General features: G+C 69.0%; 25 protein-coding genes (1 of these 25 running past the window's edge). 9 read left to right on the forward strand and 16 right to left on the reverse strand.

Features of this window, described 5'->3' with window-relative positions; all coding sequences use genetic code 11:
• The 3 genes from J2W20_RS11750 to J2W20_RS11760 form a co-directional block, all read right to left on the reverse strand.
• A protein-coding gene (locus J2W20_RS11750) for a helicase-related protein (RefSeq protein ID WP_307006799.1) crosses the window boundary here: on the reverse strand, positions 1-1130 show its beginning. 1732 nt of this gene lie to the left of the window's left edge; only the first 1130 of its 2862 coding nucleotides appear in the window; its start codon is at positions 1128-1130; its stop codon lies off the left edge, out of view.
• Positions 1127-6340, reverse strand: coding sequence for a DEAD/DEAH box helicase (locus tag J2W20_RS11755; RefSeq protein WP_307006800.1), 5214 nt, complete (start codon positions 6338-6340; stop codon positions 1127-1129). The genes J2W20_RS11750 and J2W20_RS11755 overlap by 4 nt, the downstream gene beginning before the upstream one ends.
• 162 nt (positions 6341-6502) lie before the next feature.
• A complete protein-coding gene (locus J2W20_RS11760; RefSeq protein WP_307006802.1) occupies positions 6503-8191 on the reverse strand; it encodes a nuclease-related domain-containing DEAD/DEAH box helicase in 1689 nt (562 codons plus the stop codon).
• 203 nt (positions 8192-8394) lie between these two features.
• Here J2W20_RS11760 and J2W20_RS11765 point away from each other — a divergent pair, with 203 nt between their 5' ends.
• Entirely contained in the window at positions 8395-10764 is a 2370-nt protein-coding gene (locus tag J2W20_RS11765) for a HelD family protein (protein WP_307006803.1), read from the forward strand.
• Between the two features lie 488 nt (positions 10765-11252).
• Complete coding sequence (locus J2W20_RS11770) at positions 11253-13352, forward strand: DUF262 and DUF1524 domain-containing protein (RefSeq protein ID WP_307006804.1); 2100 nt, start codon at positions 11253-11255, stop codon at positions 13350-13352.
• A 238-nt stretch (positions 13353-13590) separates the two neighbouring features.
• Here J2W20_RS11770 and J2W20_RS11775 read toward each other — a convergent pair whose 3' ends face one another.
• The 10 genes from J2W20_RS11775 to J2W20_RS11820 all read right to left on the reverse strand — a co-directional run bounded on the left by J2W20_RS11775 (position 13591) and on the right by J2W20_RS11820 (position 27675).
• Positions 13591-14811 carry a DUF3322 domain-containing protein gene (locus tag J2W20_RS11775; protein ID WP_307006805.1) on the reverse strand — a complete coding sequence of 407 codons (1221 nt, stop codon included), beginning with the start codon at positions 14809-14811 and terminating at the stop codon, positions 13591-13593.
• Positions 14801-18223, reverse strand: a complete 3423-nt coding sequence (locus J2W20_RS11780; protein WP_307006806.1) for an ATP-binding protein — start codon at positions 18221-18223, stop codon at positions 14801-14803. Before J2W20_RS11780 ends, J2W20_RS11775 begins: the two co-directional genes overlap by 11 nt.
• A complete protein-coding gene (locus J2W20_RS11785) occupies positions 18220-18873 on the reverse strand; it encodes a DUF4194 domain-containing protein (RefSeq protein ID WP_307006807.1) in 654 nt (217 codons plus the stop codon). Before J2W20_RS11785 ends, J2W20_RS11780 begins: the two co-directional genes overlap by 4 nt.
• The gene (locus tag J2W20_RS11790; RefSeq protein WP_307006808.1) at positions 18870-20312 is read right to left on the reverse strand and encodes a DUF3375 domain-containing protein; all 1443 of its coding nucleotides are present in this window, start codon (positions 20310-20312) and stop codon (positions 18870-18872) included. The genes J2W20_RS11785 and J2W20_RS11790 overlap by 4 nt, the downstream gene beginning before the upstream one ends.
• Before the next feature lie 91 nt (positions 20313-20403).
• Positions 20404-21231 (reverse strand): alpha/beta fold hydrolase, encoded by an 828-nt coding sequence (locus J2W20_RS11795; RefSeq protein WP_307006809.1) that lies wholly within the window; start codon positions 21229-21231, stop codon positions 20404-20406.
• 75 nt (positions 21232-21306) lie between these two features.
• Positions 21307-22380, reverse strand: coding sequence for a DNA polymerase IV (locus tag J2W20_RS11800; RefSeq protein ID WP_307006810.1), 1074 nt, complete (start codon positions 22378-22380; stop codon positions 21307-21309).
• A gap of 448 nt (positions 22381-22828) precedes the next feature.
• Positions 22829-24517: a glycoside hydrolase family 13 protein gene (locus tag J2W20_RS11805; protein ID WP_307006811.1), complete on the reverse strand. Its 1689-nt coding sequence runs from the start codon at positions 24515-24517 to the stop codon at positions 22829-22831.
• 46 nt (positions 24518-24563) lie between these two features.
• Positions 24564-25388, reverse strand: coding sequence for a carbohydrate ABC transporter permease (locus J2W20_RS11810; RefSeq protein WP_307006812.1), 825 nt, complete (start codon positions 25386-25388; stop codon positions 24564-24566).
• A 2-nt stretch (positions 25389-25390) separates the two neighbouring features.
• Complete coding sequence (locus tag J2W20_RS11815; RefSeq protein WP_307006814.1) at positions 25391-26329, reverse strand: carbohydrate ABC transporter permease; 939 nt, start codon at positions 26327-26329, stop codon at positions 25391-25393.
• Positions 26326-27675 carry an ABC transporter substrate-binding protein gene (locus tag J2W20_RS11820; RefSeq protein ID WP_307006815.1) on the reverse strand — a complete coding sequence of 450 codons (1350 nt, stop codon included), beginning with the start codon at positions 27673-27675 and terminating at the stop codon, positions 26326-26328. The genes J2W20_RS11815 and J2W20_RS11820 overlap by 4 nt, the downstream gene beginning before the upstream one ends.
• Positions 27676-27785: 110 nt before the next feature.
• On the opposite strand from J2W20_RS11820, the gene J2W20_RS11825 reads away from it, so the two are divergent.
• The 5 genes from J2W20_RS11825 (at position 27786) to J2W20_RS11845 (ending at position 33808) form a co-directional block, all read left to right on the forward strand.
• Positions 27786-28817, forward strand: coding sequence for a LacI family DNA-binding transcriptional regulator (locus J2W20_RS11825; protein WP_307006818.1), 1032 nt, complete (start codon positions 27786-27788; stop codon positions 28815-28817).
• A 24-nt stretch (positions 28818-28841) separates the two neighbouring features.
• A complete protein-coding gene (locus J2W20_RS11830; RefSeq protein ID WP_307006819.1) occupies positions 28842-29399 on the forward strand; it encodes a dihydrofolate reductase family protein in 558 nt (185 codons plus the stop codon).
• A gap of 9 nt (positions 29400-29408) precedes the next feature.
• A complete protein-coding gene (locus tag J2W20_RS11835; RefSeq protein ID WP_307006820.1) occupies positions 29409-30806 on the forward strand; it encodes an FAD-binding oxidoreductase in 1398 nt (465 codons plus the stop codon).
• Positions 30807-30965: 159 nt separating this feature from the next.
• Positions 30966-32261, forward strand: coding sequence for a S53 family peptidase (locus J2W20_RS11840; protein WP_307006821.1), 1296 nt, complete (start codon positions 30966-30968; stop codon positions 32259-32261).
• Between the two features lie 257 nt (positions 32262-32518).
• Complete coding sequence (locus J2W20_RS11845; protein ID WP_307006823.1) at positions 32519-33808, forward strand: NAD-dependent epimerase/dehydratase family protein; 1290 nt, start codon at positions 32519-32521, stop codon at positions 33806-33808.
• Between the two features lie 46 nt (positions 33809-33854).
• Here J2W20_RS11845 and J2W20_RS11850 read toward each other — a convergent pair whose 3' ends face one another.
• Genes J2W20_RS11850 through J2W20_RS11860 form a run of 3 tightly spaced genes read right to left on the reverse strand, consistent with a single transcriptional unit; the run spans position 33855 to position 37220 of the window.
• Positions 33855-34955 carry an aminotransferase class V-fold PLP-dependent enzyme gene (locus J2W20_RS11850; protein ID WP_307006824.1) on the reverse strand — a complete coding sequence of 367 codons (1101 nt, stop codon included), beginning with the start codon at positions 34953-34955 and terminating at the stop codon, positions 33855-33857.
• A 13-nt stretch (positions 34956-34968) separates the two neighbouring features.
• A complete protein-coding gene (locus J2W20_RS11855; RefSeq protein WP_307006825.1) occupies positions 34969-35433 on the reverse strand; it encodes a MarR family winged helix-turn-helix transcriptional regulator in 465 nt (154 codons plus the stop codon).
• Positions 35430-37220, reverse strand: coding sequence for an MFS transporter (locus J2W20_RS11860; protein ID WP_307006826.1), 1791 nt, complete (start codon positions 37218-37220; stop codon positions 35430-35432). Before J2W20_RS11860 ends, J2W20_RS11855 begins: the two co-directional genes overlap by 4 nt.
• A 247-nt stretch (positions 37221-37467) precedes the next feature.
• On the opposite strand from J2W20_RS11860, the gene J2W20_RS11865 reads away from it, so the two are divergent.
• Together J2W20_RS11865 and J2W20_RS11870 are read left to right on the forward strand one after the other, a co-directional pair.
• Positions 37468-38712 (forward strand): S53 family peptidase, encoded by a 1245-nt coding sequence (locus J2W20_RS11865; RefSeq protein ID WP_307006827.1) that lies wholly within the window; start codon positions 37468-37470, stop codon positions 38710-38712.
• A 93-nt stretch (positions 38713-38805) separates the two neighbouring features.
• Positions 38806-40362: a polysaccharide deacetylase family protein gene (locus J2W20_RS11870; RefSeq protein ID WP_307006828.1), complete on the forward strand. Its 1557-nt coding sequence runs from the start codon at positions 38806-38808 to the stop codon at positions 40360-40362.
• The last annotated feature ends 96 nt before the right edge of the window (positions 40363-40458 follow it).

Consider the following 40458-nt stretch of genomic DNA (forward strand, 5'->3'; position numbering starts at 1 on the left):
ATGGAGAGCGCGGACCACCAGCGGATGCGCTGTTCCCTCTTGCCGCCCGTGCTGTCCTGGGCTTTGCCGCGGGCGAAGGTCACGACGTCGTCGAAGAGGTCTTTATGCTCTCCCGACAGGTGGTACGGAATCTCCTTCTTGACGCGGTCGCTCGGGAACTTCGTGTCTGCCCGCAGGAAGTGCCGTATGTCTGCTCGGCGGCGCTGGACCATGTGCTCGGCAAGGAGGGCGCTGCCTTCCCCGCGGGTCAGGTCGAGGGTCTTGAGGCGCTCGTCGAGGAGGCTCACGAGATTGCGGAAGGCGTTCTCATTGCCGCTGTGAGGTGTTGCGGTCACCAGCAGCAGGTGGCGGTCTTTGTCCTTTGCCAGTTCGCGGACGAGCTCGTAGCGCTGCGTGCGTCCTGAACTGCCTCGACCTGACTCATCTGCGGTCACGCCGTGGGCCTCGTCGACGATGATCAGGTCGGGCGCGGTGCGGATGAAGTCATGGCGCTTGGACTCGGACTTGATGAAGTCGGTGGACACGATGGTGAACGGGAAGTGCTCGAAGATCGACTTCCCGTATCCCGCTTCGTTGCTCAGCTTCTTTGCAGTTCCCGGGAGGACGAGAACAGCGTCGATGCTGAATTTTTGAAGCAGCTCCTGACGCCACTGCTCGGCGAGGCTCGGCGGGCAGAGCACGGTGAGGCGTTCGGCATCGCCCTGGGCGAGCAGCTCGGCCGCGATCAGCCCCGCTTCAACAGTCTTGCCGATGCCGACATCGTCAGCGACGAGGAGACGAACGGTGTCCTGGCGGAGTGCGAGTAGCAGCGGGACAAGCTGGTACGGCCGCGGCGAGACGCTGAGTCCGGCGAGGCTTCGGAATGGGCCGCCACTTGAGCGGAAGCCGATTCTCAGCGCGTCGCGCAGGAGCCGCGCGCTCCGGTAGTCGCCCAGGTCGTCGGCGGAAGGCAGCCCGAACGAGGCGCTCCGTACCTCTTCGACCGCTGGGATGACACCTGCGATATCGTCATCGGTGCCGCCGAGAGGGCGGAGGACTAGAAAGTCGTCAATGCTCTCGGGCAGGACTACCCACTCCCTGCCTCGGGCGGAGACCAAGGAACCCGGGGCGAAGCCGGTAGTGGTGGTCATTCTGCTTCTCCGAACACGTCTGCGTTTCTCCCTACTACCAATTCAAAATCTTCATCCCTACCGACGGTAACGACCTTGAAGCCCAACAGCTGAAGGGCGCTGTCATCAACCGGGTGCTTGCCGACTTCCTCGACGATCACAGCGCAAGGCTTCGACAATTCAGGTCCGTCGAAGACGAAATCGACAGCAACGCCTTCAATCGCCTCGGCTACCTTTGCAGGGTTCCGGTGACCACGTGTGGCGAGCCACTCCTGGAAGGCGGCAGCGCGTGGAGACTGAGTGCCCCGTGGAGGTTCGAAGTCCACCGAACCGACGGCAAGGTCCGAAGGCTCAGCAAACAGGGCGCTCTGGGCTTGATCGGTGGGCAGCGTGCTGGCTGACGCAAGATCCTTGAGGAAGTCGACGACAAGCCGCCGGTCGATCAGTTCGTGGTCCCGTTGGTTCCCGTAGGACAGCAGGCAGCGATAGCATCCGCGCGTGCATGCATCTGCCTCGTCCTCGCCGGACATTGCATTCACGTGCAGGATTTCCAATGCAGATTGCGCCACCCTCGACACGGCATCGGGTTCAGCCTGCAGGCGTCGCAGGACACCAGCGCCGCCTTCGGCTGCCTCGACAAGCAGCAGCCGCCCGCGGCCGTCGGGATCGCTCAGGCGCTCACTCGTCAGCTCGGAGTCTTCAAGCTGGAACGTTGCTTCGATTCCGCGTTCGATTGCGTATTGAAGCGTCGTAGCGGTCTCCTCTGAAACTGCCTCCGCCCAACGGAGCACCGCGATATTCCTACGGTCTTCTACGAATGGAACGACGCGAGCCCGCTTCTTGGCCTTCTCTACGGGCATGTCATCGGCATCGGAGTCCGGAGCATCGTACATGGCGTCGATGTCGCTGACCTTGGTCTCCGTGAGCCACTCACCCGTGATGAGGTCCAGCCAGAAGCCGAGCTCATCCTTCTTGGCCCGGTTCCGACGCCCCCGATTGACGACGCGGACGGTGGCTCCGTCCCCATAGGCAACTTCGGCGAGCAGGTGGCCGCCCTTCTGGACGACTGCACGGTGGTGGCCTGGCTTTGCGCCGCCATCAGCGAAACGATAGGTCGTGACGAGTTCGAAGCCCTGACGGTTGCGTTCTTCCTCGTCCGCGCTAATCCGCTCGCGACGTCGTGTGATGACCGACTGAAGCTGCATCAGTTCCCTTGTTGGTGCACCCAGCTCGGAACCGCAGTTCTCGCACACGCTGATGATGGCGCTGCGCTCATGCAGGTACCCGCACGCCTCGCAGATCTGTGCCTCCGTCCGGACGACATCGCCATCAGACGCGAGATCCGACTTGCGGGGAAGGGCAACTCGCTTGACCTGGTAGCGCGCCCCCTCGTGGTAGATCAGGGCGTCGGGACCGAACTCGCTGATGGCGAGGAAGCGCGAACGCTGGAGCCAGGTGGAGTTGTTGTCCTTCCCCTTGCGGATGCCCGGGATGAAGGCCGCAAGCGGAAGCCGAGGGAAGGAATAGCCGGGCAGGAAGCCCTCGGACGCGAGGTATCGCAGCGTATAGAAATCCGACTGGCCCTGGCTGTCGCCGTCATTGAGCAGGATTTCGATCCGCTGCTGTGCCTCGGCATATCGCCGCTGAGCCAGCTCCCTTGCCTTCTTCTGTGCGACGGGATTCTTGATCGTCTCGTGTGCACTGTCCCGTTCGGCAACAGCGTTCTTATAGAGCTCGCGCCAGCGATCGCAGGCTCGGTCGAACGACTCGAGCGCGTTGTCGATTACCGTGTCGGACCAAGCTCGGGACCACCACGGGGTCGCCGCGAGCTCATCTCCGATCGCGGCCACAAGCGACCTAGCCGAAGCCTTGGCTGCGTGAGCGGCCGCGGGGGAGCGGAGGACGTCTGCGATCTGCGGTGCGAGTGGGTATCCCGCGGCGTCCATGGCCAGAAGTCCACTCATTGACTTGCCGAGGCCGCCCGATGTTGCCGAGAGCGTCTCGGCGAGCCACACGGCATGGACGTGTGACCGCACGAGGTCTTCATTGGCGAAGTCCAGTCGCGGCGGTTGCACCTGGCCCGCGACCATAAGCTCGGATCGATCGAAGTAGTACGAGTCATGTGCGTTGCCCGTTGCGCAGTACGTGAGAACCAGTGCGGGCTGGCCCGACCGCCCCGCTCGTCCTGATCTCTGAGCGTAATTTGCTGGTGTGGGGGGAACGTTGCGCATCGCGACCGCATTGAGGTCTGCAATGTCCACTCCGAGCTCCATCGTCGGCGAACAGAAGAGCAATTTGAGCTCCGCATCGCGGAATAGCTTCTCCCGCTTCTCCCGATCATCAGCCCTGACCTGTGCCGTGTGCTCCATCGCGTGAAGCCCGGCCAGCTCACGGCCTGATTCGCGGTACAGGTCACGGAAGAAGGCGATAACGCGCGGCTTCTTTTCCGCCGAGTACCGCCGGCGGAGGGGATCCGCAGCGCCGAATTCCCCGGTGCCTGCACGCAGAGTCATCGTCGAGAGCTTCAGACGATGGCCCTTGATGTTCCCTTCTGCCGCTTCAGTGATGAGTCCGCCCTCTTGGAGGACTCGCAGGAGGGACTCGATGACGATGCCCGCTTCTGCGGTCGTGAGTTTCCGGCCAAATCGCTGGGGCCGGCGCAGCCAGCGCCCGAAAGCCCCGGCGCCGGTGATCGGCATGATATTTCGAGCGCGTGTGTTCCGTTTTGGCTCCGTCGTCACCAGGCCGACGACCGGATCGGGTTCTCGTTCCGGCATCGACCACACACCTTGCAGGAACTCGCGCGACCGACCGCGCAGTTTGTCGATCCAATCCGAGTCCAGCTCGCGGGCATCGATCGCTAGGCCACGGCGAAACTCGTCTAACAGGATCGTGATGATCTCTTCGCGCTGGTCTGCGTCGCTGTCCCGAAGGAGCGCGTCGGCATCCTTCCAACGTTCCTCATCCTCGGCCAGAAGCTGGGCCAGCGGGTACTCGACGAGAAGAAGACCCGTCTGTTCGAGGTTGGGCAGGGTAATACGCCATCCGCGTTGAAGGTCTCGGATGGCCCGGTATGTCACGACGTCATGAAGTGCCTTCTGGTAGCGCTTCTTGTCGAGTGGGTTGGCATCGACCGCAAAGTCTTTGAAGTCAAGGTTCAGTGATGCGACGATGGCGTCGCCGAGCTCGCTGGCCCCGACACCGTCGGGGGCAACCTTGGCGACCGCTGCGTGCAGTGCCGCACGGAGCTGGGCCACCTGCACGAAGTCGTTGACGTGGCCGGCCTGAAGAGCTGCGTCCTGACGGTTGTCAACAAACGTCAGGAGCTTGTGCGCTCGGGGGTCGAGATCCGCACCCGCGGGGGACTCGAGGAGATGAACCAATCGGGTCGCGATGACAGTCATGGCGCTGCTGCGGCCCTCGCGGTCGAGGGTCACGAGCTTGGACACCTCACCCAGCCGCGCCTGCTCGTAAGTCACCTCGCAGTTGAGGCAGAACCGGAAGGCGCCCGGGATCCAGGCTGCGAGTTGGCCCTCGCCACCGTCATCAAGTCGTGCTGACCCGTCGATGCCCAGCCTGTGCAGCACAGGTAGCGATTTCCGCCGGGCTGGAAGTACGCTCTTGGCGACCCCAGCACCATCCAGCCATGACTCGGGGAGCCGATCCTCGGCAATGGGGTCGGCTGGCCAAGGATTCTTGCTCGAGATGTAGAGGTAGCCGTCAATGCCATTATCGGGAGCGGAGTCGTCGCCGAGCCGCAGCGTCTGGCGGGCGAGGAATGTATCAGAGCCCGGCCTCATGACCTTCCTCGCCATGAGGTATTCCTGACCGCATTCCCTGCAGAAGGCGAGCGGGTACAGGCGACGTTCGTCGGGATCCACGGTCACTTGATAGTCGGTCTGGATGAGCCGAGTTCCTTCGTCCTCGGCGGACACGTAGACTGATCCACCCTTCGACAGGAACTGATGGAGCCGAAACGCGAATAGCGGTCGGCCTGCTTCATTCTTGGCCTTCGAGCCCGCGAGGAACGTGGCTCGGATGGCTGTGGCGCATGATTTCTCATCCGCCTCAGTAATGGAAGAGAGCTGCTTAGCCGCACGAGCCACAGTTGTCGGGCGTTTGCGTACGAGGACCCGAGAATTGTCTTCCTCGGTCAGCCCAAATTCACTCTCAATCCATGCTGCCAACGGATCAGCGGCCAGCGCGTCGTATCCGCCCGTGAGGGTTGCGCTCGTGTTGTCGGCATCGCCCCGCCTGCCAACAATACGTCGGAGATCGAGCGCGTTCGGCGGCGCACTTGTCGTCGCCCGGATCAGGGTTTCGGAGACCACTTGTTCAGGTGCGATAGGGACGCCGAATATCCTCGTAGCTACGGCCCCGACATCCGTCTTCTGATCGGCGGACGAACCGCCGTTGGACATAGTTGCCGACGTTCCGACGCACTGCAGCGTTTCCCGTGCCCCGCAGGCGTCCCGAACCCGCCGGACGAGCATCGCGACGTCGGCGCCCTGCCGGCCCCGGTACGTATGCAGTTCGTCCAGAACCAGGAAGCTCAGCCCATCAGCCGCCTTGATGAGCGAAGTACGCTCCTCCGGCCGAGTAAGGACGTACTCGAGCATCACATAGTTTGTCAGGAGGATGTCAGGTGGGTTTTTGAGGATGTCGGCGCGCTCCTCGGGACTCTCCTGTCCGGTGTAGCGCCGGTATGTCACCGGTGATTTGCCGTCAAAGCCAAAGTCAAGGAACTTGCGCAGTTCCTCCATCTGGCTGTTTGCCAGCGCGTTCATGGGGTAGACGATGATCGCCCGGATTCCTTTGCCAGACCCTTCGCGGAGGACGCGATCAACGATTGGGACGATATAGGCGAGCGATTTACCAGAGCCGGTTCCAGTCGTCAGAACATAGCTTTTGCCGCTAGCGGCAAGCTTGATGGCATCGGCCTGGTGTCGATGGAGGGTGATGGGCGCCGTGCCCGCATCATCGAGCGTCGCCTTACGCCGAAAGATCTTCGCCGCAGTCGGGTGAAGGAGACCCGCCGCGACTAGGTCGTCGATCCGGCCTCCGGAGGCAAATGATGGGTTGAGCGACAACCATGGATCGGGCCACTGGCGGCCCTGATCGCTGGCCGTTTGGACGGCCTTCTTTATCCTTTCGTCCTGGATCTCTACGAATCCTTCAGTGAAGGACTTGTAGCCCTCAATGAGACCCTCGCGGATCTTGAACGCGTCCATGCGCCCCCCTCTGTCTGTCCTTCACTACTTCTTAGCACCCACTACGCCGCTGCGCGGGCACCCGCGCAGCAGGTGCGGTTCGCATGGCGTCGGCTCCGAGTACAGCATCCCGGTACGGAGCCCGCCGGGCGTCGCCACGGCCCGGGATCGCCTATCGCCACGCTATGGCACCCAGCGCTCGGCCCGCCCCAATGCGGCCTCGAGTTCGCGACCGCCTCCGCGTCCTATGAGCTCCGGGTCGCCCACCACAACGAGCAGGCTCCTCGCACGAGACAGTCCCACATACAGCTGCTCGGCAGCGCGGTTCGTGTCTTTGAATCCGTTGACGCAGAGGACGACCACGGAGCGCTCCAGGCCCTTGAACCCCAAGACGTGCCCGTAGAACTCGGCAGAGTCTGAGTAGAACTCGCGCCAGTATTCAGATACGGCCTCCGGCCCGGCGTCGAAGGCCTCCTGATGGATGGGGTGCCGCGTCTTGGTGGTCAGGAGTGCGATCTGGTTGTTGGCCCAGCCCTCCTCGATGAGCCCGTCCACGCAGTCCGAGGCAACCTCGAGTGCATCCTCGGTCGAGCACTCCACGAAACGCACCGGCAGCCCGGTGCCTGTCTTCGGTGTGAAGTGGTCGCCCGCGAAGCACTTGAACGTCTGGGCGATGCGCCGGGAATTGCGCAGGTTGTCGTCCACATGGATCGGAACGAAGCTGATGTCCTTCCCTTCCTGCCCCACGGTCCCGCGTCCGTCCCAGCGCCGATAGACGTCCTGACGGGCGTCGAGGAAGGCATAGACACTTGCCTCTCGCGGGTCCTTCACGCAAGCGAGCAGCCCGTCCCACCATAGGGGCGCGAAGTCCTGCGCCTCGTCGACGACGATGGCGTCTAGCTTCTGAGACTCGGGCAGGGCGCCGCCCACCTCGACCAAGCGGCGCGGCATCTCCTCGTCGAAGTACGCCTGCCCTTGCCCCGGGGGAACGCCGAGGGAGAGGACATACTCATGGAACTCGCCGGCGAAGACGGGTCTGTTGTGCCTCCAGCCAGCGGTCCTCTGCCGCAGGTGCATGCCCAAGCCCTTGTTGTAGCAGAACAGGCCGACGCGTTTGCCCTCCTTGGCCAGCCGCTTGGCCTTCTCGACGGCGAGCCAGGTCTTCCCGCTACCGGCGCCGCCGATGAAGCGCGCATGCCGGATCGATCGGGTCGCATTGAGCAGCACCTGCTGCCGCTCGGTGAGCGAGTCCTGAAGGTCTTCGTCGGCAGCTGAAGCGAGCGGACCGGCGTCGTGCGTCACGAGCGTGCCGCCGGCGAACCGCTCGAGCCGAGCTGCGTACTCGGGCGTCAGCTGACTCACGCCACGCGCCTCGGCGAGGATGGTGCCGCGGAGCCGCTCCGCCAGAGTGAGGGGATTTGCGAGGTCGTCGGCGTCCAGGATGAGGGGTCGGGGCGTGCCGGCCATCTCCCAGGTGCTGGGCACGTGCGTGTAGGGGAGGGCCACGAGGTAGATGGTCCTGCTGGTCAGGGGAGTGCCGAGGTGGTCGCTGGCCATATCGATGAACGCGTGCATGGATGACTGGGACTGCGCGACCGGGCTCTTGATCCGGTGCTTGCCGTTGCGGTCCGACTGGTACCACTGCGCCTGGTCGATGCTGATCTGGCCGCCCTTGACCTCGACGCACGCAATCCCGATGCCGGGCCAGAGGACGAGGAGGTCGATCTCGTGCTCGGCGGTGCCGTGACGCACCTGGACCGAATGGCATACCACGGCGTCGTCCGGCAGCGCCTCGACGAGCAGTTTCAAGACGGCACGCTCGGCCTCGTGGCCCGGGCCGAAGTCCGGCTCTTCTGGGATCGAGCGTGCCACTAGTCCCCCGTATGTCTCCCCACGCTCCAAGAGCGCCCGCCGCCTCCATGCGACTCGATGATTGTATGGTCAAGCTTGCTGATTCATGCGACGGTCCTTGAGCGCGACTCCGGAGGGCAGCAAGGGGAGCATCTAGTCCAGAAGTGTCGGTGGACTCGCTTATGGTGTGGTGATAACAACATCACGTGCGCGGAGGGGGACCCGTGGCCGCAGAGCTGCAGGAAGTTGAGCCAGGATTCGAGGCTGAGAAGGCCCGCGAACAGGCCTACTTCGATGTCGCCAAAGCACAGTTGGACAGAGCCATCGCCTATCGCGACGGCCCATCTTCGGGCGGTACGGCCTTCGAGCGCAGGGCGCTCGCCGCAGCGGCCAATCGCCGTGAGCGACTCGGCGCCCATGAGCCGGTCGCTTTCGGCCGTATCGACACGGTCGACGGTGAGACCCGTTACATCGGCAAAGTGGCCGTGCGTGATGACTCGACCAGTGAGGTCCTTGTCTGGAACTGGCAGTCGCCCGCAGCGGACCCGTATCACGATGCCACGTTCGAAGATCAGGCCGGGGTTGCGCGACGTCGTGTGTTCGACGCTCCCGCCAACCGGATCAAGTCGTTCGAAGATGAGCTTTTCGAGCAGATCGCCGAGGAGCTGGGGAAGCTCAGCGAGTTCCGCAGCGTAGGCGACCCACTCCTCGAAGATCTCGGGCGCGCCCGTGGCCATTACATGCAGGACATGGTCCGCACCATCCAGGCCGAGCAGAACCGCCTGATTCGCAGCCCGAAGGATCAGCTCCTCGTCATTCAGGGTGGCCCAGGCTCGGGCAAGACTGCAATTGCTCTCCACCGCATTTCGTGGCTTCTCTACACGCACCACGAGACGCTCGCGCCGAGAGATGTGCTCTTCGTTGGCCCGAGCCAGACCTTCACTAAGTATGTACGACGGGTCCTGCCCGATCTGGGCGACGAAGACGTCGTACAGCTGCCCCTGCCCCAGCTGATGGCTGGGTCTGACTTCCATATCAATGGCCAGGATGAGCCGCGCGTGGCCCGACTTAAGGGCACCGCGACAATGGCCGAGCTGCTCCGAAAGGCTCTCTACCAGCGTGTAAAGATCCCTGCTGGCGGCATCCGGATCCGCCGGCAGGGCGGCCTTGGCAGCGTGCCGATTGACGCAGAAGCAATCAAAGCAGCCCTGAGCGCGCTCAAGCCGAGCCCGTATTCGTCGCGCCGCGCGCTGCTCAAGGCTTCACTCGCTCGCATGGCAGCCAATACCAGCGATCCCTACATCAACGGCTTGGCAGTCGGGATCGACGACAAGTCGCTTGAGGAAGAAACAGAGAAGATCTGGCCGCAGGTCTCGCCGCAGCAATTCGTCGTCGATCTCTACGGGTCGAAGGTCCGGCTGCGCGCCGCAGGAGCAACAGAACCCCAGATCGAATCCCTCTACAGGGCGGCACCAACTAGCATCTACGACGTCCGATGGACCGAAGCCGATCTCGCCGTTCTTGACTATGCCATTCACGCGATCAACGGGGTTGAGCACGTCTACGGCCACATCGTGGTGGACGAGGCGCAAGACCTGTCGATCATGCAGCTTCAGGCCCTTCGCCGACGTTCGCTCGATGGGTCAATGACTATCGTCGGTGACATCGCTCAAGCGACTTCGTTGTACGCGCAGAAAGACTGGGACCAGACCACCAAGTACCTCGGTTCAGAGCTCCCCGCCAACGTCGAAGTGCTCGAGGTCGGTTACCGCGTCCCGAAGAAGGCCATGGACATTGCATCACGGGTCCTCGAAGAGGCCGCGCCCGAGATCGCAGCGCCCCAAGCCATACGGGACGTCGACGATGAGCCCCGGTGGATCCTGTGCGAGCCGAAGAGCCTCAGCGAAGCAGTCGCCGATGCAGTCCAGGACCACAGCCGCCGCGGTCTTTTTGTAGGCGTCATCGCCCCGGAATCACACTGGCCGGCGATAACTTCCGCCTTCATGGCCGGGGGCCTCCGATGGAGTGAGTCATCCGACGGCGGCCTCTCCCAAGGCATCAATCTCGTCACGCCCCACGATTCCAAAGGCCTCGAATTCGATGCTGTCGTCGTTGTCGATCCGGCGAGAATCCTCGAGACTCCTCAAGGGGCGAAGCTGCTGTACATTGCGTTGACGCGCACTGTGCACTACCTCGACGTCGTCCTTCCGAGCACACGAGTCCCTGGCATTCTCGAAGGATTCATACCACCCGACGAGAAGCCGGAGGAGGAGGCGACCCCGGAGAGGGCCGACCGCGAGGAACCCGATCGCGCTGAGCATGACGACACAATCATTGAAGCTGAGGCCATGGTGTCGCCGCTTCTCGCTGACGCCGAAGAGGACCAGACGGGCGCAGCGGTCATCCCAATCCATAGAGACGCCGTAGCAGCCGCCTCTGGACGGCCCGAGAGCGCTCCTCTCCAGAACTCGATGTGGGAGAGCTTCGCGCAAAGTCTGGCCGAGCGTATCGCTGAAGACCTGCGGGAGAACGCCGGCCCTGCTGTACAGCGGCGAATCTTGGCCCTTCTTAAAGAGCGCCTGAACGAGGACTGACACGAGGCCACGCAAGCCCGCGCTGTTATCGGGCCTTCCGCGGGGGCGCATGGAGTGGACGTACTCGTAAGCGGCGACTGTCACTGCGTTTAGGAACGAGCTCGGTGACCTCGACGGTATCCAATGTCTATGTCCCGACCCCTATTGATGCAGACTCCGATGGGTGGCGCCACAGGTGCTGCCTCGGGTGGCGACGGGAGGACGAGGGACAGGCGACGATCGATCGCATCGCTTATTCCGTTACCCAGCTGTCGGCACGACGCCGAGTGCCCGAGACGCCCGCATCTCTACCGAACAGAGCGGTCTGCCGGCTGATGCCTTTGAAGCCTTGGCCGCTGCGGCCGAGCTGCAGGAGCCCGAGAACAGGGAGTTCGACCCTTTGCGTGCTCGTCGCCACTCGTGTCACCGAGCCGCGTTCGAACGCCGTGATCCCGATACTCCGAGTGGGTTGTAAAGTTCCTGATACACGCACACCACGGGGGAAACCGATGAAGGCCGTTGACACCCACCTGCTCACACTGCTCAAGGCGAGCAGCCAGTTCATTGTGCCGATCTACCAGAGGCTCTACTCGTGGCAGGAAACGCACTGCGCCAAGCTGTGGGCCGACATCGTCCGGGCCGGATCGACGGCAGCCCTCGGTTCCCACTTCACAGGCTCGATCGTCTACGTCGCCAGGGACCAGGCAACCAACACCTCAGCCGAGCCGGATCTGATCATTGACGGCCAGCAGCGGGTCACGACGGTGACGCTGATCCTCGCTGCACTGGCTGCGCGGCTCGAGAGGCTTCCGGAGGATGAGCGGGAGCCATGGGACGGCTTCTCGCCACGTAAGATCCGCAATCGCTACCTCCTCAACGATGACGAGGAGGGCGAGCGCCAGTTCAAGCTGATCCTGTCCCAGAGCGACAGGCAGGCGCTCATGACCATCCTGCAGGGCGCGGAGCTACCGTCGGGCATGATCACCCGCGTGACCGATAACTATGCCTTCTTCGAGCAGAAACTCAACGATTCACGCCTGGACCTGGCGGTTGTCTGCCGCGGACTCGACAAGCTCGTCGTCGTCGATGTGAAGCTCGAGCGCGGTGTCGACAACCCCCAACTGGTCTTCGAGGCAATGAACTCAACCGGCAAGGAACTGTCCCAGGCCGACTTGATCCGCAACTACGTGCTGATGGACCTGCCGCCTAAGCAGCAGGAGAAGCTCTACTCGGCCTACTGGCGGCCCATGGAACTCGAGTTCGCCGGTGCGGAGGATAGCCAGTTCGACGAGTTCGTCCGCCACTACCTGACCATCAAGACCGGTGAGATCCCGCGCCTTGACGACATCTATGACGGGTTCAAGAATCACGCCGCCGCCTTCACGGCTGCCGACGAGACCATCGAGTCGCTCGTCATCGAGCTGCGCCAGTATGCACGCCGGTACTGCGCGATGGCACTAGGCAAGGAATCGGACCCGAAACTTCAGCGCGCTTTCAGGGACCTGGACCAGATCAAGGCCGACGTCGTATTCCCCTTCCTGCTGGAGGCCTACACAGACTACGAGCTCGGGACCCTGACCCGAGACGACGTGCTCGAGATCGTCGACCTGGTGACCTCGTACATCTTCCGCCGCGCAGTCTGCCGAATCCCGACCAACTCGCTGAACAAGACCTTCGCAGGCTTCAGCGCCGCGGTGCGTAAGGACCGCTACCTCGACAGCGTTAGGGCCAACTTCCTTGGCTTTAGGAGCTACCGCCGGTTCCCGACGGACGCCGAGTTCGTAGCGGACCTCGCGGCCAACGACCTGTACAACTTCCGCCGGCGCTCGTACTTCCTGCGCATGCTGGAGAACTACGGCCGCAAGGAGCACGTGACGATCGAGGACTACACGATCGAGCACATCATGCCGCAGAACGACGACCTGTCCGAAGAGTGGCAGACCGCGCTCGGCGACGACTGGGAGGACGTGCAGCAGAAGTACCTGCATACCCTAGGAAACCTGACGCTGACGGGCTATAACTCCGAGTACTCCGATCACTCGTTCACCAAGAAGCGCGACATGGAGGGCGGGTTCAAGGACAGCCCACTCCGGCTGAACAGGGGCCTAGGACGGCTCGAGACCTGGAATGCGAGCGAGATCCAGAAGCGTGCCTCGCGGTTGGCCGATGATGCGCTCAAGATCTGGGCCCGTCCAGAGCTTCCCGCCGAGACGATCGCGGAGTTCGAGGGCAAGCGGGCCGAATCTGACTTCACCGTCGAGGACCATCCGCATCTCCTACCGCAGCCGCGCCGGGCCTTGTTCGAGAAGTTCAGTGCCGAGGTGCTCGCTCTGGACCCGGGTATCACCCGGCAGTTCCTGAAGCTCTACGTCGCGTTCAAGGCCGAAACCAACTTCGTCGATGTCGTGCCCCAGAAGGCCCGGTTGAGGCTCAGCCTCAATATTCCAATCGAAGCGCTCCGTGACGAGCGCAGCCTTGCTTGGGACGTCAGCGACAAAGGACATTGGGGCAACGGCCCGACCGAGGTCGGCCTGGACGAGGGCTCCGACCTTGTCTACATCGTCGGGCTGGTCCGCCAGGCGTTCGAGTTCCAGATGGGCGGGGAGTAGGCTGCAGGCCACCAGCGGGCGGATGTCACGATTGTGATACGCGGGACCATGCTGGCACTTTATGGCGCAGCGAAGGTTCGATGGGGCAGAGAGAGCCGGCGACGGTATCGGAAACGCCACTGCATGCATCGTCTGGGACACCGCGGACGGTGCTCTACACGTGCAAGACCTCGGCCACGGGCACCCGGCTGCGCTGGCGGCAGTAGGGCCGCCAGCGCCGGCGCGCGCTATACGGCCCTTAGGCCTTCCACCCAGAGGCGGCCGCCGCGATCCTCTCCAAGGCCCAGTCCCAGCTCACGTACTCCTGCTCGAGGCGCACCCCCGCCCACCCGTCCGGGACCAGATCGCCGCCGGTCAGCGCGTCATAGACCTCGCCCTCCTCGGCGGTGAGCCGCGTCAGCGCCGCCCTCGTGGGTCGGGGGTCCTCGACCCAGAGCTCGGCATGTGCTGCGAGCGTCTCCTGGTCCATGAGCAGGCTCTCGACGTGCGGATGCGAGGCGCGGAGCTGGTCCAGGACGGCGAAGCCGTGCGAGTCCAGGTCCCCCCAGTACAGGAGAGGGAAGGCCGAGAGCCATTCCGGCACCCGCGTGCCCGAGCCGAACCCCGCCCCGAAGACGGCCAGCGCACCGGGCAGCGGCGGCAGCGAAAGGAACGTGACCTTGTTCTCGACGACGATGACGGTCCGCAGGTCAAGGCGCAGTCTGGCGAAGTCGTCCACGCGGAGCACCACGTCCGTGGCCCCTCCAGGGAATGCCAACGCGGGGTCGAGCAGCCGGAATCGTACCGGCGCCGGCTCGGTCAGGAGCCCGTGCCGCGCCTCGAAGCCGCCCGCCGCCCGGTCGGGATCGATGGCCGTGACGAGCTCGTCGAGGGTCCGCCGGCGCGTCTCGAGGAACTTCGTGTGGATCCCGGGAAGCGACAGCTGCCGGAGGTACACGCCCGGCGCGGGATGGTCCGCGAACCAGCGCGCGGCCCGGACTAGGTCCGGCAGATCCCTGCGCACCTCGAGCGCATGCAGCGCCCGCCGGCACAGCCACCCCTCAAGCCCTGGCTCCGCGGCGAGGACCGTGTCGGCGACCCGCACGAACGACTCGAGGTCCCGCCGTCGTCCGATGAACCCCGCCTCGTCCGCGGGGGAGGCGAAGACCGCGGCCGCTGGCACGAGGTTCGCCCCGATCGTTGTCCGCCCCGCCTCCGCTGTCTCGAGGGTGAACGGCCCTGACCCGCCAGCGCCGGCCGCCGCGTGCAGCTCCGCGGCCCACGCCCGCGCGGCAGCGTAGTCGTCCCGCAGCTGGGCGGCGGTGGGGCGCCTGAGCGGACGACGGCGCGGGTAGGCCCCCGTGGGCCGGATCGCCTCCCGCAGGAGCTCGCCCCGGTCCCAGGACCGCTGCGCGGCCGACTTCAGCTCCGCAACCCCCGTCCAGCCGCCAGGGCGGCCGCGCACCTTCTCAGCCGGCACGCCGGTCCCGCTCCTCACGGTACTCCTGGATCGTCATGTTCCGCAGCCGCGAGTCCTGCCCGGTGGGATTCGCGACGAAGCCGACATGGGCCACGTACGGCTCGATCACGTGGATCTTCTGTAGCGGCGTGACCACGAGCAGCTGGAGCCGCATGCGACGGAACAGCTCGAGCCCGTACCGCGCAGACTCATCGGAGCCGCGGCCGAACGCCTCATCGATCACCACGAAGCGAAAGCTGCGCTCGGGGCTGCGTCCCCGCTCGGCGGACTGGGTTCCCGCGAGCCCGAACTGGAACGCGAGCGCCGCGGCGAGGATCGTGTAGGCGAGCTTCTCCTTCTGGCCGCCTGACTTGCCGCCGGAGTCCGTGAAGTGCTCGTGCTCCTCGCCGGTCTCGGTCCACTTCTCCGAGGCGCTGAACGTGAACCACTGGCGCACGTCGGTGACCTTCGCGGTCCACCGGGCATCCAGCGCGGTGAGCCCTTGGCGTCCCCGGAACCGCTCCACGAGCTTCTCGACCTGGAGGAACTTCTGCTCGGAGTACTGCTCCTCCGCGCCGAGCGTCCCCTCCGAGCAGGCCCGCAGGTCCGCCACGAACTCGCGCACGTCCGAATCGGTGGTGGGCTGGAGCTCGAGCTGGATGTGCCGGCCGGGGTTGTATTCGATCTCGGCGAGGGAGGCGTTGATCTCCCGGATCCTGCCGGCGATCACGGTCTTGCGTCCCTCGAGGAACGCGTTGAACCCGACGACCTCGTTGATCGTGTTCTGGTTCAGCGACTCCTTGAAGCGCTCCTCGAAGCGGGGCAGGTCGTTGCCCTGCAGCTGCTCGAGCAGCGCGCTGTACTCGGGAGCCGCGTCGAGCGACTCGTCGAAGTCCGTGGTCTCCGTGGGGTAGGCGGCGCGGAAGGCCGCCATGAGGTTGATCGTCTTCTCGGCGGCGGCCGCCACGCGCTTGTTGAGCGCGTCCAACTCGCCTTGGAGCTGCTCCCGGACCCGGGTCTGCGCCCGCTCGGCGTTCTTGTAGGTGAGCTCCTCGTCGCCGAGCACCGCCTCGGCGAGCGCCGCGATCTCCGCCGCCAGCCCGGCGTCGTCCGTGATCGGATGCTCGGCGAGAATTCCGCGGCACTCCTCGATCGCCTCGGCGATCGCGCGCTCCTCGTTCTCGTTCGCCCCGATCCGCTTCTCCACGGCGGAGGCCTTCTCCCGCACCCGGCCCAGGCGCACGACGGCGGCTGCCTCCTTCGCGGCCAGCGCGGCCAGGACGTCGCTCGCCTCCTCGATCTGCGCCTTCTCGGCCGTCAGGTCCTCGATGCGGCGCGACGTGCCGCGCCAGTCGATGTCCTCGAAGGACGTGCCGTGCAGCTTGCCGAGGTCCTGCTGGCCGTGGGCCAGCTCGCCGAGGCCATTGATGGTCCGCGCGATTTGCGCGTCCAGGGCCGCGAGCCCGGCCTCGGCGGCGTCGAGGTCTGTACGGAGCCGGGCGACCTTTTCGGTGTTGTCCCAGCCGAGGACGTACTCGCGCCGGTCCGTGATGTCGCGGCGGTCGTCCTTCTCATGCCGCCCTCCGCCGGTCTTGAGCTGGCCGTTGGGCGTGACGGCCCTGGCCGAGCGGCGGAACTCGGCGAGGTCCTCGCAGCACCGGTGGTCGAAGCGGCGCGATAGCTCGCCAAGCAGGAACTCGCGGAACGGGGTTCCCGGCTTGACCGTGATCTTCGAGCCGAGCGTCCCGGGCTCGGGCTGGGCCGCGGGTCCCGGGCGGGAGTCCGCGACTCTGAGGTACACGAGGCGGGCCCGCAGGTTGTTCGCATCAACCCACGAGCTCACGGCCGCGTAGTGCTCGTCGGGGACGAGGAGCGAGAGCGCGAACCCGCGCAGCGTCCGCTCTGCGGCGCCCTCCCACAGCGACTCGCCGTCCCGAACCCGCAGCAGCTCGCCCGCGTACGGAAGCGCCGACGCGGGCACGCCGGTACCCGCGCACAGGCGGGCGCGCAGCTCGAGCTGGGCCCGGGGCAGCAGGTTCTGCCGCGCGCTGAGGCTGCGCACCTCGTCGGAGAGCTCCTGCACCCGGCTCGCCGCGTCGCCGCGTTCAGCCGTGCGCCGCGCCAGCTCCCCGTTGAGGGCCTCAGCCCGTTCGCGGAGGCCGGTCTCGACCCTGTCGAGACGGCTCGCATTCTGATCGAACGCCACGCGCTCGGCGGGGTCTGCGAGGCCGAGGCGCCCTGCGGCGGCGGCGTAGTCGGCGCCCCTGGCCTTCTGCCTGGCCTGGACGGCGCGGGCTTCGAGGATAGCCGTGTCGATGGCGGCGAGCCGCCCGCCGCCCTGGGTGCGCAGGTCCTCGCGGATCTGGGATAGCTCGGTCTCGACGGCGAGCTCCTCGGCCCGCCGCTCGTCCTTCTCCCGGCCCAGGCGCTCGGCCGTGCGCGCGAGCTCGGCCTGGTGCTCGAGGCTCAGCCCGAGCCGCTTCGATGTGAACCAGGGCAGGAGCTGGTCCCGCTGGGCGCGGCCGCGGGCCTCACGGCCGGCGAGCTCGGCGTGCCGCGCCGCACCGTCGCGGACGGGGACGAGCCGGGAGATCTGGTCCTTCGCGCGGAGGACCGCCTCGTGCGCCTTCTTGAGGTCGTCGAAGTGGTGCAGGAGGTTCGCGATGCGGTCCTGGACGTCGTCGTCGTCGAGCATGTTCGCGCGAACGAACTGCGTGATGTTCTCGACCTGCTTCATTGACACGGTGCGGTGGAACAGCTCCATCGCCTGCCCGCTGCCGATCCCGAAGTGGCGCTTGAACGCGGACTCGTACTTCTCGAAGGTGTCGAACACGTCGACGCCACTCGCGCGCAGGGTCTTCTTGAGCTTCGCGGGGTCGCCGCCGAAGTCGGCGAAGTCGGCCGCGATGCCCTGCTCACGTGGGGCGAGCGTGTAGAAGCGGTTCGGCTGGCCGGCCTCCTGGGTTGCCCACAGGGTGAGGGCGAGCGTGACGGTCTTATCGAGGACCGCGTTGTGGAACACGCCGAGGACTACGGAGAAGGATCCGGGACCGCGGAGGGCGACCGGCTTGGAGCTGTCGCCCGCGGCCGTGCGTTCGCTCTTGTGGAAGCCGCGCACGTAGGACATCAGGGTGCGCTCCTTCTTCTGCGCGCCTGCGGCCTTGTTGTACTCGATGCGGTGGGCCGGGAGCAGGAGCGTCGTGACGGCGTCGACCACCGTCGACTTGCCCGACCCGATGTCCCCCGTGAGCAGGCTCGTCTCGCCATCGAGGCGGAAGGTGCGCACCCCGCCGTCGAACGTGCCCCAGTTGAGCAGCTCGAGCCGGTGCAGGCGGAACCCGGGGCGCGGGCCCTCCCCGGAGCCGTCGGCGCCGATGGCCTCGTCGGCGAGCTCCTCGAGGCCGAAGAGCTGGTCTTGTCCGTCCACGCTCATGCGCCGTTCCCCTCCTGCGGTGCGTCGCCCGCGAGCGCGGCCCGGTAGTCCGCGAGCCGGGCATCCAACTCTTCAAGCCACTGTGCGTCCACGAAGGCCTTGATGATCCTGACCACCTCGTAGGACCCTTCCTGCCCGCGCAGGCGCCTGAGGAAGCCGAGCTCCACGACCTTCTTGATGGTGGTCGAGAGCTGGTCGAGCATCCTGGCCTCGTTGCTCGTCTCGGGCAGGAAGACCGCGAGCATCTCGTGCAGCTGGGTCTCGGTCATGATCAGCCGGGTCTCGTCGTTGCGCTGGTCGAATTCGGCGAGCCGTGCCCGCAGGAGCGCCAGCAGCAGGCTCACAGCGAAGGTGAGCTGGCGCCGGGGGACGAGGCGGGGAAGGTCCGAGTCTGCGTCGTTGCGCGAGCGCAGGAACGCGTAGCCCTCGGCGTCGTCGAGGAACAGCTCGAGGCCCAGGACGGACACGTAGTCCTGCACGTGCGAGCTCAGCTCCGCGAGCGCCTGCCACAGTTTCTCGTCCGATTCGCGGTAGAGGACGCCCTTGAACAGGCGGGTGACCACGGCGGGCAGGTCCGCGGGCGTGGCCGCCCCCGGTCCGGCTGCAGCGCTGGCGGCGGGACCGATTCCGGCGTCCTCGGGCGCGGTCATGAGGGCCTCACGAAGATGATGCGTTCCACGAAGGCTTCTCTCTGCTCGCCGTCCGCGAGCGTGTAGACCAGGCGCTGTTCGTGCCCGGTGTCTGTGGTTGCCCACGGTGATTCCGAGGCGAGCTGGAAGTACGCCACGATCTCGGCCAGGCCCTGCTCGATGGGATACGCGTCCACGATGTCGGCGAGGGTCGCCTGGTCTGCCGACTCGAGGACTGCGTCGATCTGCCCGCGGAGGCGTTCCCGGTCCACGGCGAACTGGTCGAACAGGGCCTCGGCGTCGAGCCCGGCGTCGTCGGCGACCTCAACGGCGTCGTTGATCAGCACGCGGCCGCTCGGGGAGTAGAGGGGCCGCTCGAAGGGCAGCCCGACGTCCACGTGCTGGGCTGGCATCTCGGCGGGCGGGCCCGGCGGAGGTGAGCCGCGCAGCGCGAGGGCATGCCCTTCGATGCTGCGGATCAGCGCGATGATGCGCTTGTTCTCGAGGAACACCTTGTCGTCCAGGAGCCGGCGCAGCTGCTGGGAGAGGCGGCGTACGGTCACCTGGGTCTCCTCGAGCGCCGGGAGCCAGTCCTGGTGCATGGCCTGGAGTCCGTCGAGGCCAGGGAGGCCCTGTAAGGACTCGATCTGGCCGGCGCGCTCAAGCAGGTCGACGAGCTCGCCCCGTTGGGTGGGGGACATGAGGTAGTCCCACAGGCCTTGGAAAGTGCGCCCCTGGAGGGAACCTGCGATGTCCTGCCGGTTGGCGAAGATTTCCTCGAGGAGCTCGCCCTGCGTCCCGTCCCAGGTGGCGATACGCTCGCGCAGCTGGCGGTCGAGGGCGCGGAAGTTCTGCTCGACCTCCCGGAAGTCGGAGAGGAGCTCCTTGGCCTGGTCCGTGAGCTGCTGGAAATGGTCCCTCGCCTCCGGGGCGCTCATCACGCGGACGTCGCCGCGTGCCACGCGCTCGATTTCCGCGTCGATCCGCTCGCGTTCGGCGTGCAGCTCCGCGAGCCGCACCTCAGGGTCCGTCTCGGAGCCTTGGACGAGCGACTTGAGCAGGGCGAAGATCCCCGAGAGCCTCGACTGCGTGGCAACGAACTCGCGGCCCTGCAGGGATTCGACCCAACGGACCACGTCCTCGGTCGAGGCCGTGAGGTCGTAGACGGGCTCGTCGCGGCCCTCGGCGTAGTACTTCCTCAGCCATGCCTTCTCGGGGTTCGCCCACTCGTCGAGGTACTCGCCGGCCGGCCGCGGGAACATGCTGTCTCCGGTGCTTTCCCGCACCCGGAAGAGGATGTCCTCGAGCGAATCGATGAGCTCCTGCCGGCCGAGGTTGCGCCTGTTCGGCTGGATGAAGGCGGCCATGAAGAAAGTGAGGGCCAGCGGCGCCGTCTGGGCGCAGAGGAGAGACCATCCAGCGTGGTTCTCGCGCAGCGCCCGGATCGTGAAGTAGTCCACGGCACCCCTCCTGCCCGTGTGGTCGGCGCCCGTGGCGGATCCGGGCGTCGCTCCCATGCTAGGGCGACGCACCGACAGTCCACGGAGCGCCTTACGCCGCCTGCGCGAGGAACCGCCGGAAGGCGGAGAGGATCACCTCGGAGGGCCGGTGCAGGGCGCCGTGGCCAGCGTGCGGGACCACCAGGCTTGTGCTGCCCGGGAGCGACGCCGCGAGCCCGGCGGCGATGCGCCGGAAGTACGCGGGGCTGTGGGCCCCGGCCAGGAGCAGGAGGGGGGCAGCGATGCCGGCGTACTCGGCAGCGGCCCGCCGGCTGTCCAGCAGCGCGAGCTCGTGCGCCAGGGAGGGGACCAATTCCTCCCACGCGTGCCCGTCCTTCGTCAGGTGGGCCGCGGCCCACACGAGCGCCCGGGCCGCGGGGTCGGGCAGCGGCACCTTCGCCAGCAGCGGGTCCATCTCCCGCGAGAAGACCATGACCGCCCCGACGTGGTCGCCCCTCTCGGCCGCGGCCGCCAGCGCGGGGAGCGTGCGCGTGGGAAGGCAGCCGTCGATGTTGACGGCGGGGTCGTAGACCGCCACCCGGCTGACCGGCAGGCGGAGCGCGGCCTCCAGCGCGATGCCGCCGCCGAAGCTGTGCCCGAGGACCACCGAGCTGCCCGTCGCCTCCAGAACTGCCGCCAGATCCTCGAGCTCGGTCTCCATCGAGTATCCGGGCGGCTGCGGGCCCGAGCCGCCGCGGCCCCGGCGGTCGTACAGGTGGACCGGGATGGTGGCCGAGAGGCTGCTGGCGAACCTGCCGTAGACGGCGGTGCGGGTCAGGCTGCCCGCCGCGAAGACCGCGCCCGGCCCGACGCCGAAGCTGTAGACGCGTAAGGAGCCGCCGTCTGCGGTCCTGATGGAGCGGAGCTTGATGGCGACCACGGCGGGCTTCTTCCTCGACTGCTGCGCCCCAGCCCGCACCACTGTGCGGACAGGATAGACCCGCCGGCCGCGTGCTCACCAGCCGCTGCGCGTGGGCGTGTGCCCCTCCCTGGCCTCGGCGGGCATGGCCAGCTCCGCCCGCAGGCCGAGGAGCCGGATGGGCCGCCCGGGCTCGATCGCGGAGGCGAGCTCGAGGGCCCGGGCGAGGACCTCGCCCGGATCGGAGGTCTCGGGGATCTTCCGCCCGTGGCTCGTGGTGTCGAACGGGGCGTACCGGACCTTGAGGGTCAGCCCGACCACCGGCCGCCCTTCGGCCGCGACGTCCTCGAGGACGCGCGCGGCCAGCTCCCGCACCGCACCGTCCACCTGCGCCGCGTCCGTCAAGTCCCGCTGGAAGGTGGTCTCGCGGCTGTGCCCGCGCGCCACCCAGGGGGTGCTGTCCACCACGCTCGAGCCGTCCCCGCGCCCCAGCTGCGCGTACCACGGGCCCATCTTCGGGCCGAACTCCGGGACCAGGTCCTGCGGATCGGCCGCAGCGAGCTCGGCGACGGTCCGGATGCCGAGCGCGGCCAGCCGGGCCGACACCTTGGAGCCGACGCCCCACAGCTCCTTGGTGGGCAGCCCGCCCATGACCTCGAGCCAGTTGGCCGCGGTGAGGCGGAAGACGCCAGCCGGCTTGCCGAAGCCGGTGGCCACCTTGGCCCGGACCAGCGTGTCGCCGATGCCCACGCTGCAGTGCAGCCGCGTCCGCTCGAGGACGGCGGCCTGGAGCGAGCGGGCGTAGGCCTCGGGGTCATCGGTCCCGACGCCGATGAAGGCCTCGTCCCAGCCGATCACCTGCACGGTCGCGCCGGGCTGGTCGCGGAGGGTGGCCATCACGGCGTCGGAGGCCTCGAGGTAGGCCTCCCGGTCCACGGGGAGGATGACGGCGTCGGGCACCTTCCGCGCGGCGATCCTCAGCGGCATCCCGGAGCGCACACCGTACGCCCGCGCCTCGTAGGACGCGGTCGAGACCACCGCCCGCTTGGTGGGGTCGCCCCGGCCGCCCACGATGACGGGCAGGCCCGCGAGCTCGGGCCTGCGCAGCACCTCGACCGCCGCGAGGAACTGGTCGAGGTCCACGTGCAGCACCCAAGGGCTTCCGCTCATTCCACCAGTGTGCCCCTGATGCGGCTGGGCCCTACTTGTGGATCGCAGCGCTCGATGGCGCCGGGATTCATTTCTCCCAGGCCGGCCCCGGGGTCTTGGACAAGCCGGCGGCCACGGCCACCGCAACGGCCACCTGAGCCACCCCGATGAGCCGCGTCAGGCCCGGACGCTCCTTGAACCAGCCCATGAGCGGAGCCCACGGCCCGAACTCCCATCGTGCGCAATGCTCTACCGGGAACAGAGCGGTAAGCACCCCGTCCCCGATCTCCGCCATGACTAGCGACTCCACGACTCGAACATCCATGAGGTCCCCTCCCACACCGGGTCCAATCCCGGCTGATCGGACCGTGGGAACAGTGTGCCCTTCCCGACCACAGCGGCTTAGAGCTGAAAGCCCTATATGCACCGCCGAGGAGGTCCGGCGGTTCGGCCTCGCCTCAATCTCGCCTCAGGCGCGGACCCAGGCGGTCGCCTCGCCGGGCAGCTTGCCGACCTCGACCGCGGCGCTGGCCAGGAGCACCTCGCCCTCGGGCAGCTCGACGGGCGCCTCGCCGAAGTTGGCCACGACGCGCCAGCCGCCCGGGCGCGCAAAGTGCAGGACGTCGTCGGACGAGGGCTGCCAGTCGAGCTCCTCGGCCCCCTGGAGCCGGTGGCGCAGCGCCAGGGCCCGCCGGTAGAAGGCGAGGGTGGAGCCGGCGTCGGCCGCCTGGACGCTCGCGGCGTAGTCCCGGAACCAGGCCGGCTGCGGCAGGTGCGAGCCGTCGGCGCCGAAGCCGAACGAGGTGCCGCTCGGCTCCCACGGGAGGGGGACGCGACAGCCGTCGCGGCCCACCTCGGTGGCCCCGTTGCGGAAGTAGATGGGGTCCTGGCGGTCCGCGCCGGGGATCTGCCCCACCTCCGGCAGGCCCAGCTCCTCGCCCTGGTACAGGTAGGCCGAGCCGGGCAGGGCGAGCATGAGCAGCGTCGCTGCCTTCGCCCGGCGAAGGCCCCGCTCGGCGTCGACCTCGCCCGGGTCGCCGCCGGCGAGGAGCCAGTCGAGGCCGTCGGTGCCCTGCCCGCGGCGGCCGGTCCCGTTGGGCAGGCCGTAGCGGGTGGCGTGCCGGACCACGTCGTGGTTCGAGAAGACCCAGGTCGAGGAGGCGCCGGACGCGGCGGCCAGTGCCAGGTTGTTCTCGATGACGGTGCGGAATCTGGCCGGATCGAAGTCGGCCTTGAGCAGGTCGAAGTTGAACGCCTGCCCGAGGCCCTCCGCGGAGGCGTACCGGGGGACCCGGTGCGGCGCGACCCAGACCTCCGCCACCGCCATGCGCGGCGGGGTGTACTCGTTGAACACCTTGCGCCATTCGGCGTAGACCGTGTGGACCTCGTCCCGGTCCCAGAGCGGGTGCTCGCCCCCGCGCAGGATTTCGTCGGGGTCCGTGGTCCACAGCCCGTTCTGCGCCGTCGCCATGTCCTTCTTCAGCCCGTGCGCCACGTCCACGCGGAAGCCGTCGACGCCGCGGTCGGACCAGAAGCGCAGGGTGGTCAGGAAGTCCTCGTGCACCTCGGGGCTGTCCCAGTTGAGGTCCGGCTGCTCCTTGGCGAAGAGGTGGAAGTACCACTGCCCGGGGGCCCCGTCCGGCTCCGTGATCCGCTCCCAGGCGCTGCCGCCGAAGAGGGACTGCAGGCCGTCCGGGGGGAGGGCGCCGTCCGGCCCCTGCCCGTCCCGGAAGATGTACCGGCCGCGCGCGGGGGAGTCCTTGGGGGCGGCGAGGGCCTCGGTGAACCACGCGTGCCGGTCCGAGGTGTGGTTTGGGACGATGTCCACGACGACCCGGATCCCCGCGGCGTGGAGGGCCGTGGCCATCCGGTCGAAGTCGGCCAGGGTGCCGATGCGCGGGTCCACGTCGCGGTAGTCGTCCACGTCGTAGCCGCCGTCGGCGAGGGCCGAGGGGTAGAAGGGGCTGAGCCAGACGGCGTCGATCCCGAGTTCGGCCAGGTAGGGGATCCGGGAGGTGATGCCCGGGATGTCCCCGAGGCCGTCCGCGTTGGAGTCGGCGAAGCTGCGGGGGTAGATCTGGTAGACGGCGGCCTGCCGCCACCACTCGGGGTCCGCGCTGGCGAGCTGTCCGGCGGCGAGGGGCTGGGTCTCTGTCATGGGTCCTTCAGTGTGTGTGAGTGCGGTGGGGCGGGTGGGCTGGAGGTCAGCCCTTGACGGTGCCGGCAATCATGGCCTTGATGAAGTGGCGCTGGAAGAGCAGGAACACGAGGATCGTCGGGGCCATGATGAGCAGGGATCCGGCGTTCAGCAGCACCACGTCGGTCGAGTGCAGGCCCACGAAGTTCTGCAGCGCTCCGGCCATGGTGCGCTGGTTGGGGTCGTCGACCAGCACGATCGCCTCAAGGAACGTGTTCCAGGTCCACAGGAACAGCAGCAGGCACAGCGAGGACACAGCGGGGACGGCGAGGGGTGCCTGGATCCGCAGGAAGCTCTGCCAGGCCCCGGCGCCGTCGATCGAGGCGGCCTCGCCGAGCTCCTTGGGCATGGTGAGGAAGTGCGCCCGCATCCAGAAGACGGCGAAGGGCATGAACTCGCCGATCAGCACGAGGGTGAGGCCGAGCCGGCTGTTGAGCAGCCCCATGTCCCGCAGCTGGTAGTAGAGCGGCACGATCGTCGCCTCGCGGGGGAGAGTCAGCCCGAGCAGGAGCAGGACGAAGAAGACCGCCCCGCCGGGGACCTTGAGCTGGCCGAGGCCGTAGCCGGCCATGGTGGCGATCAGGGCCGCGGCGGGCACCACGCCGGCGACGAGTGCGAGGCTCGAGAGGAGCAGTGGCGTGACGTTGGCGACGTTCCAGGCGTCGACGAAGTTGTGCCACTGCGGGTCCGCGGGCCATTCGATCCCGACGGGGACGGTTCCCTGCGGGTGCAGCGCCGCGGTGAGCATGCTTGCGAGCGGGACGATCGAGAAGAGCATGGCGGCCAGGAGCAGGACCAGGCCCGGGAGCCGTTCTTTCAGTGGTGCCCTCATGGTCAGTCCTCCGTCCTGAAGAGCCGCTGGAGGGGCAGGACCACCGCCAGGATCAGGACCGTCAGCACGAGGGCCAGCGCGGAGGCCAGGCCGACCTGCGCTTCGGTGAAGCCGAGCTGGTACACGAGCACGCCGGGGACCATCGTGGAGTAGCCGGGGCCGCCCTGGGTGGACATGAAGATGATGTCGAAGCTGGCCAGGGCCGAGATGATCGTCACCGTGATGCAGACGCCGAGCTCCTGCTTGAGCCCCGGGAGGGTCACCGAGACGAGGGTCCGGAGGAACCCGGCCCCGTCCAGGCGGGCAGCCTCGTAGATGGAGGCGTCGATCTTCCCGATCCCGGACAGGAGCAGGATCATGCAGAAGCCCAGGTTGATCCAGGTGCCGATGATCCCCACCGCCGGCAGCGACCAGGTGAAGTCCCCGAGCCACGCGCGGGCGAGGCCGCCCAGGCCCACCGCGTTCAGGACCTGGTTGGCGGTCCCGCTCGAGGAGAACATCCAGACCCAGGCGATGGCCGCGGCCGCGCCGGGGATGATCTGCGGCAGGAAGAGGACCGTGCGGGCCAGCGTGCCGAAGGCCTTGGCGCGGATCTCGCGCAGGAGCGCCGCCATGAGCAGGCCCCCGGCCACGGGCAGGAGGGTGAAGAAGATGATGAGGAAGAACGCGTGCGCGATGCCGGAGAGCAGGTGCGGGTCGGTGAGGACGCGGACGTAGTTGCCGACGCCGACGAAGGTCGCCACCGTGATCCCGTTCCAGCGGTAGAACGAGTACTGGATCGCGGCTGTGAGCGGCTTGAGCACGAACACGCTGTAGAAGACGAGGGCGGGGAGGACGAACAGCCATCCTCCCCAGCGCCGGAGGGGGCGCCGCGGCCTGCGGGACGGGGCCGCGGCGGCCCCCGAGCGGGTCTCGGGGGCCGCGGTGCGGAGGGCGGTCACTTGTTCAGGTCCTGCTGGTACTGGGCCTGGACGGCCTTGAGCGCCTCGGCCGGCGAGGTCTTCCCGGCCGCGAGCAGCTGGACCTGGGCGGTCCAGACGCTGTTGGCGCCGCTGCTGGCGTTCTGGATGTACTGGACCTGCCCGTCGGCGGCGACCAGGGTGGAGAAGGCCTTCTGGATCTGGCCGGCGAGGGCGTTCTTCGTGGCGGGGACGTCCCCGGAGCCGCTCGGGGCGAAGCCGTTGTCCACGGCGATCTGGCGGGCCTCGGGCGAGGTGAGGAAGTTCAGGAAGGCCGCCGCCGCGTCCTTGTTCTTGGACTTGGCGGGGACGCCGAAGTTCGACGCCGGGTCCGACATCGCGAGGACCTTGCCGCCGGCCTGGGCCGCCGGCGGGAGCACGAACCCGACGTTGTCCCCCATCTGCTTCTGCAGCGAGGAGGAGTCCCAGTTGCCCGAGGCGTAGAAGAGCGCCTCGCCGCGGGCGAAGCGCCCGAGCGCGTCGCTGGCCTGGGTGCCGTTCGAGTCCGCGTTGAAGTAGCCCTTCGCGGCCCAGTCGGCGATGGTCTGCGCGGCCGCGGTGGCCTCGGGGGTCGCGATGCTGGCCCCGGGCTGGTCGAAGATCCACGCGTTGAGCTGCTTCTGGCCCACGCTGTTGTTGAGCTGGAACTGCAGCGCGGTGGCCACCTGGCCGGTCTGGTTCCCGGCGATGATGCCCGTGATGCCGGCGGCCTTGGCCTTCTGCAGGTCCGCCTCGAGCTCGGAGGTCGTGGCGGGCGGCTGGGAGATGCCGAGGCGGGAGAGCAGGCTCTTGCTGTAGTACAGGCCGGTCAGGGTGAAGCCGGAGGCCAGGGCGTACTGCGCCCCGGTTCCGCGCACGCCGTCCGGCGTCGAGGTGTACTGTGCGAGCTGGCCGCCGGGGAGCTTGTCCCAGTGGTAGGCCGAGGCCCACGGGCCCAGGTCGGTGAGCAGGCCGCTCTTGACCGTCTCGCCCAGCGCGCCGATGCGGGCGATGTCCGGCGGCGTCTCGGAGGAGAGGATCCGCGGGGCGTTGACCGCCTGGACGTTGTCCGGGTCGAAGCGGGTGGTGATCTTCACGTTGGGGTGCTGCTTCGTGAACGCCCCGATCAGCGCGTCGTCGATCGGCTTGAGCCCGGCCCCGTCGTAGAGCGTGAGCGTGACCGGCTGGGAGCCGAGGTCCGTGCTGGCCGTCGAGGGACCGGCGGCCGCGGCGGACGAGCTTCCGGGCGGGCTGCAGGCGGACAGGAGCGTCGCGGCGAGGGCCGCCGTGGCGGCCAGCGCGGCGGCCGCGGCACGGGTGCGGGCGGGGCGGAGACGGGTCGGGCCCATAGGTGGTTTCCTCCACTGGCGGGATCATGCGCTACACCTTCGGAAGCGCTTCCGAAAGTGTGATCGGAAGCGCTTCCGAAGTCAAGGGGTCCCCGGGGTAGGATCGCCGTGTGAACTCCCAGACGGCGCCGAGCCTCGCCGATGTTGCCCGCCATGCCGGGGTCTCGCTCTCCACGGCATCGCGCGCCCTCAACGACGCCTACGGGGTCTCGGCCGTCACGCGTGCCCGGGTCCTGGAATCGGCCACCGCCCTCGATTTCGTGGTCTCGCCCGACGCGCGGCGCCTGGCCAGCGGGACCACCGGGCGCGTGGCCGTGGTCGTGCCGCACATTGAGCGCTGGTTCTTCGGCCAGATGGTCAGCGGGATCGAGCGCGTGCTCTCCGAGGCCGACTTCGACATCCTGCTGTACCACGTCGACGACGCGGAGGACCGCCGCGAGTTCCTGGCCAGGCTCCCCGCACGCCGCAAGGTCGACGCCGTGGTCGTGGTGGCCTTCCCGGTGGGGGAGGCCGAGCGCGAGCGGCTCGAGCTCATCGGGGCCAAGATCGTCGCCGCCGGCGGCCAGTCCGCGTCCTACCCCTACGTCTGCATCGACGACGTCAATGCCGGCCGCCTCGCGATGGACCACCTCACCTCGCTGGGCCACCGCAGGATCGCCATGATCGCCGGCAGCGACCCGGACCAGCCCGGGTGGCCGGCCACCCCGGGCCGGTCACGGGCCTACGAGAGCGTCCTCGAAGCGCTGGGGGTCAGCCCCGATCCCGCGCTCGTCAGGGAGGTCGACTGGAACCCGGTCAACGCCGGCAAGGCCATGGCGGACATCCTCGATGCAGCGGGGGAGCCCCCGACGGCGGTCTACGCCCACTCCGACGAGCTCGCCTTCGGCGTCCTGCACACGCTCCGCCGTCGCGGCTACCGCGTCCCCGAGGACATCTCCGTCGTCGGCATCGACAACCACCCCCTGGCGGAGCTGCTTGACCTCACCACAGTCGCCCAGGACGTCGGGGAACAGGGGGCCGCAGCGGCCAGGCTCGTCCTCCACGCCCTCGGGCGACGCCAGCCCGAGCCCGGCGCGGGCCCAGGCGTCGTCGCCCCCGTGCGCCTCATCGAGCGCGCGAGCACCGCCCCTCCCCGGGCCTGACGCGCGGCGGGCATACTGGCGCCCATGCGCACACTCATCGCCTGGGTCTTCTTCTACTCCCTCGACGGGCTCCTGGCCGAGGAGGGCACCGGCTTCTGGGACGCCCGCTTCCCGCTGCCCTTCGAGCCGGACCACCTCCAGGAGCAGATCGACCTCTACAGCAGCGCCGACCTCCACCTCATGGGCCGCTCCGCCTACGAGGGCATGTCCGCGAACCTCCCCGGCTCCGACCACCCGTTCTCGGCGTTCATGGACGCGGCGCCCAAGGTCGTGTTCTCGCGCACCCTGAGGGAGCCCAGCTGGGCCAACACCACGGTCGTCTCCGGCGACACGGCCGAGGAGGTGCGGCGGCTCCGGGAGGGCGGCGACGGGCACGTCATCGTCTGGGGCGGCGTGCGGCTGTGGCGCTCCCTGCTGGAGGAGGACCTCATCGACGAGCTCCACGTGGACCTCCACCCCTACGTCGCGGGGGAGGGCACGCGCCTGTTCGACGGCGACCCCGCCAACTATGCCCTCGAGCTCGTGGCCAGCACCCCGTACGCCAACGGGACCGTCCAGCTCCACTACCGCCGGCCCCGGTAGAGTCCACCCATGCCGACCTCCGATCCTGCCGCCGACACCGCCACCCTCGAAGCCCTCCTCCCGGAGGGCCGGGTCCTCACCGCGCAGGCCTCCCTCGCCGGCTACCTCCACGACGAAGGCGAGTGGGCCGTCTACGGCGCCCCACGCGCCGTCGTGCGTCCGGAGAGCACCGAGGAGGTGGCCGAGGTGGTGCGCTGGTGCGCGGAGACCGGCACCCCGCTCGTGGCGCGCGGGGCCGGGACGGGGCTCTCCGGGGCCGCGAACGCGATCGAGGGCTGCGTCATCGTCTCGTTCGAGCGGATGAACGCGGTCCTCGAGGTCAACGCCGCCGAGCGGTGGGCCCGGGTCCAGCCGGGCGTGGTCAACGACGACCTGCGCGCCCACGTGGCCCAGCACGGCCTGTGGTACCCGCCGGACCCGGCCTCGTCGCCGTGGTCCACGATCGGCGGCAACGTCGCCACCAACGCCGGCGGCATGTGCTGCGTCAAGTACGGCGTGACCCGGGACTACGTGCTCGAGCTCGAGGTGGTCACCGGCACCGGCGAGATCACCCGGCTGGGCACCCGCACGGCGAAGGGCGTGGCGGGCTACAACCTCGTGGGCCTCATCGTCGGCTCCGAGGGCACCCTCGCCGTGGTGACCGAGGTCGTGGTGCGGCTGCGGCCGCTGCCGCCGGCGCCCATCACGGTGGCCGGCATGTTCGACTCCCTCGTCGACGCCGGCCGCGCCGTGGCGCTCGTGGCCGAGTCCGGGATCAGCCCCTCGGTGCTCGAGCTCGTGGACCGGCACTGCCTCAAGGCGGTGGACGACTGGAAGCACATGGGCCTCTCCACCGACGCGAACGCGGTGCTGATCGGCCGCACCGACGCCCGCGGCGAGCAGGGCCGGTTCGAGGCCGCCGAGCTCGCCCGCTGCTTCGAGGAGGCCGGGGCCAGCGTCGCCGCCGTCTCGGCCGACGAGCAGGAGTCCGAGGCCCTCTACGCCGCCCGCCGCCTGGCCTACCCGGCGCTCGAGCGGCTCGGGCCCGTCCTCACCGAGGACGTCTGCGTGCCCAGAGCCAAGGTCCCCGAGGTCCTCGCCCGCATCGAGGAGATCTCCGCGGCCCATGACGTTCTGATCGCCAACATCGCCCACGCCGGGGACGGCAACCTCCACCCGCTCATCATCACCGAGCCCGGCGACGAGGCCGCCAAGGCCCGCGCCCACGCGGCGTTCACCGAGATCATCGACGCCGCCCTCGCCGCCGGCGGCACGGTCAGCGGCGAGCACGGCGTGGGCACCCTCAAGCTGGACGGGCTCGCCAAGGAGCTCCCGCCCGCGAGCCTGGCCCTGCACCACGCGGTCAAGCACGCCCTCGACCCGCACGGCATCCTCAACCCCGGCCGCGCCATCCCGCCGCTCGCGTAGGCGGGGCAGCGGAGCGCCGCGCACGACGGCGGGCGGCCGGCCGCGGCGCGGACCCTCGCCGGCCGCTGCGCTTCCCGCCCTCCGCAACGCCCTCTGCAAGGCTTGTGCGAGTTTCCCCCAAGATCGCCCCGCCCGGCCCCTACCCGTCCGTAGCGTGGTGTGCGGAGCTGGCCGCCGGCCAGCGTCAACGCACCCGCGGCAGGCCCTGGACCCCCTGCCGCGCACGTTCACAAGGGGGCGGTCCTCATCAGGAAGCTACTCTCCGCCGCGGGAACGGCGCTGCTCATCGCGGCAGCGCTCGCCACCGGCACCACCGCCGCGACCGCGGCACCACCCGCCAAGGCGGCCAGCCACTCGGTCAAGGTCTGCACCGACGCCAGGCCCGGCGAGGCCGCGTGCGCCGCCCGGGCGGCCACCGACCCGGCTGGCAAGCGCATCACCAGCAACGCGCTGCCGCCGGCCACCGCCCTCACGCCCGCCCAGCTGCGCTCGGCGTACAACCTCACCGGCACCGCGTCCGGCGGCCGGACCGTGGCGATCGTCGACGCCTACGGCTACCCGAACCTCGAGCGCGACCTCGCCTCCTACCGCAAGCAGTTCGGCCTGACCGCCTGCACGACGGCGAGCGGCTGCCTCAAGGTCCTCAACCAGACCGGCGGCACGAGCCTGCCGACGTTCAACCTCGGCTGGGCACAGGAGCAGGCCCTCGACGTCGACGCCGTCTCCGCCGCCTGCCCGGACTGCAAGATCGTGGTCCTGCAGGCCAAGTCCGCAAGCTTCACGGACCTCGGCACGGCCGTCCAGACCGCGGCGAAGCTGGCCGGCGTCGTGGCCATCTCCAACAGCTACGGCGGCTCGGACGCCTCCGACGCCTCCTACGGGAAGTACTACAACTTCCCGGGCATCGCCGTCACGGCCAGCGCCGGCGACAACGGCTACCAGGGCGCCTCCTACCCGGCGGCCTCCTCCTACGTCACGGCGGTGGGCGGCACGAGCCTCAACCAGGCCTCGACCGCGCGCGGCTGGACCGAGTCCGTCTGGTCCGGCACCGGCTCGGGCTGCTCGGCCTACAACGCCCCGCTCGCCGCGGCGGCCAACTCCGGCACCGGCTGCGCGAAGCGGGCGATGAACGACGTCGCCGCCGCCTCCGACCCGTCCAACGGCGGCCTCGCCGTCTACTACCCGACCTCGAGCACGAGCTCCACGTGGGGCCAGTTCGGCGGCACGAGCGAGGCGTCCCCGATCATCGCCTCGGTCTACGCCCTCTCCGGCAACACCGGCTCGAAGGCCGCCGGCACGTACGCCAACAGCATCCCCTACGCCCACACCGGGTCGCTGTACGACGTCGCCTCCGGCTCCAACGGCACCTGCACCACCGCCCAGTGGTGCACCGCCCGCACCGGCTGGGACGGCCCCACCGGACTCGGCACCCCGAACGGCACCGGCGGCTTCTGACCGCCTGGCCCTTCGGCCCACAGGCCCTGGCGGCCCGGGCCCGCGTTTCTCCTGGGGGGACGCGGGACCGGGCCGCCGGCGTTTCCGGTGTTTCCGGCGTTTCCGGCGTCCTCCGGAGCGCCGGGTGTTGCTGCCGCGTTATCGGTGTTTGCCCCGGGCAACCTGTGCGTTCCACCATGGGTCGGCGAGGAAATCTGGGGCCCCGCAGCACAGGGTCGGACTCTGTCCGGCCATGGCGAAGAGCGGAAGGCACCCCCATGCACCCCCAGAGCTCCTCCTCCCCGGCGGGCACGATCATGGTCCTCGGCGGCGACGGCTACCTCGGCTGGACGCTTGGGCTGGCCCTCGCCAGCCGCACCGGCCGGCCGGTGGTCCTCGTGGACAACCTCATCAAGCGCCGGTGGGAGAAGGAGGCCGGGGCGAAGGTCCTCGTGCCCCTCAAGACCCCCAGGGCGCGCATCGCCGAGTACGAGCGGCTCTTCGGCGGCCAGAACCTTTCCTTCGAGAAGGTCGAGCTCCTGGACTCCGGCGCCGTGGAGCGGGTTATCGCGAAGTACCGGCCCGCCGTCGTCATCAATGCGGCCCAGCAGCCCTCCGCCCCGTTCTCGATGAGCAGCGCCAAGAACGCCGCCGCCACGTTCTCGAACAACATCGTGGGCCACCTCAACGTCCTGTGGGCCCTCGCGGGCCTGAGCAAGGCGACCACCTACATCAAGCTTGGCTCGGCCGGCTGCTACATGGGCACGGACACCGATTACATCCCGCTGGAGAAGAAGGACTTCACCTTCGAGGACCACGGGGCCCAGCACCAGGTCCTGCAGGGCTTCCTGCCCATGCAGGCCACGGACTTCTACCACCAGTCCAAGATCACCGACCTGCTCATCGACGACCTCTGCTCGAAGATCTGGGGCCTGAAGGTGATCACCGTCCAGCAGGCCACGATCTTCGGCGCCACGATCCCGGAGAACCACCCCGAGGAGTGCGCCGGCCTCGCCGCCCGGTTCAACTACGACTCGGTCTTCGGCACCGTCTTCAACCGGTTCGTGTGCCAGATGGTGATCGGCCACCCCCTTACGGTCTACGGGGACGGAAGCCAGAAGACCGGCCTGATCAGCCTCGAGGACACCGTCGAGAACTTCCTCGAGTTCACCGACCTCGACGTCGCCCCGGGCGAGCACCAGGTGCTGCACAACTACACGCACCGGCTGAGCATCAGCGAGATCGCCCAGCGGCTCGCGGCCATCGACCCCTCCACCGAGATCAGGCACCTCGCCAACCCCCGGCAGGAGCCGGTCGGCCGGCTGGACCCCCACGTCGAGGTGCACGGGGCCATCGCAGCCCGGCACGCGGACAAGGAGGCCCGGCTCCAGGCGGACATGGCCGCCATGCTCGAGTTCACCGACCGCTACCGGGACAACATTGACCCCTCGATCATCCTGCCCACGGTGGAGTGGTCGGTGGAGGAGACCGAGGCCCCGGCACCGGCCCGGCGGGACCTGGGCGTCCGCCCCGCCCCGGCCTTCTACCGCGAGGTCGCCGAGGGGTAGCTCCGGACTCGATCAGCTCCGCACCTCGGTCAGCTCCGGGTCTCGGTCAGCTCCGGGCGCGGTCCAGGAAGTCGCGGGTGTGCCGGGCGAGGACCTCGGCCTCCTCGAGCGTGGACTCGTGGATGAAGGACATCCGCGCCACGTCCTCGATGACCTTGATGTAGACGTTGCGCTCCTGGAGGTACGCGGTCAGGGCGGCCGGATCGGCGGCGCGCAGGGAGACGATGTTGCTCTGGCGCGTGCCGTGGTCGATGAAGTCGATCCCGTGCTCCCGCAGGACGGCCTTGATCCCCGCCAGCAGGGCGAGGTTCTTCTCCTGGACCGCGTCCATGCCCAGGGCGTTGAGCTCGCGCAGCGACGCGTGCAGCGCCGCGAGCCCGGCGACGTTCTGGGTGCCGTCCTGGAAGCGCGCGGCCGTGTCCTTGAGGACGTAGGACTCCTCGTCAAAGCGCTCCATGCTGCGGATGCCCACGCGGCTGTGGCGCAGGGACGGCATCAGCCCGCGCCGCACGTACATGAAGCCGATGCCCATGCCGGCGCGCAGGTACTTCTGGCCGCCGCACACGAGGAGGTCCACGGGCGTCTCGGCCAGGTCGATCGAGCGCACGCCGATGTGCTGGACGGCGTCGATCACGAGGAAGATGCCACGCTCGCGGCACACGCGCGAGAGGAGGGCCAGGTCCGGCATGAACCCGTCGTAGCGCTGGGCCGAGGACATGCTGATGGCCTGGGTCTTGGGGCCGATGGCCCCGAGCAGGCGGTGGAAGGCGGCCTCGTTGTCGCGGCCCGTGACGACCGTGACCGTCACCCCGTCGTGGCGCTTGCGCAGCCACGGCAGGAGGTTGGCCGGGTACTCGTTGCCGAGGACCAGCACCTCGTCGCCCGGGTCGAGGGGCAGCACCTCGCTGGCGATGACGATGCCCTCGGTCGTGTTCTTGAGGTAGGTGACCTCCTCCGGCGCACAGTTCAGGAGCCGCGCGGCCTCCTCGGCCATCTCCTCGGCCAGGCGGTCGTAGCGGTAGAGCACCTCGGGCGGCCCGTACTGGTAGAAGTCCGCCATGAAGTCCCGGGCGGCCTCGTAGGCGGTCCGGCTCATCGGGGCGACGGTAGCGTAGCTGAAGAAGGTCTTCTCGGAGAGCGGCTTCATGGTGCTGCGCAGCCTACTGGACCGGTGCCCTCGCGGGGGAGAGGTTGCGGTCGGCGAGCCCGGTCAGCACGGGCAGCGCCGCCTCGAGCGCGGCGCGCTCGGCGGGGGAGAGCCGGGCGATGTCCGCGGCGAGCCGGCTCGTCCCCTCCCGCCGCACGTCGTTGAGGGTGGCGCGTCCCGCGTCGGTGAGATCGAGGACGACGGCGCGCCGGTCGCCGTCGTGCGCCCGTCGCCGCACCCAGCCGCCCGCCTCCAGCACCTCGGTGAGCCGGGACATGCTGGGCGGCGTGATCCCCAGGTTCGCCGCGAGGTCGGCGGGGCGCTGCGGCCCGCACCGGTCCAGGGCCGCGAGGGCGGCGAGCCGGGACGGGGTGAGGCCGCGCGCGCCGGCGTCGGCCCGCAGGTAGAACGCGAGGCGGTTGACCGCGGTCCGCAGCCCGGCCGCGAGGGCCGCCGCGCCGGCGTCGTCCGCGCTCACCGCCGGCCCTCCTCGGCCCGGTCGCCGCCGCCCGCTCCGGCCGCGGCACCCGAGCCCGCGCCGGAGGAGGTGCCGGGGTCCACGTAGCGCTCCCCGCGCAGGGCCGAGGCGACCGCGGCGATGAGGCACGCCGCCACCGCGAACCCGAACGCCACGGCGAGGCCGGCGGCGAACGGGCCGGAGATGAGCGAGGGGAAGAACGCCCGCCCGGTGAGGTACTGGACGTTCTGCGCCGGCAGCGCCCCGAGCACCTGCGGGCCGAGGAGCGTCTGGACCGGGTTGTAGCCCAGCAGCGAGGCGAACAGCACCCCCACGGGCGGGAGGGAGGCGACGCGGCTGGCGGCGGCGGCCGGCACGCCCTGCGCCGTGAGGCCCGCGGCGAGGGTCTGCGGGAGGGAGCTGGCCAGGCCCGTGATCATGAGGGAGAAGAAGATCCCGATCGAGAGCACCATCGAGGAGTTCTGGAACGTGGTGCTCATCCCGCCGCCCACCCCGCGTTGGCCCGGCGGGAGGCTGTTCATGATGCCTGCCCGGTTCGGGGCGGCGAACAGGCCCATGCCCACGCCGTTGGCCAGCAGGGCCAGGGCGAAGACCCAGTAGTCGAAGTCCACCGGCAGGGCCAGCAGCCACAGGAAGCTCGCGGCCGCGACCACCATGCCCCCGGTGGCAAGGAAGCGGGCGCCGAAGCGGTCCGAGAGCCAGCCGGAGGTGGGGCCGGCCACGAGGAAGCCCACTGTGAGGGGGAGCATGTAGATGCCCGCCCACAGAGGGGTGGACTCGAAGCTGTAGCCGTGCCGGGGGAGCCAGATCCCCTGCAGCCAGATGATGAGGATGAACATGAGCCCGCCGCGCCCCAGCCCGGAGAGCAGGCTCGCGAGGTTCCCGGCGGAGAACGCCCGGATGCGGAACAGGTCCAGCCGGAACATCGGGTCCGGGGTGCGCAGCTCGATCACGCAGAACACCACGAGCACGCCCATGCCGCCGAGCAGGGCTGCGAGGACCCACGGGTTGGCCCAGCCCATGGTGGCCCCGCCGTAGGGCTGGATGCCGTAGGTGATGCCCACGAGCACCGCGACCAGGCCCACGGCGAAGGTCAGGTTGCCCCACCAGTCCATGCGCGAGCGCGGGCGGGTGCCCTGCTCGTGCAGGCGCAGGGACGCCCAGACCGTCCCGAACAGGCCCACGGGCACCGAGACGAGGAACACGAGATGCCACTCGATGGGGGCGAGGACCCCGCCGAGGATCAGACCGAGGAACGAGCCGGCGATGCCCGCCACCTGGTTCAGGCCCAGACCCAGCCCGCGCTGGTCGACCGGGAACGCGTCCGTGATGATCGCGCTCGAGTTGGCCATGAGCAGGGCCCCGCCCACGCCCTGCAGGATGCGCATCGCTATGAGCCACGCCGCCCCGGCCGTGCCCGTCAGCCACGTGGCCGAGAGCAGGATCGAGAAGGCGGTGAAGATCGCGAACCCGGCGTTGTACATCTTCACCCGCCCGTACATGTCCCCGAGGCGGCCGAAGCTGACCACGAGCACCGCGGTGACCACGAGGTAGCCCATGATGAGCCACAGCAGCAGGCTCGTGTTGGAGGGCTCGAGCGGATTGATGCCGATCCCGCGGAAGATGTCCGGGAGCGCGATCAGCAGGATCGAGGAGTTGATGGTGGCCATGAGGACGCCCAGCGTCGTATTCGACAGGACGATCCACTTGTAGTGCGGGCTCGCGAGATCGCGCTCGGCGTGGGCCGCGCGGCGTGCCCGGTACGTGCTGACGGTGTTCAGGCCCATGCGGACTCCCAACTCTGCTCTTGCGAGGCGGGTGCGAGTTAGTTGACGTCCACTAACTACCGTACGCCCGGTGCCGCTCCCCGGTGCCTGCCACGGCGAGGTTTCTTCCAGCTACTGCCCAGTTGCCCTACTGCCCGGGGCCAAGGGCACCTACCCTCTAAGCAAGGGCTGGCCGTCGCCAGCGACAAGGGCAGATGCTGCAGGCACAAGGTCGGCCTGCTGCGTCCAGACGCCAGGAGGAGCCCCCATGATCAGCAAGCTACTGTCCGCCGCCGGGGCTGGACTGCTCGTGGTGGCAGCGCTCACCGCCGGGGCCCCCGCAGCCAGCGCTGCGCCGCCTGTCGCGGCCCACGCCGCCCCCCTGGTGGTGCGGGGCGCCGCCGACCCGTCCATCCAGATCTGCCCGCCCCCGGGACCCGGGCAGGTGGCCTGCGCCGCCCGCCAGGCGATCGACGCCGTCGGCCGGGCCGCGGGCGGCGCGGCCGCCCCGCCCGCCGGAGCGCTCACGCCCGCCCAGCTGCGCGCGGCCTACAACCTCAAGGGCACCGCCTCGGGCGGCAGGACGGTCGCGATCGTGGACGTGTTCGGCTACCCGAACCTCGAGCGGGACCTCGCGGCCTACCGGAAGCACTTCGGCCTGCCCGCGTGCACCACGGCGAGCGGATGCCTGAAGATCGTCAACGAGAACGGCGGCAAGGCCCTGCCCAAGTTCGACCTCGGCTGGGCCCAGGAGCAGGCCCTCGATGTCGACGCAGTCTCTGCCGCCTGCCCGGACTGCAGGATCGTGGTCCTGCAGGCCAGCACCACCGAGCTCACGAGCGTGGGCACCGCTGTCCAGACTGCGGCCAAGATGCGCGGCGTCGTGGCGATCTCCAACAGCTACGGCGGCGCCGACGCCTCCGACGACGCCTACGGGAAGTACTACAACGTGCCCGGCATCGCCGTGACCGCCAGCGCCGGCGACTCCGGCTACCAGGGCGGGTCCTACCCCGCGACGTCCTCCTACGTCACCGCGGTGGGCGGCACGAGCCTGAGCCCGGCGCCCGGGACCAAGCGGGGCTGGTCCGAGAGCGCCTGGGCAGGCACCGGCTCCGGCTGCTCGGCCTTCAACGACCCGCTGGGCGCGGCCGACGAGTACGGCACCGGGTGCGACAACCGTGCGATGAACGACGTCGCCGCGGCCTCCGACCCGGCCCACGGCGGCCTCGCGGTCTACTACCCGACCTCGGCGACGAGCTCCACGTGGGGCCAGTTCGGCGGCACGAGTGAGGCGTCCCCGATCATCGCCTCTGTCTACGCCCTCGCCGGCCACACGGGCTCGAAGGCCAAGGACACGTACGCGAACAGCATCCCGTACGTGCACTCGGAGGCGCTGTTCGACGTGGAGTCCGGCTCCAACGGCACCTGCACCCCCGCCCTGTGGTGCACCGCCGGTCCGGGCTGGGACGGCCCGACCGGGCTCGGCACTCCGAACGGCATCTGGGGGTTCTGACCGGGGACCAAAGCCTCACGCGGCAGCAGGCCTCCCAGGAGGATCATGGGCACCACAGCCCGGGATCCTCCTGGGCAGGCCCAAGGGGTCACGATGCGCCGCTTCCCAGCCGTCCTAGCGCTGATCGCGCTGCTGGTCCTCACCGGCTGGACGGCCGGGGGCGGCCCGCTGCCGGTCCTCGTCCCCGCCCTCAACGGGATCGACACGCACTACGAGCAGCTCGGCGGCGCCGCCTCCTTCCTCGGCACGCCGCTGGGCCCGGAGTACCCACTGGCTGGCGGCGCCGCGCGGGACTACCAGGGCGGGAGCATCTACTGGAGCGCGGCCACCGGCGCCTGGGAGGTCCACGGCGGGATCCGCACCGAGTACATCGGGCGGGGCGGGCCCGGCGGCTTCCTCGGCTTCCCGCGCACCGACGAGACCACCACGCCCGGGGCGGCCGGGCGCTACAACGACTTCACCGGCGGCTCGGTGTACTGGAGCCCGGCCACGGGGGCGCACGAGGTCCACGGCGGGATCCGCGCCGAGTACCTCGCCCGCGGCGGCCCGGCCGGCTTCCTCGGCTTCCCGCTCCGGGACGAGAGCCCCACCCAGGCGCCGACCGGCCGCTACAGCGACTTCACGGGCGGCTCGGTGTACTGGAGCCCCGCGACGGGGGCGCACGAGGTCCACGGGGCCATCCGGACCCGGTACGTCGGGCTGGGCGGCACCGCGAGCATCCTGGGCTTCCCGGTGACGGACGAGATCGCGGCCCCGGACGGCGTGGGCCGCTACAACCACTTCAGCGGCACGAACGGCTCCTCGGTCTACTGGAGCCCGGCCACGGGCGCGCATGAGGTGATCGGCGGGATCCGGGCCCACTGGGCGTCGCTCGGCTGGGAGCACGGCCGGCTCGGCTATCCGCTCACCGGCGAGTACAGCATCACCGGCGGCCGGCGCAGCGACTTCCAGCACGGCGCCATCCTGTGGAACTCTGCCAGCTCCACGAGCCAGGTGGTCTATGCGGGCCTCCCGTCCGCGCTGATGGGTGCGGACCTCGAGCGCATCCCGACCACCCACAGGGTCGTCGCCCTGACCTTCGACGCGGGCGCCAACAACGCCGCGGTCCGCTCCATCCTCAACACCCTCGCGGCCAACGGCGTCCCTGCCACGTTCTTCCTCACGGGCGCGTGGGCGAACCTGTTCCGCTCCGACGTGGCCGCGATCGTCGGCGGCGGGCACACCGTGGGGAACCACTCCATGACGCACCCGTACTTCACCGCGCTCACGGACGCCCAGATCGCCGCGGAGGTGGGCGGCGCGCAGTCCGCGATCCTCGGCGCGGGCGCCGATCCCCGGCCGTTCTTCCGGTTCCCCTACGGCGACCGGAACGCCCGGACCATCGCGGACGTCAACGCCGCCGGGTATGCCGCGATCCGCTGGACTGTGGACACGCTCGGCTGGGAGGGCACCGTGGGCGGGACCCGCGGGCCGGACTTCGTCGTGCAGCGGGTCCTGGCCGCGGCGCAGCCGGGCGAGATCGTGCTCATGCACCTCGGGTCGAACCCGGACGACGGCTCGACCCTGGACGCGGCCGCCCTCCCCGCGGTCATCGCGCAGCTGCGCGCCGCGGGCTACGGATTCGTGACGCTCGACGCCGCGCTCGGCTAGCTGTAGTACCCAGGGACGTTGTTTGATCTGGGTGCTGTGATGTGACGAGAACCTCCCGGCAGAGTGGAGCTGCTACCGCTTCCGCTCTGAACCAGG

The sequence above is a fragment of the Sinomonas atrocyanea genome (genome assembly GCF_030812675.1).
GTDB lineage: Bacteria > Actinomycetota > Actinomycetes > Actinomycetales > Micrococcaceae > Sinomonas > Sinomonas atrocyanea_B.

Coding starts and splice junctions, on each gene's coding strand:
- J2W20_RS11755 (WP_307006800.1), bottom strand. CDS start 6,340: ATGGACGCGTTCAAGATCCGCGAGGGTCTCATTGAGGGCTACAAGTCC.
- J2W20_RS11870 (WP_307006828.1), top strand. CDS start 38,806: ATGCGCCGCTTCCCAGCCGTCCTAGCGCTGATCGCGCTGCTGGTCCTC.
- J2W20_RS11785 (WP_307006807.1), bottom strand. CDS start 18,873: ATGACCGCGCCCGAGGACGCCGGAATCGGTCCCGCCGCCAGCGCTGCA.
- J2W20_RS11845 (WP_307006823.1), top strand. CDS start 32,519: ATGCACCCCCAGAGCTCCTCCTCCCCGGCGGGCACGATCATGGTCCTC.
- J2W20_RS11830 (WP_307006819.1), top strand. CDS start 28,842: ATGCGCACACTCATCGCCTGGGTCTTCTTCTACTCCCTCGACGGGCTC.
- J2W20_RS11860 (WP_307006826.1), bottom strand. CDS start 37,220: ATGGGCCTGAACACCGTCAGCACGTACCGGGCACGCCGCGCGGCCCAC.
- J2W20_RS11780 (WP_307006806.1), bottom strand. CDS start 18,223: ATGAGCGTGGACGGACAAGACCAGCTCTTCGGCCTCGAGGAGCTCGCC.
- J2W20_RS11805 (WP_307006811.1), bottom strand. CDS start 24,517: ATGACAGAGACCCAGCCCCTCGCCGCCGGACAGCTCGCCAGCGCGGAC.
- J2W20_RS11865 (WP_307006827.1), top strand. CDS start 37,468: ATGATCAGCAAGCTACTGTCCGCCGCCGGGGCTGGACTGCTCGTGGTG.
- J2W20_RS11820 (WP_307006815.1), bottom strand. CDS start 27,675: ATGGGCCCGACCCGTCTCCGCCCCGCCCGCACCCGTGCCGCGGCCGCC.
- J2W20_RS11800 (WP_307006810.1), bottom strand. CDS start 22,380: ATGAGCGGAAGCCCTTGGGTGCTGCACGTGGACCTCGACCAGTTCCTC.
- J2W20_RS11835 (WP_307006820.1), top strand. CDS start 29,409: ATGCCGACCTCCGATCCTGCCGCCGACACCGCCACCCTCGAAGCCCTC.
- J2W20_RS11850 (WP_307006824.1), bottom strand. CDS start 34,955: ATGAAGCCGCTCTCCGAGAAGACCTTCTTCAGCTACGCTACCGTCGCC.
- J2W20_RS11810 (WP_307006812.1), bottom strand. CDS start 25,388: ATGAGGGCACCACTGAAAGAACGGCTCCCGGGCCTGGTCCTGCTCCTG.
- J2W20_RS11770 (WP_307006804.1), top strand. CDS start 11,253: ATGAAGGCCGTTGACACCCACCTGCTCACACTGCTCAAGGCGAGCAGC.